This window comes from Gilliamella sp. Occ3-1, from assembly GCF_001690655.1.
Lineage (GTDB): Bacteria > Pseudomonadota > Gammaproteobacteria > Enterobacterales > Orbaceae > Gilliamella > Gilliamella apicola_P.
The window spans coordinates 1-57,671 of sequence record NZ_LZHQ01000030.1 but is presented as its reverse complement, the minus strand read 5'-3'; the positions used below and the strand labels follow the sequence as shown (position 1 = coordinate 57,671).

Sequence of the window (57,671 nt, the reverse complement as noted above, 5' to 3'; positions counted from 1 at the left end):
ACCTCATACTTACGTTATAATCTGACAATAAATTTTCAGCTACATCAACGAACTCATCATGTCTAAAACAGTTAATATTTCAAACTTAATTCCTCAAAAATCAGGAGAAGTAAAGCAAATTGGGCAGCTAGTTGGCTCTTCCTTATCACAATTTTGCGCTCAAGCTATAGATGTACATGAAGGTATAGTTGTGATTGTCACTGATGATATGCAACAAACCTCGCGCATTCATGAAGAACTAAAGCAGTTTACATCCTTCCCTTCTATTATCTTTCCAGATTGGGAAACATTGCCTTATGACAGTTTTTCTCCTCATCAAGATATCGTATCAGAACGCTTATCTTGCCTTTATCATCTTGGACATTTAACCAAAGGGGCGTTAATTTTACCCATTAATACCTTAATGCAAAAAGTCTGTCCACAAAGTTATTTGGATGGACATGTTTTTATGATGAAAAAAGGCTTACAAATTAACCGAGAACATTTACGTCTTAAACTTGAAAATGCTGGCTATCGTTCAGTCAGCCAAGTTATGGAGCATGGCGAATATGCTACTCGTGGAGCGCTTTTTGATATCTACCCCATGGGCAGTGATAAGCCTTATCGCATCGATTTCTTTGATGATGAAATCGACAGTATCCGTACTTTTGATGTCGAAACTCAACGTACCTTTGATGAAATTGCTGAAATACAATTGCTACCAGCCCATGAGTTTCCTTTTGATAAAACAGCTATTGAGTTGTTTCGTAGTCAATGGCGAGAACAATTTGAGGTTAGATTAGACTCAGAAAGCATCTATCAACAAGTTAGTAAAAATATTTTGCCAACCGGTATTGAATATTGGCAAGCACTGTTTTTTAACGAACCTTTAACACCTCTATTCTCTTATTTTTTAGCAAATAGCTTAATTATCAATACAGTTAATATTGAGCAATATGCTAATAAATATTGGCAAGATATTACCCAACGTTATGAAAGCCGCAAAGTCGATCCTATGCGACCATTACTTGCACCAAATGTTATTTGGTCTAAAACTGACGAGATTTTTGCCAATTTCAAAAACTACCCAAGAATGGTTTTATCGCATGCAATAACGACAGAATCAAATAAAAACGTTAATTTGCCTTATGTAGCATTACCTAATATTGCTATTGAGATCCAACAAAAAGATCCTTATTTGCAATTTCAAAAATTTGTTGAAAATTTTGCAGGAACAATCATCTTTTCGGTTGAATCAGAAGGACGCAAAGAGGCTTTACAAGAAATTCTTGGACGAATTCGTATTCATCCCACTACTATCGATTTACTTGATGAACGAAAAAATAGTGATAGCCGATTTTATTTAATTGTTGGAGCTAGTGAACAAGGCTTTATCAATCAGCAAGATAATTTTGCCTTTATTACTGAAAATGAGCTATTAGGACGGCGATTAGTTCGTCGCAAAAAAGAAAATAAACAAGCTATCAATACTGATTCACTTATTCGTAGTTTAGCTGAGCTAACACCCGGCAAACCCGTTGTCCATTTAGAACATGGCGTTGGTCGATATGCAGGACTTACCACATTAGAAACAGGGGGGATTACGGCTGAATATCTTATTCTATTATATGCCAATGACACCAAGCTTTATGTTCCTGTTTCATCATTAAATCTAATTAGCCGTTATTCTGGTGGCGATGAAGAAAACGCACCATTGAATAAATTAGGTACTGATGCTTGGAGTAAAGCACGGCAAAAAGCGGCCGAAAAAGTACGAGATGTTGCTGCTGAATTACTCGATATTTACGCTGAACGTGAAAGTAAACCTGGGTTTGAATTTAAACAAGACCGAGAGCAGTATGAACTATTTTGCCAAGGGTTTCCTTATCAAGAAACTGATGATCAACAAAATGCTATTGGAGCAGTAATTGGCGATATGTGCTCTCCTTATGCCATGGATAGATTAGTCTGTGGTGATGTTGGATTTGGTAAAACAGAAGTAGCGATCCGCGCTGCTTTTTTAGCCGTTATTAATCATAAACAAACAGCAGTTTTAGTTCCTACAACTTTACTTGCAGAACAACATTACGAAAGCTTTTGTAATCGCTTTGCAAACTGGCCAATTCGCATAGAAAGCCTGTCTCGATTCAAAACCGCCAAACAACAAAAAAGTATTATAGAAGCTCTTGGTGAAGGCAAAATTGATATTGTAATTGGCACACATAAATTGTTACAAGAAGATATCAAATGGAAAGATTTAGGCTTGTTGATTGTTGATGAAGAACATCGTTTTGGCGTCCGCCAAAAAGAACGAATTAAAGCAATGCGAGCAAACATTGATATTCTAACACTAACCGCAACGCCAATTCCAAGAACCCTCAACATGGCAATGAGTGGTATGCGCGATCTCTCTATTATTGCGACCCCTCCAGCTCGCCGATTAGCAGTGAAAACCTTTGTTAGAGAATATGATGATCTCGTGATTAGAGAAGCTATTTTGCGTGAAATTTTACGTGGTGGTCAGATTTATTACTTACACAATGATATTTCTGATATCGAAAAAGTAAGCGAAAAACTGGCAGAGCTGGTGCCCGAAGCTCGAATTACCATTGGTCATGGGCAAATGCATGAACGCGACTTAGAGCGCGTAATGAATGACTTTCATCATCAACGTTTTCACATACTTGTTTGTACAACCATTGTTGAAACTGGTATCGACATTCCTAATGCCAATACCATTATCATTGATCGTGCCGATAAATTTGGTTTAGCCCAGTTACATCAGCTCAGAGGACGAGTTGGACGTTCTTATCATCAGGCTTACGCTTATCTATTAACCCCACATCCTAAATTACTCACTAAAGATGCCAAAAAACGCCTAGAAGCAATTGCCTCACTTGAAGATTTAGGAGCAGGTTTTGCTCTAGCCACACACGATCTTGAAATTCGAGGTGCTGGTGAGTTATTAGGCAGCGATCAAAGCGGTCAAATAGAGACGATTGGCTTTAACCTTTATATTGAGCTACTTGATGAGGCCGTCAAATCACTAAAAGAAGGCAAAGAGCCAACACTTGAATCATTACTCAATAATCAACAAACAGAAATTGAGTTACGCTTACCAACACTTATTCCTGATGATTTTATTCCCGATGTTAATACACGTTTATCACTATATAAACGTATTGCGAGTATCACCGATCTTATCGAACTCACCGATATTCAAGTTGAAATGCGAGATCGTTTTGGTAAATTGCCCGATGCAGTGCTTTTTTTACTAGAAACCACAAAAATCCGTTATCACGCAATCCAATTAGGCATTACTAAGATCGAGTTTGGTGAAAAAGGCGGTTATATTGAATTTGGTAGTAATAATAAGGTGTCAGTCGATTACTTAATTGAAATAATTCAAAAAGAACCAAAAAATTATCGCTTAGAAAGTTCAAATCGATTAAAATTACAAAAATCAGAATTGCAACGAATCGATCGTATTGAATATATCAAAAATTTGTTGTCTGACTTTACAAATCATCAAGAATGATAATCTAAAATAGAACAAATAACTAAGAGAACTATAATGAAAAAAAACACACTTGCTATAGGAATAGTTGCCGTATTAGGAATGGCATATGTAGGTACGTCATGGTACACCGGCAACATGATCGAAAATAATATCGATAACCAATTGATACAAATTACAAACAAAATTAATCAAACTCAAGACGATTTTAAGTTTAATATTATAAAGAGTAATTATGAAAAAAATATCTTTTCAACTAAATTGCATTTAACCGTTACAGCGTCACTTCAAAACGCTATAGGTGAAGATGCGCAACCAAAAACCGTATTTGATGATGATATTACCATTCATCATGGTCCTTTCCCTATAGCCTCGCTCGCCAAAGGAAGTTTTGCGCCACAAATGGCTTGGTTAGAATACGAAATGAGTCAACAAAATAATCCGATACTTTGGAAACTAGCTGGCAATCAGCCTTTTATTACCGGACATGCAGGTGTAAGTTATGGCGAATATATCACCGTAAAATTAGCAAGCAAAGCGATAAAAGCTACTCAAGACGAAATTCCAGCCTTTGATGGTATATTGGAGCTTGGTGAGGGGCATTATACAATAAATAGCCATACTACTGGTTCTGATATTTCAACTAAAGTTGAAGTTGATAAAATTTCATTTACCTATCCTACATCTTTTAAGTCAAAATCTGTTTCAGTTGTTATTAATAAACTCGTTATGGACCAAAAAAACATCTTAAATGACGTCACCAACACTATCGATGGTTCATTTTTAAGTAGTGTTGACTCAATTATTTATGGTCAACAAAATTTGGGTAATGGCTCGATAGATATTGATTTTAAGGGACTTGATAAGCATCTATTCACTAATCAATTGGGAATAGGTTATCCTGACTCAGATGATACAGAACAAAAGCACTATATTAATTTTTCATTAAATAAATTGAATTGGCACAATCCTGCAGGCGATATTAATCTTAACTTAATGTTTGATATGTCCGATATTGGTACTACAGCTATTGATGAGGCTGATTATGACAAAATCAACACATTAAAATTAAAACTTGAAGCACCATTTGACGTATTAGCTCATATGTCCACACAAATCGAAAACCCTAACTCTAGTGAGATAACACCTGAACAAATTGCTAAAGCAAACCAAAACCTACAAATGATGTCAGCCTTTTTCATAAGTAATTTCCAATTTTTGACTTCAAGCAATGGTGAAACCAAAGGTATCTATTCTGATATAAGCCTAACCAAAGATAGTGATGAAGTTAACGTAAATGGTAAAAAAGTAACAAAAGAAGAATTCTTTGAACAATTATAATTAGCTAATTTATTATTCAAACTAACCTATTTAGTTCCGCCACTAATTTTGGCGGAATTTTATTATTTTTAACTTAAGCAAAAAAATTTATGAATACAAATTCATCATCCACAACAGAAAACCAATTTAAAAGAACCATGAAAACCCGTCATTTAATTATGTTATCACTGGGTGGCGTTATTGGCACAGGTTTATTTTTTAATACTGGTTATATTATTGCTACTGCTGGGGCTATTGGCGCTATTATTGCTTATTTAATTGGTGCATTAGTTGTTTATTTAGTGATGTTGTGCCTAGGCGAACTGGCTGTCGCTATGCCTGAAACGGGTGCATTTCACACTTATGCTTCTCGCTTTATTAGTCCTAGCACTGGTTATACCGTTGCTTGGCTGTATTGGTTAACTTGGACAGTGGCACTTGGTTCAAGTCTAACCGCAGCTGGCTTAAGTATGCAGTATTGGTTCCCTACTGTTTCGGTCTGGATTTGGTGTTTAATTTTTTGTATCGTAATCTTTGCATTAAACATTATAACCGCTCAATTCTTTGCCGAAAGTGAATTTTGGTTTTCAATCATTAAAGTCATCACTATTATTATTTTTATTGTTGCTGGAACTGCTGCTATCTTTGGTTTTGTTCCTATCAAAAATGACATGCCAGCACCTTTTTTACACAATATTACCGATAATGGCTGGTTTCCTAATGGTATAACACCAATTATCATGACGATGGTTTCAGTTAATTTTGCCTTTTCTGGTACGGAGTTAATTGGTATTGCTGCGGGCGAAACCCATAATCCTGAAAAATCGATTCCACTTGCCATTAAAACAACTATTTTAAGATTGATTCTCTTTTTTATTGGAACAATTATAGTGTTAGCCGCTCTACTACCTATGGATCAAGCTGGCGTTATTACTAGTCCATTTGTAATGGTATTTGAAAATATCGGTATTCCATATGCTGCTGATATATTTAATTTTGTTATTGTAACCGCTATTTTATCAGCCGCTAATTCAGGACTTTATGCCTCTGGGCGTATGATGTGGTCGTTGTCTAATCAAGGTACACTACCAAAGTGCTTTGCTAAATTAACCAATAAAGGTATTCCAATGATCGCTATTGCAATGAGTATGCTTGGCGGATTGTTAGCGTTATTTTCAAGCGTGATAGCTCCTGATACTGTATTTGTAGCATTAACCGCTATTTCTGGCTTCGCCGTGGTGGCAGTTTGGTTAAGTATTTGCATTTCACATTACTTTTTTAGAAAGCAACTATCTGAAAATCAAAAAAATACCTTAAAATATAAAGCACCATTTTACCCTTTTGTGCCAATTTTAGGGTTTATTCTGTGTTTGATTGCTTGCATTGGTTTAGCATTCGATCCAGAACAACGCATTGCGCTTTATTGCGGTATTCCTTTTGTAATTGTCTGTTTTATTGTGCATCACTTTACCCAATCTTATCAAAAACGAGCAGTAAAAAATGACAAGTTATAATCCAATTATCGTATTATTAAAGCAAAAAAATTACATTATTATCGATGGAGCACTAGCGAGCGAACTGCAGCGTCGGGGATATGATCTTAATGATAGTTTATGGTCGGCAAAAGTGTTAATCGAAAAACCCGAACTAATCTACCAAGTTCACTATGACTATTTTAAAGCTGGGGCCGATTGTGCTATCACCGCCAGCTATCAAGCTACCCCCTTAGGGTTTGAAAAGAAAGCAATTACGTTTGATAAATCTATCAAATTAATTAAAAAAAGCGTTGAACTCGCACAACAAGCTAAACAGCAGTATTTGAATGAAACAAAGCAAAATAAAATGTTACTGATTGCTGGGTCAGTTGGTCCCTATGGTGCATATCTTGCTAATGGGTCAGAATATACTGGCGACTATCAACTAACTGAAGCTGAATTTATTGATTTTCACCGTGATCGCATTCAAGCCTTGATTGATGCCCAAGTTGATATCCTTGCTTGTGAAACTTTACCTTCTTTTGCTGAAATTAAAGCGTTAGTTAAATTGATACAGCAGTTTCCAACTATTAATACATGGTTTTCGTTTACATTAAAAGATACCCAGCATCTTAGCGATGGTACACCATTATCACAAGTAATGGATTATTTAAAAAACTTTGATCAAATTGTAAGCCTTGGTATTAACTGCATAGCTTTAGAAAGTGTTACTCCAGCATTAGAGGTACTAAATAAGCTTACAACCAAACCATTAATTGTTTATCCAAATTCAGGTGAACAATATGATCCAACAACCAAACAGTGGCACAAAAACCATCTACATGATTGCACCTTCAAAAATCAACTACCAACTTGGACTAAATTAGGCGCAAAATTAATTGGCGGTTGTTGCCAAACAACTCCGAATGATATTAAAGAGATTGTAAGATTATTAAAGAATTATTAATTTTATTGTGATTGGATTTTGAGGATAAAAGAAAATTGTGATTTTGCTATAATATCCAAGCAAGCTTCTATAATTATTTCCTAAAATTGTACAGCAAAAAGTAGAAAATTTTCTATGATAAAAGTTAAAGAGGATTTGAATACAAAAAATAACAGACCACCAACACCTAAACAAGCCGGCTAAATATCATGGTTATCTACTAAAAATACGAGATGGTAATGACTGAAGTTACTGGAAAACCTTACCTACAGGGAAAAATCACATGATGTATTCAAGCAATTGCTCTAAAAACGGAAAAAATTAATCATCAACCGACATCTCACTAAATCACAATTAGATACTGCTATGCCCAAATTAATCACTAAACGGTATAAACTCCTAAATATTTTTTACAACTATATTTGATAGTTAATTAGATTGTTGGAGTTTTCTAGTATTTATAAAATAAAAACAGCTTTTTTGATGCTGTTTTTTAATTTATAAACTATATTTTAAGAATAGTTATCTACTCCCACTCTATAGTAGCTGGTGGTTTTCCGCTTATATCATATACGACACGAGAAATACCATTGACTTCGTTGATAATTCGATTTGAAACTCGTCCTAGGAAGTCATAAGGTAACTGAGCCCAATGAGCCGTCATAAAGTCGATGGTTTCAACTGCACGCAAGGATACAACCCAATCATATTTACGACCATCCCCCATTACACCTACTGAACGAACAGGTAAGAACACAGTAAAGGCTTGACTTACTTTGTGGTATAGATCAGCTTTATAAAGTTCTTCAATAAAAATAGCATCAGCTTGACGTAACAAGTCGCAATACTCTTTTTTAACCTCACCAAGTACACGTACGCCAAGACCTGGACCAGGGAATGGATGACGGTAAAGCATGTCATAAGGTAAACCAAGTTCTAAACCAACTTTACGGACTTCATCTTTAAATAATTCGCGCAGTGGCTCAACTAAGCCCATTTTCATATCTTCTGGTAATCCGCCTACATTATGGTGTGATTTAATTACATGGGCTTTGCCAGTATCAGCAGCAGCTGATTCAATAACATCTGGATAGATAGTACCTTGAGCTAACCATTTTACATCTTTTAATTTTGCCGCCTCTTCATCAAATACAGCAACAAATTCACGCCCGATAATTTTACGTTTTGCTTCAGGATCTGCTTCACCTTTTAGTGCAGCTAAAAAGCGGTCTTCAGCATTTACAGCTATGATATTTAAGCCAAATTTATTACCAAACATATCCATAACTTGTTGAGCTTCGTTCAAGCGTAACAAACCATGATCAACAAATACACAAGTTAATTGATCTCCGATAGCTTGGTGTAATAACAATGCTGTAACAGAAGAATCAACCCCTCCTGATAAGCCAAGTAATACTTTGTCATTGCCAACCTGTTCTTTAATTCTAGCAATAGCATCGGTAATAATTGAAGATGGTGTCCAAAGTTTTTCGCAGTGACAAATATCAATCACAAAACGTTGCAATAACTCGAAACCTTTTACAGTATGAGTTACTTCTGGATGAAATTGAACGCCATAAAATTGTTTTTCGTCATTAGCCATAATAGCAAATGAGCAAGTTTCAGTACGCCCAATCAGTGTGAAACTATCAGGCAATGCTGTTACTTTATCACCGTGGCTCATCCAAACATCAAGTTGATTAACGCCTTGTTCACTTGCGCTATCAAAAATACCATCAGTTAATTTTGACGATCCAACAAGATCCACTTTAGCATAACCAAATTCACGTTGGTTAGAACCAGTGACTTGACCGCCCTTACCAACTTGAATTGCCATAGTCTGCATGCCATAACAAATACCCAAAACAGGTACGCCAGCATTAAAAACATACTCGGGAGCACGAGGACTATTAGCATCGGTGGTACTTTCAGGACCACCTGATAAAATAATACCCTTAGGATTAAATTGTTTGATTTTCTCTTCTGATACATCCCACGGCCACAGTTCACAATACACACCAATTTCACGAATTCGGCGAGCGATTAACTGGGTAACTTGAGAACCAAAATCAAGGATCAATATGCGTTGTTGGTGGATGTCTTTTTTCATCAATTTTATTCCTAAACTATAAACTATTACAAAATTAGGATGCTATTGTATCATTTACCGATTAAATTGAGAGCATTAATTAAAAACAACTATAAATATTTTATATTATTAATAATTTTGGAATCATGTTATTACAAAATTCAATAAAATGATCATCAAATTAACCTTGTAATAAGTCAACAGATCAAAGAATTGAATTTTCTTTACTTAATTAATAAGTAAACTTGCAATAAATAAACTTATTAAAAGGAGACGTTATGAATACCATTTCAATTTCTTTCATATTACCAACCAAAGCTAAACCAACTCAAATTTGGCAATACTATACTGAGCTTAATTTAAGAAAATTATGGGAAACTGATCTTGAAGACTTTCGTATATTTGGTGACTTAAAAACAGGGGCTAAAGGTATTTTCAAATTACAAAATATACCAGAAATGAAAGTGACTTTATCAAAGATTATTGATGAGCAAGAATTTACAGAACAATTTGATATGCCTGAAATAGGTTTACTGTTTTTCTCACATCAAATTATGGAAATATCACATAATCAATATGCATTAAAATCAGAAATTTCTCTAAAACCAGATCTAAAAATGGATACGAAAGCATCCTATGATTTTATAAAACAGATTTCAGATGATATTATTGATAAAACTTACAAATTAAATGGCTTAGTTGAAGGGTAAATTATGACAAAGAACAATAAGTTTTTGACTCAATTCCGAACTGATTCTGAATCTATTGGTTTTGTTTTTATGAAAACTTATTCGTCCTAGCATATGAATATCAAAAATTGCTTGAAAAAACAGTCTATCACTCATCCCCAATTTATAGTGCTTGCAACGCTTGCTTATCTATCACAGCGGCCAGACGAAATAACACAAGTTATTTTATCAAATAAAACAAATATCGATGTGATGACAATTTCCCAAATATTAGAGAATTTAGAAAAAAAGAATTATATAAAACGCTCTTGCTCAATTAAAGATAGTCGAGCAAAATCCATTCAATTAACCCAAAAAGGATTGAATAAAGCAAATGAAACTGTACCTTTGGTTGAACAAATAGATAAAGATTTTTTTTCCATATTACAAGATGATAAAGAACAATTTATGAAAATGTTATTAACACTATTAAAAAACAACATGGAGGGATAAAATCATTTATAAATTTTTATTATTTATTGTTTTTATCAACTTTGAATGCTTGGACTTGACTTAAAATAAGTTTTTGAAGACCTTGTCGCAAATTTCTAGAACAAAATACTTTAAAACTGAATCGCTATAACTCAAGCTTTAAAAAACTATTACTTGTTGGCTAAATTTAATTAAAAGGTGATATTGCATCACCTTTTATCAATAGTTAAAACGTTTTGCTAAACTTATTTTGCAGCGTTTTGTTCTTGTGCTGATTGAATTGCGGTTAATGCAATAGTGTAAACAATATCATCAACTAATGCACCACGAGACAAATCATTCACAGGTTTACGCATGCCTTGTAGCATAGGACCAATCGAAACAAGATCCGCTGAACGTTGTACTGCTTTATATGTGGTATTACCTGTATTAAGATCAGGGAAAATAAACACAGTAGCTTTACCTGCAACTTGTGAATTAGGCGCCTTTGATTTAGCTACATCAGGCATTACCGCTGCATCATATTGTAATGGGCCATCGATCATAAGATCTGGACGTTTTTCTTGAGCAATGCGAGTTGCTTCTTTCACTTTTTCAACATCAGCACCTTGACCAGAGCTACCTGTTGAGTAGGAGATCATCGCAACACGCGGTTCAATACCAAAGGCAATTGCTGTATCAGCTGACTGAATGGCAATTTCGGCTAACTCTTGTGCATTTGGATCTGGATTAATTGCACAGTCACCATAAATATATACTTGATCAGGCATTAACATAAAGAACACCGATGAAACAAGGGAACTGCCTGGTGCAGTTTTAATTAATTGTAACGGTGGACGAATAGTGTTAGCTGTTGTATGCACCGCTCCTGATACTAAGCCATCAACTTCATTAGCTTCAAGCATCATGGTACCCAATACAACATTATCAGCCAATTGCTCACGAGCAATAACTTCAGTCATCCCTTTATTTTTACGTAATTCAACTAGGCGAGGAACATATTTTTCACGGATATTTTCAGGATCAACGATCTCTACTCCTTGACCTAAAGTCACGCCTTGTGAAGCGGCAACTTTACGCACTTCGTCAGGATTACCAATAAGAACACATTTTGCAATGTTACGTTCAGCACAAATTGCAGCTGCTTTAACTGTTCTTGGTTCATCACCTTCTGGTAATACCACTACTTTTTTCGCATTACGAGCAAGTTCTGTTAATTGATAACGAAATGCAGGAGGAGACAAGCGACGTGCAGAATTCACTACTTCATTTAATGATTTAATCCATTTAGCATCAATATGATCAGCTACATAATTTTGGGTGTTTTCCATACGCTCTTTGTCATCAACAGGGATTTCTAAATTAAATTGTTGTAAATTGATAGAGGTTTGGAAAGTGTTGGTTTTAACCGTAAATACAGGTAAACCAGTATCAAAAGCTGGTTGGCATAATTTTGCGACTTTATCGTCGATTTCATAATCACCAGTTAGGAGTACACCACCAATTGCCATACCATTCATGGCAGCTAAACTAATCGTCACTAATACATCAGCACGATCAGCAGAAGTCACTAACAGTGAATTTGGTTGTAAATGATTGATAATATTAGGCACACTACGTGAGCAGAAAGATATATGCTTAATACGGCAATTTTTTATATCACCTTCATTAATAATTTTTGCGTCAAAATGCTTAGCAATATCTATAGCACGACAAGCACTTAGATCGATATTCCACGGAATACAACCAAGAACAGGCAATGGACTGTGTGCATTTAAATCATCGATAGTAATTTTTTTATCGTCAAATTTAGGTGTATGATAAATTTCAGCAACATCAGGACGAGCAAGATTCTGCTCCTCAACTGGTGCATTGACTTTATTAACAATCACACCAACGATTTTATCATTTTTAATGCCACCAAAGTTAGAACGAGCAATTTCAATACGATCTCTAAGTTGTTCTGGCGTATCTTTGCCCATATTAACTACAAAAATAATTTCGGCGCCAAGAGTTTTAGCAATGTTATTATTAAGTTCATTAGCGAAAGGATAATCAGATGTTGGCACAATACCTTCAACTAAAACAACATCAGCTCCTTTAGTATTTTCGGCATAAAGGGCAACGATTTCTTCCATTAACACATCTTGTTGATTTAAACCTAATAGGTTTTCAACATGGCTCATTTTAAGCGGTTTTAGTGTTGGAATTGATGTATTGTTGCTCACTAGGGTTGTGGTATTATCTGCCGCATCGCCACCAGCTCTTGGTTGCGCGACAGGTTTAAACACATTTAAATTAATACCTTGACGCTCCATAGCTCGAATAACGCCCAGACTCACACCTGTTAACCCGACATTAGTGCCAGTTGGGATGAGCATAATTGTACGAGACATAATTATTACCTCTTAAATCTTTATTGTATAAAAACAAACCGCCATTTAGGCGGTTTTGAATATTAATTACGCTGTTAGGCGCGCAGCATCTTGAGCAATGACAAGTTCTTCATTGGTTGGAATGACCATCGCAATAGCTGAACCATCTTTAGTAATTTTGCCACCCTTACCAAAACGAGCTGCAAGATTACGTTCTTGATCAAGTTCAAAACCAAGAATACTTAATTTTTGTAGTGCCATACGACGAACTTCTTCAGAGTTTTCACCGATACCACCAGTAAACACGATAGCATCTAAACGACCATCTAAAAGCATAGCATAACCACCGATATATTTTACTAAACGATGAACAAAAACATCTAAAGCATTTTTAGCATTTTCGTCTTTATCATAATTATCTGTTACATAACGACAGTCACTACTTACCCCTGTTAAACCTAATAAACCAGATTTTTTGTTTAAAAGATTATTAATATCAGCAACAGACATTTTTAAGTTATCATGTAAGAAGAACATAATCGCCGGATCAATATCGCCACTACGTGTACCCATTACTAAACCTTCAAGCGGAGTTAAGCCCATTGAAGTTTCAACACACTCACCGTTTTTAACAGCAGTAATTGATGCACCATTACCTAAATGACAAGTGATAACATTAGTTTGATCAACTGGTTTATTTAATAATCTTGCAGCTTCGCGACTAACATAATAATGACTAGTACCATGCGCACCATAACGACGAACACCGTGTTTAGTATAAAGTTCGTTTGGAAGAGCATATAGATAAGCTTCTTTTGGCATTGTTGTATGGAATGCAGTATCAAAAACAGCAACGTTTTTAGTTTTTAGGTGCGGGAACGCAGCAAATGCTTCACGAATACCAATTAAATGTGCAGGATTATGTAACGGTGCAAAGGCAGATGCTTCTTCGATTCCTTTTAATACGGAATCATCGATAACAACTGACTGGGTGTATTTTTCGCCACCATGAACAATACGATGACCAATCGATTTAATGCTATCTAATAATTCTGGTTTTTGTGGGAAGATGCTATTAACAATAAAACGAATTGCTTCACTGTGTGCTGCGCCAGCCCCTAAAGACGCTTCGTTCTTAACACCATCAAGCTTCCACTTAATACGAGCATCAGGAAGATGAAAACATTCAGCTAAACCAGATAAAAACTCATCACCATTTTCAGGGTTTATAATGGCAAATTTTAATGATGAACTTCCGCAATTAAGAACAAGAGCGTTATTACTTGATGACATAGTAATTCCTATAAATTGAATAAAAAGACATATACCAATCAAAATTGGTAACTTTACACATGATTTAAAATCAATGTGACTACGCTAAGGTGACTTCTGATATCTTGCTTTTTGAGATAAAATAGAGAGAGTCCCCAATTTGAATGGGCACTATTTTAAGACAATAAGAAGTGAATGTCGAGGAATCACAAAAATATGAATTTAATAACCACATTTAAAGCCGGGCATAGGTATATGAAGCTTTGCCCAATGGACAAACAGCTAGCACATTCATTTCCTGAATTAAAAATTATTAACCACATAAAAACCGCAAATAAATACTTACCTCCTATTATTGTTGGCTTACTAGTTTGGCAATATTACATGCCAGCACAAATTGCTGTAACAATAACAACCATACTATTTACTTTAAGTATACCTTTACAAGGGTTATTTTGGCTAGGACGACGTGCACTATCGCCCTTACCGCTTAATCTAATTGACTGTTATAACCAATTAAAAATAAAGCTAATTATTAAAAAAATCATTGCTGAAAATAGTACAAAAGACAATGAATTAACTTTTGAAGCGTTTATGAAAATTATCAACCTAGCCAAATTGCATTTAGGTGATTATTTCGGTCAAGACAATAATAGCTCAACTTATTATAAAGAATAATCACAATGGCAAATTTACTCACTATACTACAAAAGCAAATTGACAAATTAGAACAGCAAATTAATTTAGCAAACGAGCAACAATTTCAAGAACCTTATTTTGACGAGCAGCTATTTCAAACTAATAAAATTGTAACAGATAAAACGTTTTATCTTGAAAAAATCAAACAAACTTATCAAGTACTAGTTGCTAATATAAAATTAGAAAAAGTTGAACAAATAACTTTTTTATCTGACAAGTTAGTTAACCAAATTGCTGCCCTAACGCGTGAACTAGCAACCCAGAGCCTGCGTAAAAAAGGGTTCCAAAATATTATTGCAGAAACCTTAGCCCAAAAACATATGCGTCACCTAGATTACTTGCGCCGACTACAAGAGATGAAATACGAGCTAGAACTATCGCCCGAAATTATCAATCAAAGCAAAATAGCCGCACTTGATAACCGAATTTACCGCTGCGAACAGGCAATTAAAAAAATTGAATATGAAATTGAAAGTGATATTTTGGGATAAAATAATGCATAATTACATCTAAAAGTACTTTAGTTTAATCATACTAATAAAGACCGGATCCAAAATCAGCACTCTTATTACATACAATAAAAAGAATATCGTGCTAAACACCATAAAGCGATTTCGTGAAAAACACCTTATAAGTTTTTAGAGGATTATTTTAATCATGAAGTATAAACAACTCGGTGTTTTCCCACAGTTAGATTATATAATGAAAAATGATTTTTGTAGTAAGATTCCGTTGTTATTGGATGAAAATATTTTAATATCATTAGGTTTCTACATTTTATTTTGAGTGAACAAAAATGACTATATGCTTTAACTTATCAGTAAACAACAATCCCCCCTTATATCTTAAATGAATATCATTATAATAATAAATTAGTACCATCTTATTAAGATGAATTTATAATAGCAAATATAATTAAGTAATCAGAAAGATGGGGCTATTCTATCTAGCTTTGACTAAATAAGGATTCTAATATGAGTAAAATCTTTGATGATAATTCACAAACTATTGGGTATACACCATTAGTCAGATTAAAACATTTTGGTAACGGTAATATTTTAGCCAAAGTTGAGTCTCGCAATCCAAGTTTTAGTGTCAAATGCCGCATTGCTTCAAACATGATTTGGGATGCTGAAAAGCGTGGTTTATTAGCTACTGATGTTGAATTAATTGAACCAACAAGCGGTAATACTGGGATTGCACTTGCAACTGTAGCCGCTGCTCGAGGCTATAAACTAACGTTAACCATGCCTGAAAGCATGAGTATTGAGCGCAGAAAACTACTAAAAGCTTTAGGAGCTAACTTAGTATTAACTGAAACTGCCAAAGGTATGAAAGGCGCAATCGAAAAAGCGGAGGAAATGGTGGCAAGGGATCCTAAAAAGAACCTGATGCTACAACAATTTAGTAATCCTGCTAACCCAGAAATTCACGAAAAAACAACCGGTCCTGAAATTTGGCAAGATACCGATGGAAAAGTCGATATTTTTATTGCTGGAGTAGGAACTGGCGGCACATTTACTGGTGTAACACGTTATATCAAAAAAACACAGGGTAAAAATATAACTGCAGTTGCCATTGAACCAACCGACTCACCAGTAATTAGTCAAGCACTAGCAGGTGAACCAATAAAACCAGGCCCCCATAAAATTCAAGGTATTGGAGCTGGTTTTATTCCTGCAAATCTTGATTTAAGTTTAATTGATGTGGTGGAAAAAGTATCAAATGAAGAAGCGATCGAAACAGCCCGCAAATTGATGGAAAAAGAAGGTATATTAGCAGGAATTTCATCTGGTGCCGCTGTTTATGCGGCCGATCGATTAGCAAAATTACCAGAAAATACTAATAAAACTATTGTAGTCATTTTACCTTCTTCTGGTGAACGCTACTTAAGTACTGACTTATTTAGTGGCATGTTTACTGAAAAAGAGCTCGGTTAAATTCCAAATAGAATTAAACTTGATTAATAAAAAAGCGTGGCTGAGCAAATAGCCACGCTTTTTGTTAACATAAACTAGTATAATTTTAACTGTTCAATTATCCTGAATAATCCCAAAATGGTGATACGCATGAGGTGTAGCAATTCTACCGCGTGGCGTTCTTTGGATATAACCTTGCTGAATTAAAAAAGGTTCAAGTACATCTTCGATCGTTTCACGCTCTTCACCAATTGCCGCGGCAATGTTATCTAAACCAACAGGACCACCCATAAATTTTTCTATAATAGCCAGTAATAATTTGCGATCCATATAATCAAAACCTTCATTATCAACATCAAGCATATCTAGCGCTTGAGTAGCAATTTTTTTGTCGATAACACCTTTTGATTTTACATCGGCATAATCGCGCACACGGCGCAAAAGTCGATTTGCAATTCGGGGGGTACCGCGTGAACGTTGGGCAATTAAATGCGCACCTTCGTCTGACAGATCCATTCCCAAAAATTTAGCGCTACGGCTAACAATATATTCCAAATCCTCAACCCGATAAAACTCAAGTCGTTGTACAATACCAAAACGATCTCGCAATGGTGAAGTTAACGATCCTGCACGGGTTGTTGCACCTATTAATGTAAAGGGGGGAAGATCGATTTTGATTGAACGTGCTGCAGGCCCTTCACCAATCATAATATCTAATTGATAATCTTCCATAGCTGGATATAAAATTTCTTCAACCACAGGTGAAAGCCGATGAATCTCATCAATAAACAGCACATCGTTTGGATCTAGATTAGTCAGCATGGCGGCTAAATCGCCAGCTTTTTCTAAAACAGGTCCTGATGTAGTGCGTAAATTAACATTCATTTCGTTTGCGACAATATTAGCCAATGTGGTTTTTCCAAGCCCAGGAGGGCCAAAAATAAGCACATGATCAAGTGCATCACTGCGTTGTTTAGCGGCTTGAATAAATATCTTCATTTGCTCACGAACTTGCGGTTGACCAATGTATTCGTCTAAATATTTTGGACGAATTGCACGATCTAATGACTCTTCTTCCTTTTGCGCTTGTGGTGCAATCAAACGATCCGCTTCAATCATAATAAATCTCTATTTATAATGCTGATTTTAAGGCTTCACGAATCAGCGTTTCGCAATCCATATCAGGATTAATTACTTTATTAATAATACGGCTAGCTTCTTGTGGTTTATAGCCTAATGCAATTAAAGCTGAAACAGCCTCGCTTTCAATTTGATTAGCTGACTTTTGAACACTATCTACATCAGAAACCAAGCTAACATTTGATGATTGCTCACCAAAATGTTTAAGGCGATCTTTCATTTCAACAATTAATCGTTGTGCAGTTTTATTACCTACGCCGGGCAATTTAACTAGTGTTTTAATTTCACCTTGTTCAACAGCACTAATGAATTGTGCTGCTGACATGCCCGATAAAATGGCTAACGCCAACTTAGGACCAACTCCATTAACTTTAATGAGTTCTCGAAACAATTCACGCTCTTGTTCTTGATTAAAACCATACAGGATTTGGGCATCTTCACGCACGGAGAAATGTGTTAACACAATGACTTCTCGTCCATTTTCGGGTAATTCATAAAAACAGGTCATCGGCATAAACACATCGTAACCGATGCCACCGACTTCTATCAAGACTTTAGGAGGTTGCTTTTCAATAATGGTACCACGTAAACGACCAATCACAATATATCCTTAATAATAAAGCATAACAAATAAGCAAATAATAAGGTGTAGTTTACCCGATAGCAAAAAAATAATAAAGAAAAACTGTATAAATAGACAGGCAATAAAAAAACAATATTGCCGACTTGATACTCAAAGTCGGCAATATAAAAAGTTTAACTAACTAAATTAGTGCGTTAACTTAAAACGGCATTTTAAAACCTGGTGGTAATTGCATACCACCAGTAACCTGAGCCATTCTTTCTTTTTGTGCTTCATCTAAACGGCGAGCCGCATCATTATAAGCCGCAGCAATAAGATCTTCTAACATCTCTTTATCATCATCAGCCATAAGCGATGGATCAATTTCAACGCGCTTACAGCTGTGAGTACCATTAATAGTGACTTTAACTAAGCCAGCACCTGATTCGCCAGTAACTTCTAATTTAGCGATCTCCTCTTGTGCTTGTTGCATTTTAGCTTGCATTTGTTGGGCTTGTTTCATTAAATTGCCCAAACCACCTTTTCCACCTGAAAACATAATAATTCCTCATTAAAAAATATAGTCCGCATTATACAGGACGAATACTGGCTTCATCAATCTTAGCATCAAAATATCGACAAATTGTAGCCACTTTTGAATCTTCGGCAATGGCTATCTTCGCTTGCGCAAGTTTTTCTTGGTATAACTCTTCGCGCATTTCAACTGGTGTTTTATAATTCACATCATCAATAATAATATCTACATCAAGCTCTTGGTTACGATGTTTGCATAGCGCTTTTTTTACCTTGATCACATTCGATACCGAATTAATTAAATGCTTAACGGTTGAACGCAAATGCAACACAATCGTTCCACTATCTACTTGTTCAAAAGCTGAATTAACTACGATTTGCTTAATTAACGGCGGTAAATCTAATTGCTCAATCTCGGCACACCAGGCATCTTTTTGCGCCATTTCGGTAATTAATTTCTTAGTCATTTCAGGAGTTTTATCACCATTTAGTGACTCACGAAAAGCCTTAGTATCGACCAGCAATTCTTCCTTCATTGCAATTAGACCACTGGCTTGCCATCGATAATTTTCAGCGGTAATTTCTTCTTTGCTATTGCCGTTATCGTTGTTATCGATATTGTTTACTGACACAACGCTCTGTTTAATTCGTGTTAATGATTTGTTTATTATTAAATTTTGTGGTTGATTTGCATCAACCGATTCAGACTTTTTTGGATTTTGTTCCTCTTTCATCAACTGCATACGCATTTCTAAAACACTTTTAGTCACCGACGACACATCATCAGGAATCGTTAGATCCGCCGTTACTGGTTTAGCTTTAGATGTTGAAGCTGTTTTTGAAGACAAAACAGTTAAATCGTTTAAGTCGTGGTGCTGACTTTGCTCATTTGTTAATGGCGAACTTACCACTGGTTGCGGTGTATTCTGTTCGGTATGATTAACTGGCTGGCTCACTGTTGCAAGTATAGGATCAGATTGCTGAATTCGAGATTGTTTTTTAGTTTGATTTACAGCCTGATTATTAGCTTCTGCTTGCCTTGATACATTCGCATGCATTACTGCTTGTGATTGCGATTGGGTATTAGGCGGCTCTTTAGTTTGCTTTTGAGTTTGAGTCTGCTTATTGCCTTGAACAGATGCCGAACTAGCCATAACTGGTGGTGTAACAGCATCAACCACCTTTGGCATAAAGGCTAAAGCGCGTAAAAAACTCATCTCGACACCAATTTTTTTATCAGGCGAAAAAGAAAGCTCTTTACGACCCATTAGCAAAATTTGATAAAACAACTGCACATCGTTAGGCGCCATATATTGCGCTAAAAAACGTATGCGCTCTTCATTATCAGTATAATCACCCAAAGCAGTTGGCACTACTTGTAATAACGCAATTTGATGCAATAAGGTAATGGTTTCAGCTAACAGATTATCCCAATCAGCGCTCTGTATAGCAGCTATTTCAACTTGTTGCATTAAGGCATTACCATCACTATTGTGTAATGCTTCAACAATTGCAAAAGGAACCGACTTATCAAGTGTACCAAGCATAACCGACACTGATTCTGCATCGACCTTACCATTACCAAGAGCAATCGCTTGATCGGTTAAGCTCAGCGCATCACGCATACTACCATTAGCGGCTTTAGCTAATAACCCAATGGCTTTCGGATCGCTGCTGATTTGCTCTAATTTCAAAATATGTTCAAGTTGCTGACCAATTAATGTTGTATCTAATACATTTAAATGCAAATGCAAACAACGTGATAAAATCGTTATAGGTAATTTTTGCGGATCTGTAGTTGCCAATAAAAACTTAACATGCTCAGGTGGCTCCTCTAGAGTTTTAAGAAGTGCATTAAAGCTACTGCGCGATAACATATGCACTTCATCAATCAAATAAACCTTAAAGCGCCCTTTAGTTGGTAAATATTGGATGTTATCAAGTATTTCACGAGTGTCTTCGACCTTGGTACGAGATGCAGCATCAATTTCAAGTAAATCAACAAAACGACCTTGTTCAATATCACGACAATTATCACAAACTCCACATGGTGTAGCTGTAATGCCAGTTTCACAATTCAGTCCTTTTGCTAACAAACGCGCAATTGACGTTTTACCTACGCCTCGAGTGCCTGAAAACAAATAAGCATGATGAACTCGCCCTAGCGAAAGTGCATTAGACAAAATTTTAAGGACATGTTGCTGCCCCACAACCTCAGAAAATGATTTTGGTCGCCATTTGCGTGCCAGAACTTGATAACTCATAATCACCATAACTCATTGCCATTGAATTTGGCTCTAATTATATCATAAACTGGCAAAATAGTCTTGATACAGTCAATAATCGATGCAATATTAATCAACAAAATTTAGCTTGAGAAAACCTAAATTTGCTATTAAAAAATAGAAGTGTAATAGTGCTAACCAAAACATACCTAACAAATTATAAAAGGGAATATATAAGAAAGCACAACTAAAAAGAGCATTTTTCTAAACCGCCTATACGGCGTTAATCTATTTATTTTATTACTTTGTATATCTCCATTTTTTCTAAACCGCCTATACGGCGTTAATCTAGAAGCAGATATACTATAAACATAGTTTTACAAAAGCAAAACAGGTTTTTTACTTTAAAATACCCTTTTCTACAAGATGATTTTAATTTATTGTTTTTCATTAATTTTTACTTGTCAATAAAAAAAGGGTTGGCGTGAATTTTGAGTTTTTGGATAATGCGCAGATTTCACTATTAAAAAAAACTTCCCTAATATTATTCGCAATTAATTGAAATCGTTTTAAGATTAAATCCTGCCTCTTTATACAACCTGTACCGTTCCCTTGCTAATGACTTTAACTGCTCATCAACTGGCACAAAATCGATAATATCACGATAAACACCTGCAAATTCAGGAAATTGTTCTTGTAAATTAATAAGTAGCTGACGTGTGCCGCTACTGCGTTTTTGTGGCCAGCTAATTTCAACAGGTGATCCCCCTTTCATACCTTCACCGGCCAAATTATGCGGAACAAAATTGTCGGTTTCGAGTTGCCATAGGTACTCGTCTATTCGTTCTGCTTGAGCCTGATCTTGACAAGCAACTTGCACACGCTGATTGGCATGCCATGCTTCAATTATTTTTTGGCATGCTAGTTTTTCATAAAAAAGCACGCCAGACTCGTTAGCTTCTGTTTGGTTTTCAAGTAAATAGAAGATCACTTTTTTCATAAAATCTTAGCTCGATTTATTGATCTAGTAGATATTGAATCAACATGGCAACTGGACGACCTGTTGCACCTTTTTTCCCACCAGATCTCCACGCTGTGCCAGCAATATCTAGATGTGCCCATTGATATTTTTCGGTAAAACGTGATAAGAAGCATGCCGCAGTAATGGTGCCGCCATCTCGGCCACCAGCATTAACAATATCAGCACAAGTTGATTTGATTTGTTCTTGGAATTCACTATCAATCGGTAGCACCCATGCTTTGTCGCCTGCTTTGTTGGATGATGAGATCAATTGTGCAATTAATTTGTCGTTATTACCCATTACTCCAGTATAGTGATGTCCCAATGCAACGATACAAGCGCCGGTTAAAGTTGCAATATCAATAACAGTTTTTGGATTGTAACGTTCTACATATGTTAAAGCATCACATAAAACTAAACGACCTTCAGCATCAGTGTTAATCACTTCAACTGTAGTGCCTGACATGGTTGTCAATATGTCGCCAGGACGGTAGCTGTTGCCGTCAGGCATGTTTTCACAACCCGCCATGACTCCAACAACGTTAATAGGTAATTTTAACTCTGCCATAGCCTGCATAACACCATAAACGGTTGCCGCACCGCACATATCGTATTTCATTTCGTCCATGCCTGCAGATGGTTTGATAGATATTCCTCCTGAATCAAAGGTTAGTCCCTTGCCGACTAAAACATACGGCTGAGCTTTTTTATCTTTAGCACCGTTGTATTCAATAATGGTCATGATTGATTCGTTTTGCGAGCCCCGCCCTACTGCCAAGTAGGCGTTCATGTTTAATTTTGCCAATTCGCTTTCGCCAAGGCAGGTTACTTTTAATGATGAATGCAGTTTGCCTAGTTGTTTACCTTGTTCGGCTAAGTATTTTGCGTTACAAATATTTGGCGGCATATTGGCAATTGTTTTTGTTGCAGTAATAGCATTAGCAATAATTTGCCCTTGTAACAAGTGATCAGTTAATGCTGATAACGCTTCTTTATCATGAATTAATAATGTCACTTTAGTTAGGCTTGGTACAGGATCTTTAGTTGTTTTAAAGTCATCAAACCGATAAGTTATATCGCTAATAATTTGCGGCAGTTGTTTGGCTATTTCAAGGCTAGTTACTTCATTGAATGCTAATAGATCCCATGCAATATTTTTAACTTTTTTAGCTAGTAGTTCTTTTATTACCGCTTTAATAACGGTTTTAGCCTGAACGGATCCAAATGTTTTTGCTTTGCCACAACCAACAAATAAAAGTTTTTGTTTTAAATTGTTATTTGAATATAGCAAGGTAGTTTTACCTAGTTCGCAACTTATATCACCTGATTTGATAAGCTGGCTAACTAAACCATTGGTTGATTTATCGATATCTTTGACAAAATCAGACTGTTTTTTTCCTGAATCAATTGAAACAACTAAACATTCTGTTTTTTGTTTAGTTATAATAGCGCTGTTTTTTATTTGAAAATCCATAGTGTTTCTCGTTTGTGAATTGTTAGAAATAATTTATATTCTATCGGTTCATTGTTGGATAGCAACAAAAAGATAACTAAAACGAAACAAATCAGATTATAATAGATCTGTTTTGTGCCAACATGTAAAGGTAAGATGTGATAATTCGTCGATATTTAGTGAAAGAGACATTGAAAACCCAAGGGGCAATTTTATTTATTTTGTTGCTGATTTTCTTTTCTCAAAAATTAATTAGAATTTTGTCGAGCGCAATCGATGGTTCAATCCCTCGTGAATTAATTATGCCGTTACTAGTTTTAGGCGTATCAAATATGGCCGATCTTATTTTGCCGCTGAGCCTTTTTCTTGGTGTACTTGTTACTTTCGGGCGACTTTATTCTGATAGTGAAATGGTAGCAATGCATGCATGTGGTGTTAAGAAAAACTTAACTTATCAAGTAGTATTTTTTCTATGCATTTTAACTAGCATATTAACCGTAATGAATTCACTTTGGTTTGGTCCTTGGTCTAACGTTAAGCAAGATCAGTTGGTTGCTAATGCTAAGATCAATCCTAGTTTAGCTGGATTATTAGCAGGACAATTCCAACAAACGCCAGATGGCAATTCAGTTATTTACATTGGTAATGTGGATAATAACAATTTAGAAAATGTCTTTATTGCTCAAATCAATCCAAAAGCAAATCAACGACCTTCTATTATTATTGCTAATAAAGGTAAGACTGGACACGATAACGAAGGTAACCAAATTATTACACTTGAAAATGCTAATCGTTATGAAGGCACAGCACAATTAAAAGATTTTAGAATTTCAAACTTTCATAATTATTTAGGTATCATAAAACCCAAAGAGTTAAATACTAACGAGGATGCCGATAAAGTCGATGTTCAGCAACTGGGAGTATTAGAAATTCTTAACACTAATACACCTAAAGCTACTGCAGAATTTTATTGGCGTATAACATTAATTATTTCAGTGCCATTAATGGCTTTTTTAGTTATTCCACTGAGCGTGTCAAACCCACGCCAAGGGCGCCTGGCGCAAGTTTTACCAGCTTTAGTAATCTATTTAGTTTACTTTTTATCAGCCAGTTCAATTAAGGCTAATGCAGGTAAAAGTCGGTTAGATCCCGAATTGTGGTTTTATATATTGAATTTAGGATTTTTTGTATTAGCGATTATATTGAATTGTTGGGATAATCTATTTATGCGTAAACTTCGCCTAAAATATTTGGCATCTTAAGGAGAAAAACGTGTTCTCGATTTTAGATCGTTATATCGGTAAAACTATTTTAAGCACCACTGGTGTTAGTCTTTTTTTACTTATTAGTTTGTCAGGTATTATCCGTTTTATTGATCAGCTTCGAAGAATTAAAGTTGATTATGATGCGTTTTCTGTCGGTATGTATACGCTTTTGATGGTACCAAAAGATTTAGAAGTATTCTTCCCGATGGCGGCGTTATTAGGCGCTTTGATTGGTTTAGGTTTGTTAGCGTCACGCAGTGAATTAATTGTGATGGAGACATCCGGTTTTAGCCGTTTTAAAATTGCATTTGCGGTAATGAAAACAGCTTTACCACTTGTATTAATTACAATGGCAGTTGGCGAATGGATTGCTCCCGTTAGTGAACAGACTGCACGCAATATGCGTTCTGAGAAACTTTATGGTAATTCGTTAATGGCTGAACAAGGTAGTATATGGGCTAAAGATGGTAATGATTATGTTTTTATTGAACATATAAATAATGATAATTCGATTTCAAATGTTTATATTTATTCGGTTGACAAAAATGAACTTCAATCCATTACCTATGCCGCTTATGGAGTGTATGAAAATAATACTTGGACATTGTCGCAAGTTAAAAAAAATGAGCTGATAGCGCCCAATAAAAAAGTAGTGGGCATTAATATGTTATCCATGCCTTGGAAAACAAATATTACCCCTGATAAATTAAATATTGTTGCATTTGACCCTGATTCATTGTCGGCTTCTGGGCTTTATGAGTATTCGCAATATCTAAAAAATTCTGGGCAAGATACTAGGTATTATGATTTGCTATTTTGGAAAAAGGTTATTAAACCAATTTCAGTTGCAGTAATGATGTTGTTAGCATCGTCGTTTATTTTTGGTCCATTACGTAGTGTATCAATGGGGATTCGTGTGGTGATAGGAATTAGCTTTGGCTTCTTATTTTATATTGCCGACAATTTATTTGCTCAAGTAAGTATTGTTATTGGTATTTACCCTGTTATTGGATCACTAATAACCAGTTTCATATTTTTATTGACTAGCTATATTTTATTTAAACGAAAAAACTAAGTCTTTTAAAATTTTATCCTATCATCTGATTTAGATGATAGGATTTTTTTATTGCAACGGTTATGCTGTTTGTGTTTTTTTATTATTTATCAAACAGGTTTAAGTACTGCCCATAACCCGCGTCTTCCAGTTCCTCTTTAGGTATAAATCGTAAAGAAGCCGAGTTAATACAATAACGTAATCCACCTAATTCTTTTGGACCATCATTAAAGACATGCCCAAGATGAGAATCAGCTTCCACTGATCGCACTTCAATACGTCGCATACCAAAACTGGTATCCTTTTTTTCAACAATATTGCCCTTTTCTATCGGTTTGCTAAAACTAGGCCAGCCACACCCTGAATCGAATTTATCTATCGATGTAAATAGCGGCTCACCAGACACGATATCAACATATATTCCTTCCTCATGGTTGTCGTTAAATTCATTTTCGAACGGTGGTTCTGTTCCATTTTTTTGAGTTACATGATATTGCATAGGTGTTAATATGGATAGTGCATTTTCTTTCATTATTTTATTCATAAGTCACCTTCATCATTAAATATTGTTCACTTTAAATAATAAAAATTAATTACGGCTCAAAATCGATTGCAATACTTTATCTTTAATCCAAAAATAATGATATAAGACTTCAGCTATATGTAAAATAAGTGATATTGATAATAAATATAAGCTGAATTTATGTGTAATATGAAAAAATTCAGTGACCGACTACTGATTAAGTACCCAGACAGAGGCACAATAATTAAAAAAACGCCACAAGGTTATTACAAATATCAACACGTAAAAAGATTTATGAAATAAATAAATAGCAAACATGCCACCCAAATAATGCGACAACGTTACGTCAAGCGACGCTAATAAAAACGTTAATACAATCAGTATCAATGTTAACTAATGAATCTATTTTTGTTTACAACTATATTGCGGATAGTTTTGCATAATTCAATTGCCTCTTTATTTTTGCCAATGCTGTGCTAAAAACTTTGATCGTCCTGATAATTGATAATATTTATTATAATGCTGGGGTTGTTTTGTATAATAATGTTGGTGATAATCCTCAGCTAGGTAAAAGGCAACTGCAGGCTCGATAGCGACACCTATAGGCTTATTAAACTTCTTACTATCTTGTAATGCTTGTTTAGACGCTAATGCTAGTTTATGTTGATATTCATTATGATAAAAAATAACAGGACGATAAGAATCACCTCGATCAGCAAATTGCCCTTGTGAATCAGTTGGATCAATTTGTTTCCAAAAAATTTCAAGCAATTTTTTATAACTAATGACTTTTGGGTCAAACGTAATTTGTACCGCTTCAGTATGACCTGTTGTGCCTGAGCAGACTTGTTGATAAGTTGGATTGATTACATTCCCCCCAGTATATCCTACCGCAACACTAATAACCCCTTCATACTTATCAAAGGGTTTAACCATACACCAAAAACAACCACCAGCAAATGTTGCTTGTTCATATTGTTGCATAATAACCTCCCACTTAATATGTTAAACAATTCTTCTATTTATTGCTTAACTTCGACATAATCATTAACACTAAAATGCACTGATTTAAATTAGCATACTACTTGAAAATGTTTAAAAAAACACCATATCATTAGCCAACTATTTCAGTTATAGAAGGATTCATTTATGGCAAGTGGATGGGCGTCTGACGATGCCGTTAACCAACAAATCGAAGGTACTATTGCTGATGCCATCGAAAACGCAAGAAGACAACTCAATCACGGTACAATTAGTGCTCATTTTTGTATTGAATGTGGAGAGCCTATTGCAAAAGCCAGAAGATCAGCATTGCCTGGCGTACAATATTGTTTGTCTTGCCAACAAGAAATCGATAAACAATTAGCTAAAACATCAAGTCTATATAATCGTCGTGGCAGCAAAGATAGCCAACTACGTTAATTTGAAGATACATTTTTAACCAATTGAGCTAAAAGATGGGTGGATTATTATCCACCCTAAGATACAAACAATAGTTATTTCTTACCTTCACGAACAGCGTCATAAGGATAAACAATTAATTTATTATCAAACCATTCAGCACAAAAAATATCTTCTAATTTTTCATAACCTTGTTTTGCAATCTCTTGTTTAACCCAATTTTCATCTTTTTTAAGTTGTTCTAAATTGTCATGGCTAATACCGCCATTTTCGATGATTAGCACGGCAATATCTTTATCACCTTTTTTGATAACAGTTAACGAACCATTTAATTCATACCAAACCTCTTTTAACTCATCAAAAGAAGCTATGCCTTGTATATTGACTAAGGTTTCAAAATCCCTTACTGGTAAGTTGGCTTTAACAAAATTATCCGTTATTAAATGCCCATTTTTAACAAGTTGGATTGGTTCGCCATCTATAGCATCGCGTAAACGTGAGTTTTTAGATTTGATAAATCGAATTAAAACAAGTAAGCCAGCCCAAATAGCCACTAATCCAGCCGATTCCCAAGAAGATACTGTTGGGCTAAGTAAGGCACCCCCAACTAGCGCACCAATGACCATACTACCGACCTGATCAAGCTGTGACATTGGTGCTATTTGGCTTTTGCCCGATAACTTCACATAAACAAGTAAAATAATTAAAGCTAATAAAAATTTTGGTGCCATTTCTAATAAATACATTTCCTTTCTCCAAGCTAAACAAAATATGTTGAACTACAATTCCAAATGCAGAATCAATAGAAACTTCTGTATCGAAACGGGTAATAATTTATATAAAATCGGTATGAATTTTGTTTAATTTATAATAAATGTGCATCTATTTTGTATGACTAAATATAAAACAAAGTAAAAATATAATTCTATTTATCGTGCATATTTTACTCTAAAAATTGGACCATTTATAAGATTTTCACTTTGACTGCGATAACTCATTTCTATTATGTTATGCAATATTGCAAATTTAAGCGTATCAAGTTCGATGTAAAAATTAGTGATTGCCGTCTAAAAATTACTTAAAACAAAATTGTAACTATGTTAAAAGAAGTTGAAGTTGGCGTTACCATAAAAGAGCTTTGCCATAATCAGTGGCTAGAAAATACGGCAGTATGGAAGTATCCAATATAAAACGGTTAAAGGAAATTGAAGCAACGAACTTTAATATTGGACATAGCGACTGTAAAAATTATTCTTTTACAATTATCATGAGCTACGCCATTGTGGATTTAGGTCTCTGTGCTCACTATTATCATATGACTCGATGATTATTTCAACATTGAGTGTATAACTGAAAAACGCTTACGCACGAGCTTTCCTAAATATTTTTATCGTATCCTATGCATAGGTCATAAAAGTATTTTCGATTATATTGTGAGTTAAAATTTAACCTAAGAATAAATCGTAAAAACATATTCTACCTCAAACACCAGAAAAGTTGTCAATCCTCAAAAAACAGGTGAATGCTGGTCAATGGATTTTATGAGTGACAGTAGCTGTAATCAGGACATTCAATGTCATCGATGACTTTATTCGTGAGGCGTTAGGTATTGATATTGCAGTAAGCTTACCAGCAGGAAGAGTTGCCCGTTACTTAGATAAACTGGGCTAAATCACATGATATAGCCATTGATTATATCCAAGCCCGGTAGCCCTTATCAAAATGGTTACATTGAACGATTTAATCGGACTTATCGAACTGAAGTGTTAGATTTATATCTTTTTAACAACCTAGCGCAAGCAAGGAGAATAACCGAAGAATGGTTAACGATTTATAACACCGAAAGGCCTCATGAAGCACTAAATAATATGACGCCGATCGAATATAAAACATTAAAACAGGCAGCTTAATTTTCTACGTGAATTGTGTACTAGGTTTGGGGGTATTTACAAACATTTAGACTAAGTGCTTAAAAAAATATCTTTATAACAATAAATGGTTTTTGGACTAAATATTCACGGAAGATATTGGATTAATGAGTTCTATATTTGAGAAAAAAATCTCATATATGGAAATTACTATATTTTCACACTTTGTTGTGACTTTTATGGAAGTTATATTGGAGCGGGAAACGAGGTTCGAATCCATCTTTATAACTTGTTGTATATAAAAGAATTATCCAGATATCTATATTGCTTTTGCTAACCTTTTGGACTAATTTTTGGACTAGTGTTTTGTGGTACTTAATGGACTGTTATGGACTTCCAAGGACTCAAATTACAATAACCACTTATTTACTAGACCTTGCCTTACCATTTTATGGTACGAGGCTATTTATTGACAAGTTATTTGATAGAATAATTTGACATAAATGAATTGGCAGATTTTTTATAAGATTTAACTAATTTTTCCGCTCGCTCAACCATTTCGTGACGTATATGCTCAGGCTCTAAACAAATACATTTATGACCTAAGCTCAGCAAAATTCCATAACTGTAGTCATCATCAATAAAGTTAAAATTTACAAGATATTGTTGTTCGTTTAATTTCTTAATATCTTTTTTGTCACAAAAATCTAAAATGCGATCCAAAAGAGATTCATCTATTAGTAATTTTATTTTAAAAATCTTTTTTTTCATATCCTTTTCGAATAAAGAAAATACTTCAGGAGATGTCTGACTAATAAATTTAGTATTAGTTTCTCTAATGTTTGACATCTTTGACAATTTAAATATACGAAAATCATTTCTATTTAGGCAAAAAGCTTGTAAATACCATTGTTTTTCCTTAAAAATAAGTTTATATGGCTCAATCAAACGCGAGGCTTGTTTATTTTTAACATTCAAATAATCAAACGATAAAAGTAGTTGCTCATTCAGTGCCAGTCTTATAATGGAAATTTTTTTATTAATATTTTGTTTGGAAAACCAAGGCGATATATCAACAATAAGTTGATTTAAGTTATTTGTAACTTCATCAAGTTCTTGTTCTGATAAAAGACTCTTAATTTTTTCAAGTGTTCTTAAATTTTCACTTTCTTTTAAAACTGGTGAGGATAATAAGTTGAGGCCTTTTAATAAAACAACGACATCTTCTTTAGTGAATAAACCTTTATTAACTTTATAATTTTTTAAAATACTTATTCCACCCGCACTTCCTTGATACGTAATAATGGGTATACCAGCGCCCTCAATAACTTGTATATCTCGATAAATAGTACGCAATGATACATTTAATTTTTCTGCTAATTCTTTACCGCTTATTTTTTCTCTTTGAAGCAATACCATAATGATAGTAATTATACGATTAATTTTCATGCTTTATATTTACAAAATAATTTACATTAAATTTTAAATATGACATACAGTTGTCATCAATGCTACATCATAATATAGATAATCAAAATTAAGTAAATTAATTTTTATCACTAAGAGGAAACAAAAAATGTTTAAACCTAATAGCGTTATTGTTTATGTCAAAGATGTCGATACTAGTACTGAATTTTACACAAAAATACTAGGGCGCCCACCTATTGAAACTTATCCTGGCTTCGCTGTATTTTTATTGAATGATAATTTTATTTTGGGGCTACAAGGGGCTGATGAAATAACTCCAAAGGCACCCAATCATTATGGTGGTTTTGAGTTGTCATTTAGTGATGTAACAAAAAATGATGTAGATGAGATTTATGCGACATGGAAGGAACTAAACGTCAAAATTGAACTTGAACCCCAAATGCTCGATTTCGGATACACATTTGTAGGAAATGATCCCGATGGTCATCGACTCCGTGTTTGTGCTACCGATACTTCAAAGTTTGAATAAAAAAATATCTTAAGAATTTGAAACAATGGGTGCTTCATTATGCAGCCATTGTTTATGAGGAATTCATTTCATGAAAAAAGAATGGTTAATCACGGGAGCATCTCGTGGTTTGGGTTTCGCTTGGGCAAAATCTGCTCTGGCTCAAGGTGATTTGGTAATTGGTGCTGCAAGAAATATTAATAATTTAGATGTACTTAAACAAGAATATTCCTCAAATTTCATTTCAGTTCAGATGGATGTTACTAGTGAAGCATCAATCAAAAAAGCTGTAAAGGAAGGCATTAAATTATTTAAAAAAATCGATGTACTAATTAACAATGCTGGTTATGGTCTCTTTAGCCCTGTTGAAACTGCAACAGAACAGGACAGCCATAACGTATTTGAAACAAATTTTTTTGGTTCACTACGTGTTATTCAGGAAGTGCTTCCAATTATGAAACAGCAAAAACATGGGCACATTATCCAAACTTCGAGTATTGCGGGTTTAGTAAATTTTCCTGGTATAGGTCTTTATAACGCATCAAAATCTGCAATTGAAAGTTTAATTGAATCGTTAAATCTAGAAATACAAAATACCGGAATTAAAACATCAATTGTAGAGCCTGGTCCTCATGCCACTGATTGGATTGATAAATCATCAGTTAGTCCTGATTACGATACGAGTTATCCAACAAAAAAAGAATTCATAGAAAAGTTCTGGCCTCGTTTGCCTCTTTCTAAAACTGAAAACGCGGTTCAACCTATGCTTGATCTGGTTGATTCAAAGACCCCTCCTTTTAGATTAGTTATTGGAGACGGGTTAAAAAAATTAATTAAAGATTCGCTCAAACTACAAATTGAAAATATTAATTTTTATCACGAGTCGTAAATCTACTTAACAGGGTATTAATAATGAGTAATTATGATGTAGTAAAACAATATATGGAAACTAAAGGTTCTGCACGCTTGAACAGACATGAGCTATTTACTAACGATGGTAACGCGGGACTTTGGACTACTGATTCTGGAGAACCTATTATTATAAAAGGCAAGGAAAATTTAGCCAAACACGCAATACCTGTGGGGTTAAAGAACGATCAACGATCAGCAGATCACCAATAAAAATACCGTAATCGACCATTGAATCACCCATCGCTTTAATATAATACGTCGCGCTAGGGTGTTTGACTAAATGCTCAGTTAAATCCAGTTTAGCTTCCAAATAATCATCCGCAGGCGAGGGGAAACCAGCTCTAACAGGTGTCTCCACTAACGGCAACTGATTTAAAATAGAAACGTCAACACGGCCAAGCACAATACAACCTGATTTGTGCAAGAAAATACTCCTAAAAAACTAAAGTAGAGAACATCACCACTGTTTTTCTAATTATCGTGGTAAAAAACAAATATGGATAAATATACAGTATAAACTGCGAATTTCAATCGATTTTAGTGTAAAAAAATTGAAATAGCACACAAAATGAGTTAAATGGATCGACCTCCGCTAACACATCAATGCACCACTTTACGTGAATGAAATCAATCATCCTTTGTTGTGGGAAGACTTAATACCATTGCCAATTCTCTTTGCTTTTCACCCAAAACATAAAATAATAACTCACGTTGAATGAGATGTTGCGTATTTAAGGTCGCGTGAGTGATAGCTATACACTCCTTGATAAGTAAAACTGAACGAATAACTTCGACATTAGGCATAGTGAAAGCTCATGGTTTTCTTTTTGTTATAACAAACTATGGCGAGATATAAAAATTGTTTAAACAGATCAATAAAAATACGATTGATCTGCTTTGTTGATCAAATAAAAAAGGTGCGCTAAAAGCACCCTTATTTTATGGGTTATTGATTAGATAGTTTATCTAGGGCTTCTTGTTGCCACTTATCAAGTCTATCTGCCCATTCTTGCATCATTTCGCGGCGTGGCTCAATATACTGGGCATGATTATAAGTGCCTCTTACTTTATTAGTATCGGCATGGGATAATTGCGCTTCCACAAAATCTTTATCATATTTAAAATCATTTAATGCCGTTGAAATGGTATGCCTGATACCGTGAGTACATAAACGTCGTTTGAACCCCATATTTTTCAACGCTTGATTCAGTGTATTTTCACTGATAGCTTCAAGGGGATCTGTTCGATGTGAGATTAAATAGCGTTGTCCTTTCATATGATAAGACAATAACTCTTTAACAATAGCTAAAGCTTGTCGTGATAAGGGAACGATGTAATCGGGCACCCGGTTATCCACTTTTTCAATGACTTGTTGTAACTGTTTCACATCGGAGGCTGGAATACGCCACAGCGCATTTTTTAAATCAAACAGCCAGGCTTCAGAAAAACGTAGCTCTCCGGTTCTGACACCTGTCAGCAATAATAATCGTAACCCCAATACGGTTAATCGGCTGCCTTGGTAAGTGGATAGCTTAACGAGTAATTCAGGTATTTCGCTTACGTCGATAAAAGGATAACGATTATTGCGACGATAAGGCAGCGTTGCGATATCTAAATCCGCTGCTGGATTAATCTCTAACCCTTCTGTCACAACCGCATAACGAAAAATCTCACTAAGCCAACACCGTATTTTTTCAGCTACCGATAAAGCGCCACGCTCCTCAACTCTGCGCATAATCAACAACAAATCCTTTCTTGTCACCGATTGTAATGATTTGTCTTTTAAGACAGGGAAAATATCATTAGTGAAAGCTCGGCGAATTTGAATCTCGGTACTACCGCGTCCGTTATTCTTTTTATCTTTAGAGGGTTTTGAGTTTAACTTCTTTAGTTTAAACTCAAGCCAATGCAGCGCAAATTGAGCAAAAGTGCATTTTTGCTCTTCATCAACCGCTTCCTCTACGGGCTCAATAGTTGGATTTTCTTTTAAGCGTGGATCGATGTTGCTTAACAATTTAAAATTGGCTTGTTCACATAGATAACGGGCTTGTTTTATATCTACCTTTGGATAGGTGCCGAACGACATTCGGGTCTGTTTACCGTTCCAAGAAAAACGAAACAGCCAATACTTTGAACCATTGGGATGAATATTTAGAAATAACCCATTACCATCTTTTAGAGTATATTCCTTAACTTTAGATTTTGCCGCTTTAATTTTATACTCAGTAAGTACAGCCATGATAAACTCCTTATGTTATTGATGAACGTAAGGATAGCTAGTCAATATTTAGACAAACTGTTCAAAAAATACATTATCACGATAACACATTTTTTGGACTAGTCCAAAAAAACTCATTCCGTTTTTGGACTGATTTTTGGACTAAATTCTCTTGGATGACTCTGGATTATTCTGTTCTATACTGGAAAGTAAAACCGTTAAATCACTTGCAAATTCTAAGTTTTGCGGACTTTAACGGACTATACTGGAAGTTATATTGGAGCGGGAAACGAGGTTCGAACTCGCGACCCCGACCTTGGCAAGGTCGTGCTCTACCAACTGAGCTATTCCCGCATGAGAGTTGTTTGTTAGTGGTGCCCGGGGCGAGACTTGAACTCGCACGGCCAAAAAGGCCGAGGGATTTTAAATCCCTTGTGTCTACCGATTTCACCACCCGGGCTCAAAACTTATTACCAAAAGGTAACTGCGTTTCGAATGCAGTGCATTTTACCCATCTTAATTTTGCCGTCAACTAAAAATTAAAAATTATTGTTTAACTGCTCAATGTTTGTCACTTTTTATGGCTTTTATTAATCTTTCTATAAAAGTTAAAGTTATGGTTTATTATCTTACCATAACGTTATTGGTATTTTTAAAACTTAAATATGGCTTAAACACTGAAAGATGAACCGCAACCACATGTTGTTGTTGCATTGGGATTATCAACCACAAACCGAGAGCCTTGTAAACCTTCTACATAATCGATGGTACCACCAACTAGATATTGTAAGCTCATGGGATCGATAACTAAAGATACACCATTTTTTTCAATAGCTAAGTCATCTTCGTTTACTTTTTCATCGAAAGTAAAACCATACTGAAATCCACTACAACCACCGCCTGTTATATACACCCTTAATTTTAGGTTTGGGTTCTCTTCTTCAGTAACTAATGATTTAACTTTGTTGGCTGCAGCATCAGTAAAGTTAATCGGTAAAGCATCGCTCATATTCTTCTCCTAATATATTGATCTTTGTATTATATACCTTTGCCAAATGAAAATACAAAATAGAAAACTTCTATTGAATAAATTTCTCATAGCTAGCTTGAATTTATTTTGATTTTATGAATAAATACAACAAAATTTTCTAGAGAGATTATCTCGATTATGCTAAACAATTTCAAATCAGAAAAGCTTTACCATCAGGCTCAATCAGTTATGCCTGGTGGCGTAAATTCACCTGTTCGTGCCTTTAACGGCGTTGGTGGCTCACCTTTATTTATTGAGCGTGCAAACGGTGCGTATATTTATGATGTGGACGAAAGAGCCTACATTGATTATGTTGGTTCTTGGGGACCGATGATCCTTGGGCACAATGATCCCGATGTAGCCAATGCGGTAATTAACGCTGTTCATAACGGTTTGAGTTATGGTGCACCAACCGAAATTGAAACCAAAGTTGCTAATTTAGTCACGCAATTAATGCCTTCAATTGAAATGGTGCGTATGGTAAATTCGGGAACTGAAGCGACCATGAGTGCCATCCGTGTTGCACGTGGTTTTACTGGACGTGATAAGATTATTAAATTTGAAGGCTGTTATCACGGTCATGCTGATTATTTGTTAGTTAAAGCGGGGTCTGGTGCTCTTACTTTTGGACACCCAACTTCACCGGGTGTACCTGATGATTTTGTTAAACATACCTTAGTTTGTGATTATAACAATTTAGAATCGGTCAAAAAACAATTTGAACAATATCCCGACCAAATTTCCGCCATCATTATTGAACCAGTTGCTGGCAATATGAATTGCGTGCCAGCAAAAAAAGAGTTTTTACACGGTTTACGAGCACTTTGCGATAAGTTTGGTGCGTTATTGATCATTGACGAAGTTATGACGGGCTTTAGAGTCGCTCTTGGCGGAGCTCAAGATTATTATGATGTTGTGCCCGATTTAACTTGTTTAGGTAAAATTATTGGTGGTGGTATGCCTGTTGGAGCGTTTGGTGGTCGTGCGGATATTATGATGCAATTAGCACCAACTGGTCCAATATACCAAGCTGGAACTCTTTCAGGTAACCCCGTTGCAATGGCAGCGGGTTACACAACGTTATCCAAATTAATGGAAGTTGGAATCTATCAGGAGTTAGAAGCTAAAACTACATCACTTGCCGATGGTTTATTGTCGGTAGCTAAAAAGCATAATGTGCCATTAGTAGTGAATTTTGTAGGTGGTATGTTTGGATTGTTCTTTACAACTGCTTCTGAAGTAACCAGTTATCAAGATGTGATGCAGTGTGATATTGAATTATTCAAAAAATTCTATCATTATATGTTAACTGAAGGTGTTTATTTTGCACCGTCAGCTTTCGAAGCTGGTTTCATGTCACTGAAACACACAGACAAAGAGATCAATCACACCATTGACGCAGCAAGCCGTTTTTTTAATAACTTAGTTTAAATGTATTACACTTTTTATATTTCCAATAAAAATATTAAACTATTAAAATAGGTAATAATTATATGGTTAATCCACTTAAAGAAGGTGAAAAAGCACCACAATTTTCGTTGCCAGATCAAGATGGAGAGCTAGTAAGCTTGAATGATTTTAAAGGCAAACGTGTTTTAATTTATTTTTACCCAAAAGCGATGACGCCTGGTTGTACTGTGCAAGCATGTAATTTGCGTGATTTCTCAGATGAGTTTACAAAGTACAATGTGGTGATTCTAGGTATTAGTACTGATAAACCAGAAAAATTATCTAGATTTATTGAAAAGGAGCTATTAAATTTTACACTTCTTTCTGACGAAAATCACGAAGTTGCCCAAGTATTTGGTACATGGGGCGAAAAAGAGTTTATGGGTAAAACCTATGATGGAATTCACCGTATAAGCTTTTTAATTGGCGAAGACGGTAAAATAGAAAAAGTGTTTAATGATTTCAAAACAGCCAACCATCACGAAGTAGTTTTAAATTATCTTAAAACACACAGTAAATAGAATAGTTTTGATTAAAAGCAGATTAACCTAACCATTAATCTGCTTTTACTTTGATATTGGAATTATTTAATTCGTCTGGTTTTGGCCATGCATTTATGATTGCTTTAACCAATGTTGCTAAAGGTATTGCAAAAAATATTCCCCAAAATCCCCATAAACCACCAAAAACAATTACAGCTAAAATAATTACTAATGGATGCAAATTCAGCTTTTCCGAAAATAAGCAAGGTACTAATAAATTACCGTCTAATGCTTGTATTAGGACATAGAAAAATAACAAATAACCAAATTGTGCGCTTAATCCCCATTGAAATAGCGCAATTAATATAACTGGAATACTTGAAATAATAATACCAACATAGGGCACTAATACAGATAATCCAACAAAAACGGCTAATAAAAGTCCATAATCTAAACCAAAGTACCAAAAAGGAATATAGATAAAAATGGTTAACATAATAATATGTAGCACGTTGCCTACTATATAATTAGATATTTGCATATCCATTTCAGTGGCAACTTTGTCTAGAATTGTTCGATTTTTGGGTAAAATTTTTGAGCAATATCCCCATATTTTTGCTTTGTCTTTTAAAAGAAAAAACATCATTATTGGTATTAATACCGCATTAATTGCAATAGAAACAAGTCCTAATAAAGACACGATGGAAAATTGCAATAACGAATTGCCTGTTTGCACAACTTTGTTGGTAATACCTTGGATAACCGAGTCGAATAAGCCAACATCAATTAGTTCAGGGTAGTGTTCAGGCAAGGTGGTTAAAAAGTTGTTTGCAAAATTCAACATGTTTGGAATATTAGTGATTAAGCTAATGCTTTGTTGCCAAATTAATGGTAATAAAATCATAAATCCGACTAATACAATCATTAAAAAAAGCAGTAACACCATTACAACTGCCAGTGTTCTTGGTATGTTTTTTTTATGTAGATAGTTAACCGGTCTATCAAGTAAATAAGATAGTACAATCGCAATTAAAACCGGTAGAAGAATTTTATTGAAAAAATAGATAATAATAAATAAGCCAACAATAACAGCCATTAGCGAAACAACATGCGGATCGCTAAAGCGTTTTTTATACCATTCTATGAACATTTTTAACATTAAAATACTCCTATTTTGCTGACTTTTTAAGTAATAACTTCGTTTTGGTTATTTTTTTAAACCACCTAATATACCGCGGGTGATCTGTTTGCCGATTTGATTAACAACTTGCCTTATTGCGCTTTTGGCTATTTTTTGGGTGATACCATCGTGTTGTCCACCTCTTGACCCCTTAGTACCAAAAAGGAATGTGCTTAAAAAATTTAGCAATCCACCATTATTTTGTATATTATTTTTATCATCGTCTATTTTTGTATCGCTACCATTGCTGTTTTGATCGGATTGGTTATTTAAAGAAAATCCATTTTTCAGTATTTCATAAGCGGATTGTCGATCTATGGTTTGTGCGTATTTGTTGTAAAAACAAGATTGGCGAATAATAGTTGATTGATCTTCTGGCGACATTGGCCCCATTTTTGAACGCGGTGCAATAATATAACCGCGTTCAACCATGTTTGGGCGACCTTTTTCATCTAAAAACGATATAAGTGCTTCGCCAACGCCTAATTCCATTATTGCTTTTTCAGTATCAAAACTTGGATTGGCACGCATAGTTTGGGCGGCCGTTTTTACAGCTTTTTGATCTTTTGGGGTAAATGCACGTAAGGCATGTTGCACCCGATTACCTAATTGCCCTAAAACTGTATCAGGAATATCACTCGGATTCTGAGAAGAAAAATAAATTCCTACCCCTTTAGAGCGAATTAAACGCACCACTTGTTCTATTTTTGCTAATAATGCAGGCGAAATGTCATTAAAAAGTAAGTGAGCTTCGTCAAAAAAGAAGACAAATTTAGGCTTATCAAGATCACCTACTTCTGGCAAGTGTTCAAAAAGTTCTGACAATAACCATAATAAAAAGACTGAATATAATTTTGGAGAGTTATATAACTTTTCGGCCGATAAGATGTTAATTATACCGTAACCTTCAGGATTAACTTGGATTAAATCTTGAATGTTAAGCATTGGTTCACCAAGGAAAAATTCGGCACCTTGTTGTTCTAGAGTTAACAATCCACGTTGAATTGCGCCAATTGACGATAATGAAATGTTTCCATATTGTGTGGTAAATTTTTTAGCGTTATCACCAACAAATTGTATTAATGCTCGAAGATCTTTAAAATCAATTAATAATAAACCATTATCATCAGCAATTTTAAATACTAACTGTAAAACCCCTGCTTGAACGTTATTTAAATCGAGTAACTGACCAAGCAAAATAGGCCCTATATCTGACACAGTGCTACGAACGGGGATCCCTTTTTCAGCAAAAACATCCCATAATTCAATCGGTGACAAGTCTGGTTGCCAATTATCAACTTCAATACTCGCTAAACGAGCTTGTAGTTTTTCAGTTAATATGCCTTTTTCACCAATCCCAGTTAGGTCACCTTTAACATCAGCAAGAAAGACAGGTACACCTATTTTTGAAAAACCTTCTGCCATTCTTTGTAATGTCACTGTTTTACCTGTACCAGTTGCGCCAGTAATTAAACCATGGCGATTAGCTAATGCTGATATAATTGATAAATCTTTGCCATGACTTTTGGCAATTACAATCGACTCACTCATGGAATAACTCCCTTTTTATTTTTTACTTTGTAATTAAAATAGTTTTGTTATAAAAATATATTTAGCCATTAAAACAATTTTTCTATTAAAGCTACAAATAATATTGTATTCTGAATTAGCAATAGCTGCTATTGTTATTATTTTATCTAACCCATATAAGGAGGCACTATGTTTCCAGAATATCGAGAATTAATTTCTAAATTAAAAAATACCGATCTACGTTTTCAAAAATTGTTCGCCCAACATAATGAGCTCGACCAAAAAATTAAAAACATTGAATCTGGAATTATTGTCAATACCGCTGAAACGATAGAGGCATTGAAAAAACAGAAACTTAAAATTAAAGACGAAATTCATGAAATTTTAAAAAAAGCGTCTGAAATTAGCTAAACTTTTAATTACCTATAATTTGTAATTATTTTAATTAATCGTTTTATTTTAAAATAATAAACGATTAAACAAAAACCCCAATAATTGGGGTTTTTTATTATGTGTTAACTTAAAATTCTTGCGCTAATTATTTTATATTCAATTAGTTAATTGTGCTTGAGCTTTTTTTTGTTTTCGGCTTTTGATTAGCATAATTAAATTTTTATGTGGTGTTTTCATAGATTATTTCCTTTGTTATTATTTTATATTTAATATTTTGATTTTTAGTATTTTTTGAATACATACTTCTTAAATTAGCTAAGCGATATCAGTATCACTTAGCTATTATTAGTTAATTAAAACCATTGTCCAAAACGTTTGATATAGATACGTTTCATTAATTGTGCAACGCAGCAATAGCTAAATAGGGTTGCTAAAAGCCATGGAAAGTATGACCAAGGTAATGGTTGTAGTCCAATTAACCCACTTAGTGGAGAAAACGGAATATAAATACCAATAGCCATAACTAACAAAGTCATCACAATAACAGGAAATGCCGCCGTGCTTTGCACAAATGGAATTTTTTGTGTTCTTAGCATGTGCACAACCAAAGTTTGCGATAATAACCCTTCAATAAACCATCCTGAATGAAATAGTGATTGAGCTTCAACACTATTAGCACTAAATACAAACCACATTAATGCGTAAGTTGTGATATCAAAAATAGACGATGTGGGTCCAATCCAAATCATAAAACGTCTAATGTTCAACGCATTCCATTTACGTGGTTTTTGTAAAAATTCATTGTCCATTTTGTCCCATGGCAATGAGAGTTGTGAAATATCATACAATAAGTTTTGAATAAGTAAATGTATCGCTAGCATAGGTAAAAATGGTAGAAACGCACTAGCAACCAATACTGAAAAAATATTGCCAAAATTAGAACTTGCTGTCATGTTTAGATATTTCATGATATTGCCAAAGGTCTCGCGGCCACATATTACACCTTCTTCTAAAACCATTAGGCTTTTTTCAAGTAAAATAATATCAGCAGATTCTTTAGCGATGTCGGTTGCAGTATCTACCGAAATCCCTACATCGGCATCGCGAAGTGCTGGTGCATCGTTAATACCATCGCCTAAAAAACCAACAGTATGCCCATTATCTTGCAACAATCGAATAATTCGCGATTTTTGCAACGGTGTTAATTTCGCAAAAATAGTGTGCTGTTCGATCTGTTTTTTTAGCTCGGCATCATCCATTTTTTCAATTTCAGTGCCAAGTAATGGCGTGCCAGGTTCTAAACCAACTTCTCGACAAACTTTAATAGTGATGATTTCGTTATCACCGGTTAAAACTTTAACTCCCACACCATGCTCATTCAATGCTGAAATAGCTTCGAATGCGCTTTCTTTTGGTGGATCTAAAAAAGTTAAAAAGCCACGAATGGCGAGCGCAGTTTCGTCCTGCACGGTGTATTGTGGTTTTGTTTCACTTGCCGGAATATTTTTTACGCCAACGGCTAACACTCTAAAGCCTTCTTTATTATATTCATGTGCTAATGCGATCAAGGCTTGTTTACGTTCATCATTTAATGGTAAATATTCGCCATTTTCATAAACGTAACTAGCAATAGACAGCATTTCTTCAACTGCGCCTTTACAAATCATCAAATGGTTATCATCACCATTTTGTACTACCACCGATAAACGTCGGCGTACAAAATCAAATGGTAATTCATCAATTTTTTTATATAAGCTAACACCAACCTTTTTCATACTGGTCTTTTCTTCGGCAAAACGAATAATCGCTTTATCCATTAAGTTTTTCATACCGCTTTGATAATAACTGTTAAGCCATGCAAGTTCCAAAACAGATGAATCGACTTGACCTTTTATATCAAGGTGATGCTCTAAAATGATTTTATCTTGTGTTAATGTCCCCGTTTTGTCAGTGCATAAAATATCCATCGCCCCAAAATTTTGGATTGCGTTGAGCCTTTTAACAACCACTTTACGTTTTGCCATACCAACAGCGCCTTTTGCTAGATTAGCGCTCACAATCATTGGTAACATTTCTGGCGTCAAGCCAACGGCCACGGCTAATGCAAAAAGCGCAGCATCGCCCCAATCATTTTTTGAAAAACCATTAATAAAAAATACAATTGGCACCATAATTAGCATAAATCGAATAAGCAACCAACTAACGCTATTAACACCACGATCAAACGAAGTTTCAGCACGAGATCCTACAATTGATTTTGCCAATGAGCCAAAATGAGTATCCCCCCCTGTTGCAACAACAATGGCTGTGGCGGTTCCACTAACAACGTTTGTTCCCATGTAACAAATGTTATTAACATCAAGCAAATTATCTTTGTTGATGTTTGATGTTTCAATATTATCGGATGTTTTTTGTGTTACAGCACCTAATGTGTCGTACTTTTCAACAGGAATCGATTCGCCTGTTAATACAGCTTGGCTAACAAATAAATCCCGAGATTCAATCAATCGAATATCTGCCGGGATCATGTCTCCAGCCGACAAGTAAACAATATCTCCAGGAACAATTTCACTTAATGGAATCTCAATACGTTCTGGGCTCATATCTTTATGCGCACGTCTTAGCACCGTTGCTGTTGTGCGAATCATCGATTTTAACGCTTCAGCCGCTTTGTTCGATCTAAATTCCTGCCAAAAACGCAATAATCCACTCAGTGATACCATAGTTAGAATAATGATAATACTGGTTAAATCTGTCTCTTCACCATTTTGCAAAGGTAACCAAAAATCAGTCACAAAACTGACAATAGCTAACGCTAATAATACAAATATAAATGGATTATTAAACGCCATTAATAGTTGTATTAAAACTGATGGTACCTTTTCGCGTGCGACTTCATTTTTTCCATATGTTTCAATTCTCGACTTTGCACTTTCTTGTGTTAATCCTGAAAGGCTAGATTGAAATTTAGCTAAAATACTATCAAGACTACTTTGGGCTTCGTTGATAGCTTTAATATCCACACTATTTTGTGCTTTAGTTTTTGATGTATTTTTTGTCATCATAAGTACCTATATTCATAATTTTGGCAAAAGTAGGCCAACTTATTGTTACTAAATAACAATAAATAATTAAATTTTGTGATTAGCTAAAATTTAGTGCATAGCAAAATTAGCCTGTAAAGCTATTTTGTATAGCTTGGGCTTAGCATTAAATTTAATTAGCAACAGAATTAATTAAGAATTTAGATACAACTCGGTGGTTCTAAATGTTTTTCTGAAAGATGTAAAACACGCACCATTAAACTTTGCGCGCATTGGTGTTTTGAATTTGTGTGATAGCGTGTAAAAAAATACATATCGTTCACCGTTACCGTTTTATCAATTTCGGTTTGTGAACTGAAAAAATGGTTATTTAGACAGGTTCATTAACCGATAATGATGTGTTTAAATTTGTCTCCCCTAGTCTTGGGGTGACCCGATTGAGTGTCCATATTTCTCCTGTAAATTGAACTCTTCACTTTATATTTCAACTTCCCTTCACCCTCGTTTTTAACTTCCAAATAGCTAAAAAAGGAAGAAAAGCTCAAAAGGCGGGCTCTTTATACGCCTTTAGGATGAAGAAGTCAACCCATCTAACAAAAAAAGAAACACAGTTGTTGAAAAACAGCACTTATCGGCGCTTTTATCTTCATTTTCATTTAGAACAGATACCCCTACTACCTAATATAAGATACAATTACTGCACTATTAATTAACGTGAATATTTAAAATGGAACTATCTGAATTACTCCATGATAATTGGTTCAATTTGGTAATTATTTTTGTACTTTCTTTTGCCATATTTATTTTAAAAAAACGTACTCAAAATGACTATTTTGATAATATTATTAAATATGCCGATATTTTAGGGAAAACACCTCAACCCAAATATCAAATAGATTATTTAAATAATATAAAAAAGAAACTAATTTGGGAAAAAGTCTGTTTTTATCAAGCTGGTAATATCGATAAAGAAAGTATCGCTATTTCACTAGTAAATGCTGATGCTCATAATCTTATTGAACTCACTCAATTAGACTTATTAACGCACTACTTTAAAATTACACAAAATCGTATTACACCACTTAAGCCCTATTTAATTAAAGAAGTTGTATTTAGTGGTATTGCATTTATTGTCGCATTAATTATGTTGCTATCTAACGTTATTACGGCCGTGAGCTCACCTTGGATAATTAATGTTATTATTGCTATTTTGACAAGCTTTATCATAATTATAGCTCTATTTCGTTTTGCTATAGAACCAATTAAACGTCTAAAAACCTATTTTTCAATTCTAAAAGATAAGAACTTTTTACAAAGAGCAAATAATGAGTTAGCCAAAATAACCAAAGAGAAAAATAGATTGAACACCGATATTTTAGAAGAAACAACCGAGCAAAAAAAATAACAAAATCGTCAACAAATTTAAAATTATTATTCAGCTAGTCTGTAATATGATTATATTAATAAATAGGATGAACAGTATTACTACTGTTCATCCTATTTATTATATGGAGATTAACCTTGAATATTCAATCTTGCATTTTTTAACTGATTAACAAGATCTAACAGTGATAAATTAAGTTGATGCATAAATTGTTGATACGAAAACTCTTTTTTGCTAATTTCATTTAATTGCAATTCCCAATGGGCAGTAATATCTGGCATCGACATTATATCTGGTAGTGATAAAATCAGATTTTTACCTACCTCGGTTGAGCGAATTGCTTTGCCTTGACGAGTTAAAAATTGACGTTTAAATAACAATTCTATAATACTTGCCCTTGTTGCTTCTGTACCTAAACCATCTGTTTCGCGTAGTATTTTTTTAATTTCGGGATCTTTAACAAATCTGGCAATCCCTGTCATCGCAGACAACAATGTTGCATCGGTAAATGGCCTTGGTGGTTGGGTTTCTTTGCTAACCAGTTCAGTATCAATACATTGCACTGTTTCGCCCTTTTTAACTAATTTAGTTAATAAACCATTACTTTCATTATCATCAATATCGGTTTGAGCTTGAAAGTTTTTAGTTCTAAATAAAACCTTCCAACCTTCATCAAGCATTTGGTTAGCTTTAGAAATAAATTTTCCACCTTGGATATCAACATCAATTTGCAATTCAGCATATTTATATGCTGGATAAAATTGAGCTAAATATTGCGTTGCCACAACTTGATAAACCGCCTTTTCATTATCAGTTAAGTTTTCCATTTTAGCTTTACGCAACGTCGGAATAATAGCGTGGTGCGCCTCTACTTTTTTATCATTCCAAGCTTTAGTGCGTAAAGTATAATTAGCATTACTAATTGCGGTTTGCAATTCTGGGCAATTATTTTCAATGGCAGACTTTACACCTATAATTTGTTTCAAGTGTTCTTCAGGCAAAAAGCGACAGTCTGATCTTGGATAGGTAATTAATTTGTGTTTTTCATATAACGATTGACAAATATCAAGCACATCTTGAGCGCTCAGCCCATTTTTTTTAGCCATCTCAATTTGCAGTGCCGATAAATTAAATGGCATTGGTGGCGCAAGTTCTTTCTTTTTATTGCTAACTTTATCAATTGTTCCTGATTGATTATTAATACGCTGACAAACATTTTCGGCCAATTTTTTAACTAAAACACGCCCTTCTTCATCCTGGTAAGGCGCGCAAGCTTCGCTAGGTTGCCATTTGGCTTTGAAAATTTCATTATTTTTGGTTTGTAGCACTGCAAAAACTTCATAAAATGGTTTAGGTGCAAATTGCGCTATCTCTAAATCTCGTCTAACCACTAACCCTAAAATAGGGGTTTGTACTCGCCCAATTGATAAAACACCTCGATAACCGTTTTTTTGACCAACAATGGTACAAAGACGACTCATATTAATGCCATATAGCCAATCGGCTCGAGCTCTTGCTAATGCCGAGGTTGATAAAGGAATAAAATCTTGATTGTTACGTAATTGTTGCAATGATTTTTCAACCGCGCTAGCATTCAAATCGCTAATTAAACAGCGTTGAATTGCTTTGCGTTTATCTGGTGATAATTGACAATAATTTAAAACTTCATCTACTAGCAACTGCCCTTCCCTATCTGGGTCACCAGCATGTACTATCTGCTCTGCTGACTTAATCAAATTTACTAAAATATTAAATTGTTTTTCTGTATTGCCTTTAGGCATTAATATCCATTTTTCAGGCACTATGGGTAAATCATTAATCACCCATTTTTTATATCGAGGATCATAAACTTCTGGTGTAGCTTGCTCAAGGAGATGACCAATACACCAACTAACCACATCACCATTACTTGCTTTAATAAAACCATTACCTTTTTGATGAGGTTTAGGTAATACGTCAGCGATAGCCCTTGCTAAGCTGGGCTTTTCGGCAATAAATAAACGATAGGGCTGATTAGATCGCATAACAACAATTATTCATAAAAAATACCAAAATTATAAACGGTTATTCGTTTTTTACAAAAAAGATTAGCCCAATTACCACCATTTTTTATATTTAAGCCAAATAACTGAAATAACACAAATAATAACAAGCAGTAATATCAACCCAACAAAAGACCAACCTTCGCTACTAAAAGGAATGCCGGCTAAATTGACACCAAGCAAACTGGTTAAAAACGTAATGGGTGTAAAAATTATGGTAAAGAGTGACATTAAATAGATTCTTTTATTGGTTGATTCAGCCAAGAAGCTATTAATTTGTTCCATAATTGAAGCTATTCTTAATAAACAGCTATCAATATCGGATACATAATGATTTTGTTGATAGGAAATATCATGCAAGCGTTGGCGATCGTTATCGTCAATCCACGATATTCTTTCAGTCGAAATTTTTACAAAAATATCGCGTTGTGGTGATAACAATCGGCGTAAGACGATCAACTGTTTACGAACGCGACCGATCTCTTTATAAGAAAAAATACGTTGGTTTAAAACCGATTCCTCTAACTTAATGATTTTATTGTGAACACTATCAAAAGATAAATTAACTTGATCACTAATTAAATCAGACATTTGAATCAACCAATCCGCCACATCTACAGGACCAATTCCCTTTTCTAGATGATCTTTTAATTCAGCAATAGCCGAAATTTGTTGATGCCGTGTTGAAATAATCATGTTATCAGTTATATAAAAACGAAAGGTAACAATAGGATCGGGAAGCTCATTGGGAACAAAATTAACACCTTTTAAAACTACTAAAACACCCGACTCAAAACGAATTTCCTTGGATATTTGCTTAGGTTTTAGCAATTCATTTTTAATCAAATCTGGAACTAGATTTGTATTATTTACCCAATTGATGGTTTCTTGTTTAGCAAAATCTAAATGAATCCAAAATGGTTGTGAAATTGAAGGTTCACTGTGTTCATTAAGTGGTAGCGCTTTACCTTTACCATCTAACTGGCAACAAAAAGCTGGATTAGCTTCTAAAAGATGTGAAACAGAAATAGAATTTACACTATTTTGATTAGTCATCACCGATCTCATTTATTGTTTTTTCAAATTATATACCTAATTTAGTTTAAATTGGAGCTATCAAATAGCGTTTAATTATTTTGCCTAAGGCATTAGATAAATTTGAGGGATACAACAATTATCTGGGTGATGATAAATACCCAACTCAACCCCATACCAGCGATAAATATTATCTGTTGTCAAAACGTCTTTAGATGTGCCTTGTTCAACAATTTCACCTTGATTAATTAATAAGATTTTGTCAGCATATAATGCTGCTAGATTAAGATCATGCAATACACAACATACTGTCAATTTCTGCTTATGAGCAAGTTGTTTTAACAATCTTAAGGTCTGTTGTTGATAATATAAATCAAGTGCTGAGGTGGGTTCATCTAAGAAAAGTAATTTTTCAGTCGGTTCGGATTGCCATAATTGAGCTAAAACTCTAGCTAACTGCACGCGCTGTTGCTCTCCACCCGATAAACTACGATAATCACGCTCAGCAAATTTTAAACAATCTGTTTGCAACATTGTTTCTTGTAGGGCTTGGTTAAAATCAACTTTACCATAAGGTGAACGACCCATAGCGACAACTTCTTTTACTTTAAAAGGAAATGTTAACTGGCTTTGTTGCAACATCACTGTTCGAACTTTAGATAACTTTTTTTCTGACCATTGTGATAGTGGCTTATTAAGTAAATAACACTCTCCAGATAATGGTTTTTCGTAACCTGTTAATAAGCGCAAAAGTGTTGATTTACCAGCACCATTAGGCCCTATAATAATCGTAATTTCACCCATTTTTATGTGTAAAGATACATCATTAATTAATTTGCGACTTGCATCATAAAAAGTTAAATGTTCAGCAGTTAACATTATCAAATTCCATCTATTATTTATGTCTTAAAATTAGCCATAGAAAATAAGGGCCACCTATTAAGCTAGTAAAAAGCCCAACAGGAATTTCGGTAGGTGCAACTAAAGTTCGCGCCAAAGTATCAGCAAGTAGTAATAAACAAGCACCTCCTAGCGCTGATGTGGGTAACAGCCAACGATGATTCGCACCTATTTGTAATCGAATCATATGGGGAACAACCAGACCAACAAAAGCAATTATGCCACTAACCGCGACCGCAGTACCGATTAATACAGCACAAAGCAATAGTAGATATCGTTTTACTCGTTGCACATTAAGGCCTAAATAATGCGCATCTTCATCGCCAAGTTGAAGAATATTTAATTGATGGGAAAGTTTAAAAACACAAAGCAAAACCGGAATAATTAGCGATATTGCAACAAGAACTAAATCCCAAGAACCATTACCTAAATTTCCCATTGACCATAATGAGATCTGTCTTAATTGAATTTCATCACCAATATAGCTTATGCATCCCATTATTGCGCCAATAATGGCATTAATAGCAACGCCCAATAAAACCATTTTTGCCAAGTTACATTGCAAGTTTAGGCTATATATATAAATAAATAAAAAAATCAAAATGCTACCAGAAAAAGCGGCTATTATTTTACCGTAAAGCATCATAATAGGTGGAAAGATCGCTGGAAACAAAATAGATAACCCAACCATTAACGCCGCCCCACTACTGATGCCTAATAAACCCGAATCAGCTAATGGATTTCTAAACAGCCCTTGCATCACCGCACCAGAACTAGCTAATGCCATACCAACCACAACTGCTAACATAATTCTTGGCATTCGAACATTAAGCCAAATACTCCATAACGGATCATCAAATGACATATTAATTATCTTGTTGATAGATAAATTTAAAGCACCACAATTAGCAGAAAGTAGAATAAGCACAAAAAGAATGCCTATTAAACCCCATAATAATGAATGATGGTCATTGGAACAATGACGATTATTTTGCACACTCTAGCCCCTTTTTTATGTTGATTTCTTCATATCATTTAATCAATAAGAGATTTTTAAACTAGGATCTACCACACCATAAGCGCAACAATTTTATCAATAATGATTTTTGCTAAATCAATGCGATAAATAAAACCATGAATCTCTTGCTGATAATAGCATTCGGCATGTTGAGTCATCTCACCATCACTCAGTCCACCCTGTCTTAAAATAACAAAATTTAACGTACTGGTTTGCAACCAAAGCTCGGCTAATGATTTTTCTCGTACGGCGTGACCAAAAGCTTGTTTAGCTTTAGCTGATAACGTAGCCCAAGAATCGCCACACCCTAGCGAAGTCACTAAAACCATCTGTTTAATGTCCGTTTGCTCCGCGCAATCAATAATGAGACGTTGTGCTTGATAGTTCCCGGCTTGACCTCCTAAGGTTGTCACGATCGTAGCATCTGAACCCGCTAACTCACACAAGGATTTAACAAGAGAAGCATTAGTTGCATCACCAATATAAGTTTCAATACCTTGGTTTGATAACTGCTTAGAAAAATCATTATCACGAACCAAAACAATATAACGCCAATTAGGGTAAGTTTGCTTTGCTAACTGCAAAACTTGATAGCCCGTTCCAAGTTTAATGCTTACATCAAAGATTAATAATGTCTTCATATTTTAACGTATTAAAATTAATTAATTTTTTTAGCTAATTTTCTGAACTTTTCTAACTGGTCTGCTTTTAGTTGATGTTTTTCATCACGACCAACAAAAATTTTAAACATTGCTTGCCCCATGTGATTAAGAAATATAATTGATGCAGTAGACATTTTCATAAATTTACGCTCAATAAAAGCAATGTATTGACAATGCTCTACTTTTATATGCCCACTTAAGCCTTTTTGATGGCGTAAATTGAAGTATTTTTGACTATAACTTCCTGGTGGTAATTCTCCAGAAATTTCAGCAATAACATCACCTGTATGGACTAAAAACAGCACCTTTCCCCAAGTTATAACTTCATTCCAAATATTATCAAAATTACTACCATCAACAATTTTTGCATCAGGTAAAGCTTGAATCACTTGCGTGAGTGTGACGTTATAATCTTGAGCAATTTTTTCTAATAATTCTTCTGGATTGGTTTGCATATAAGTAGTTAAATTTGCTAAATGAGGTTGTTTATCTACCATAATAATATCCTTCAATTACTATATGTTATGTGGATGTTTTGCTGTATTAATAGCTGAATAAGGCATAGCAGGTTGACAATGATTTGATTGTCTTGCTTGTTTCTTTTTTTTTTGTAATTCAATATATTCTGGATTATTGAGTTGTAACAATAATTGCTGCAAAGCTTGTAGCATATTGCTTGACCAAAAACGCCCCGATAGTGTTAAAAGCATGCAATAATCTTTATTTTTTAAAAGCCCCACTTGATGCCATTGATCAATTAAAGGTTCAAACAATTGATAGTGTTGCGTTAATTTTTTCAAATCAACTCGTCCTTTTTCAATACCTGCTTGCAATTGATATAACCATTCACCAATCAATGGTTTTCCCGTTAACATCATTATAGGTTTTTTTCCTTGATCAAGCTGGGTATAGTATTGGCTTAAATCGCGATGAATCATAAAAGATTGACCACCTAAACGCCCACCTGCGCAAGATCCAAAAGCAAAAAAATTCGAACCTTGTTTGATTAAAAAATTATATAAATTTCGTTCACGACTGGTTTTCGCCCAATGCGCATTGGTTAAATGAACCCAGCCTTGTTTAGCAAAAAACTCCGCACCTTGGTGGTAAAAATCGCACTTATCGGTGACAGATGGGATTTCGATACGTTTTTTTTCAACACTTTTAGCTAACGGTGTTGTTGGCAATAAATTGAGGGAATAAAGATCAACGCCATCCAATGGTAAATCGTTGGCAATGTCTAAATCTCTTTGCCATTTTTGAGTAGTTTGATTAGGTAAACCAAACATTAAATCACAAACCAAAGCAACACTATCACGCAATGCAATACGCTCAAAACGCTTAATAATTTGTGCTTCAGTCGATTCACGACCTAATCGTTGCCTAATTTCAGAATTAAACGTCTGCACCCCAATCGAAAAGCGATTTGCACCAGCTTCAATATAACTATCAATACGCTCATCATCAAAATCTGAGATGCGTCCTTCTACCGTAATTTCACAATCAGGTGCCAAAGGTGCATGTTGTTTAAAATAACGAATTACTTGCGCGATTTGCCCTGTGGCCAAAGCTGAAGGCGTACCCCCACCAAAATAAATGGCATGAATAGGAGCTGATTGCATCGCCTTATTATGAATTTCGAGCAATATTTCTTTCAACAAATAATCAATATAGGTTTCAGTATTGAACTTCCTTAATGAATTTTGATAAAAGCCACAAAATTGACAATGAATATTACAAAAAGGAATATGAATATAAATCAAACGTTTTTTTCCGATTAAAGCTGTTGTTTGAATAATTTCCCATTGCTGTGCAACCTCTTGTGAAGGTAAAGGCAAACTTGCTTGCAAAGGCATTACTGCCCTGCGATCTTTAAAGGGTAAAATTGCATTTTGTGCATAAAAAACGCTAACATCTAATGATTTCATAACAGATTATCTTGAACAAATAAACAGCATAATTAAATAATAATTATTATCATTTAGCAATGTTTTTTATTTATTATTTTTATAACAAATTGATATTTTTAATTATATTTTTAGATAGATATTATTGAAAAGAGTTTTACGGTTAAATTTGATAATGTTTTACTCAATAAAAATAGCTCAATAGACTAAATTTGTTGCTAATTAAAATTAGCAACACAGTATGTGTAATCCTACTAAAATTTTATCGTTATAAAAAATAAATATCGTTACTTTATTGATAATGGTTATCATTTTCATTATAGTGTTTCGGTTAAAAAATAACTAACAATAGGAAATAAACAATGAAGAAAAATTTTTTTACGAAATTAGGTCTATTTTTATTCATTTTCTGCTTTAACAGCCTTATTAATTTAAGCTTGGCTAATGAAAGAATTGTTATATCTGGTGGCTCTTTAACTGAAATCGTTTTTGCACTCGGCGCAGGTAATCAGGTTGTTGGCGTAGACAAAACAAGTAGCTATCCTGATGCAGTAAAACAACTTCCCCAAATTGGCTATTGGAAATTATTAAATATTGAGGGAATCTTATCACTAAAACCCTCGCTATTTATTACATTAAGTGATGTCGAGCCAGATAACATAGTTAGTCAAGTTGCTAAGGCTAACGTGGATGTTCTTTCACTACAACGTATACCTGGAACTGTTAATTTACTTTATTTAAATATTGAAAAAATTGCTGACAAATTGAATAAGCAAACTGAAGGAAAACAGTTAATCAGTAGAATAAAAAACAACTTGGCACAAATCCAAGAAAAAATCAGCAACCATTCTAAGAAAGCCAAAGTCCTTTTTCTAATGAGTATGGGTGGTACAAATTCGGTTGCAGGTAAAAACACTACCGCCGATGCTCTCATCACCATTGCAGGAGGAGAAAACCTTGCCAAACATACAAGCTACAAAAACTATACTGCAGAATCGTTAATTGCAATGAACCCTGAAATTATTATATTAAATAAAAACTCAATTGAACAATTAGGAGGAATAGAAAAATTAAACACTATTGCAGGAATTACTGAAACATCAGCTTATAAAAATCACCGCATTATAACCATCGACGATAGCTATCTTTTTGGTATTGGCCCAAGAGTTGACGAAGTTAGCCAAATACTTTATCAACATTTTTATCCTCAATAACATGGGATGATTATTTATAATATATTGATTATATTAATAATAATTTTAAGCGAAGCAATTGAAGTGTATTATTGGATTTATTATGTTTGAAAGGAATAAAATGCTTAATCTTACTAATTTAAAAAAAACTAGCACATTAGCTTTAAGCTTGTCCATAATCATGCCTGCAATCGCGGCAGAAAGTAATGACAATGAAAAATACAATGACATCATGACAGTCACTGCACACGAAGCAACCAAAATACCTGGCACCAATACAGAAATATCTGAACAAGATATAAGGCGCGACGGCAGAACCAATTTTGGTACACTTATGCGCTATCAGCCTCTTATTTCTACACCTAGCAATATTTCAGGATCTGGCAGAGGTAAAAGTAGTTGGGATCGCGGTGGATTTACTGGCTATAACATTCGTGGTTTAGATGCTAACCGAATTTCCATCGATATTAATGGTATGCCCTTACCCATCGCACAAGGACGCGTCAACTCTGTAGGTCGAGCTGGTTTTGGTACTTACGGCATTGGCCGAGATTATATTGATACCTATATGTACAACAGAGTTGATATCCAATCAGGTGCAACATCCGTGAGTAATGCCAACAATGCATTAGGTGGCTCAGTATCATTTCAAACAAAAACAGCCAGCTACTATCTATATCCTGGTAAAACAAGCTATTTTGGTTTGCAAAATAATTATGACAGCTCTGATAGAAGTTATCATCAAGGTTTAACTATGGCCGGAGGCGATGATTACCTTAATGGAATTATTGTGTTAAGCCGTCGTGATGGACAACAAACTCGCAATCATGGTGATTCAATAAATGCTTACCCAGAAAACTGGCATTCAAATTCACTATTAGCTGGTTTTGGCTGGCAAATTACCGATGAACATGTACTCAATGCCACAGCGGATTATAATAACAAAACCAAAAATGCACATTACGCTACATGGGATAAATATGGGAAGAAAATTGAATCATTTGATCAGCAAAGAAGCAAAAATAATCGTTTTAATCTAGCCATCAAAGAACAGTGGAAACCAACTAATATTAGCTGGATTGATACCTTAACTAGCCAACTCAATTATCAACAGACCCACGTTTATGATAACACAAACCTAAAACACACATCTAGAAGATCTTTTAACACACAAACACATTATAACACCAAGGCTTATAACTTTATTACAACGCTATTAAAAATTTACGAAAATCAAAAAATCAGTGCTGGTTTAAATGCAAAATGGAGTAAAGATGAATCACCATTTTACACATCGGCCAAATCAGAATATAGAAGAATATTTCCTGATGGTGATTACACCAAGCCTCAAGCTGATAGCCGTAGTTATAACTTAGGTGGATTTTTTGAAGATCGTATTAGCTTTCATATCAACAATGCTCAAAACTTCTATTTAGTTCCTGGTGTTAGAGCGATATATCAAAACACTAAACCGCGTAATCTTGAAAATATGGCATTATCGAATATAAATTCTAGTCAATTAAAGAAACAATACAATGGTAATAGTGACTTTAAAATATTACCGTCGTTTTCATTTATGTATGATATTAATCCTAATTTTATTACTTATTTGCAGTATAGACGTGGCGCACAAATGCCAAATCAAAATCAATTATATGGTTCTTATTTAGCACATAGTCAGATGTATGTACTTGTTGGTGATTCAAATCTCAAAACAGAAATAAGTGATAATTTTGAATTAGGTTTAAAAGGACAGCCAACGACAGGCATTACATTATCAACAGCTGCTTTCTATAATAAATATAAAAATTTCATTGCATACTCTCGTTATAAAAAGAATTTTGTAGGAACCGGTAATCGTATCGTTTATCAATCCGAAAACAGAGATAAAGCTTATATTTACGGTGCCGAACTAAGCAGTGAATTTAATATGGGTAAATGGTTTAAATCAGTAAACGGGTTAAGTACAAGATTTGTAATTGGCTATAACCAAGGTAAGTCCAAATCAAGCTATTTAGGCGATAAATATATCGAGATGGACACAATTGCACCATTAAAAAGTACTATTAGTCTAATATGGGATGATCCAAATAAATACTATGGTTTAGCTTTAACTGTTACCTTCCAAAAAGGCAAAAAAACTCAAGGTACAACCCGTGAAACATACAACAATGAAGGAAAGCCAATAGAAGACTCAACAGATAATTATTTTAGAATTGCAGGACATAGCATTGTTGATTTAACTGGTTATGTAAATATAACTAAAAACATAAAATTAAGCGCTGGCATCTATAATCTTACTGATCAAAAATATTGGGATTACCTAAGTAATAATAAATTATATAGTACTTCAAATTATAAATATTTAGAAATGTTCACTGCCCCAGGTAGAACATTCCAATTAAGTATGAATATTGATTTTTAGTTAGCAATATAAATTATATGTAGGAATTACTCACGTTGATTAAAGTAATTCGAAAAACTACTGTAATAAAAATACATAAAAAAACAAAACTAACGCCATATCACAGACAAGAAATATGGCGTTTATGTCATAAAAAAATAATCGTTATCGATTTAGCTAAATGTTTTATGGTCGGTGGTTCAACCATTTATAACGTACTAAAGAAAGCCCAATTGAAACTTTTTGTCCCTTTAACCAGTAAAAACGCATCCTGTAAAACCATCAGCTATTTAATTAAATTATAAAAACAATTTAAGAAAAGTTAAGACATAAGTCAAACGAAATAACAAGAACTTACCCTACCGAAAGCTATATGTTGATATCAAACGTCAATCTGGAACATTCCATTTATAATACCAAAAGACCTTATGAGTTCTGAATAATATGACTTTCATTGAACATAAAGTATAAAAATAAGCAACATATTTTTTACGTGAGTTTTATATTAACTATGAGATAGTTACAAAATTGTTCACTTTTTAAATTATATTTTTGTAAAAAATATTCAGGAGTCTATACCGTCTGGTGATTAATTAACCGTTGTAAATCCCCTCTTTAGAATTTCCTACACTTTCTCTATTTATCGATCATACTCAAGAAAAACTGCCTAATATAAACGAAAGTGAAACTGAAGAAAATTTATTAAAATTAGCAGAAATTTATAGAAGTATTAGCGGAAGAGCAAATCAAACACTGGCAGTAAATTAAAATCGACTTTATAAGCAACAAAACATTTGATGATGATGAAACTAACACAGTTTCTGAATTTATTACACTGCTTGCTGATATAGTACAAATATGTAATTATTAAGAATAGAGTTTTATAGATAGAAATTTGTTTTTGCAAAAATAATTAAACTAATTCTATCTCTGATAATTTTTTACTTTTAAAAGACCTTTTTGTAAATACCCCAAACTTAATACACAACTCACGTAGAAAATTAAGCTGCCTGTTTTAATGTTTTATACTCGATCGGCGTCATATTATTTAGTGCTTCATGAGGCCTTTCGGTGTTATAAATCGTTAACCATTCTTCGGTTATTCTCCTTGCTTGCGCTAGGTTGTTAAAAAGATATAAATCTAACACTTCAGTT

47 protein-coding genes, 2 tRNA genes and 2 pseudogenes are annotated in these 57,671 nt (G+C 34.4%); 22 read left to right on the top strand and 29 right to left on the bottom strand.

Annotated features, from left to right (window positions below; translation table 11 throughout):
- Nucleotides 1-58 precede the first annotated feature (58 nt).
- The 4 genes from mfd (at nt 59) to mmuM (ending at nt 7,258) form a co-directional block, all read left to right on the top strand.
- Nucleotides 59-3,517: a transcription-repair coupling factor gene (mfd, locus tag A9G43_RS09280; protein WP_065608521.1), complete on the top strand. Its 3,459-nt coding sequence runs from the start codon at nt 59-61 to the stop codon at nt 3,515-3,517.
- A 36-nt stretch (nt 3,518-3,553) separates the two neighbouring features.
- On the top strand, nt 3,554-4,837 hold the full coding sequence (locus A9G43_RS09275) for a YdgA family protein (RefSeq protein ID WP_065608519.1): 1,284 nt from the start codon (nt 3,554-3,556) through the stop codon (nt 4,835-4,837).
- An 89-nt stretch (nt 4,838-4,926) separates the two neighbouring features.
- Nucleotides 4,927-6,330, top strand: coding sequence for an S-methylmethionine permease (gene mmuP / locus A9G43_RS09270; RefSeq protein ID WP_065608517.1), 1,404 nt, complete (start codon nt 4,927-4,929; stop codon nt 6,328-6,330).
- Nucleotides 6,317-7,258, top strand: coding sequence for a homocysteine S-methyltransferase (gene mmuM / locus A9G43_RS09265; RefSeq protein ID WP_065608515.1), 942 nt, complete (start codon nt 6,317-6,319; stop codon nt 7,256-7,258). Before mmuP ends, mmuM begins: the two co-directional genes overlap by 14 nt.
- A 505-nt stretch (nt 7,259-7,763) precedes the next feature.
- On the opposite strand, the gene guaA is transcribed toward mmuM, so the two are convergent.
- Nucleotides 7,764-9,347, bottom strand: coding sequence for a glutamine-hydrolyzing GMP synthase (guaA, locus tag A9G43_RS09260; RefSeq protein WP_065608514.1), 1,584 nt, complete (start codon nt 9,345-9,347; stop codon nt 7,764-7,766).
- A 257-nt stretch (nt 9,348-9,604) separates the two neighbouring features.
- On the opposite strand from guaA, the gene A9G43_RS09255 reads away from it, so the two are divergent.
- Both A9G43_RS09255 and A9G43_RS09250 read left to right on the top strand, forming a co-directional pair.
- Nucleotides 9,605-10,036: a hypothetical protein gene (locus A9G43_RS09255; protein WP_065608512.1), complete on the top strand. Its 432-nt coding sequence runs from the start codon at nt 9,605-9,607 to the stop codon at nt 10,034-10,036.
- A gap of 93 nt (nt 10,037-10,129) precedes the next feature.
- On the top strand, nt 10,130-10,507 hold the full coding sequence (locus A9G43_RS09250; RefSeq protein ID WP_065608510.1) for a MarR family winged helix-turn-helix transcriptional regulator: 378 nt from the start codon (nt 10,130-10,132) through the stop codon (nt 10,505-10,507).
- 224 nt (nt 10,508-10,731) lie between these two features.
- Here A9G43_RS09250 and pta read toward each other — a convergent pair whose 3' ends face one another.
- The gene (gene pta / locus A9G43_RS09245) at nt 10,732-12,882 is read right to left on the bottom strand and encodes a phosphate acetyltransferase (RefSeq protein ID WP_065608508.1); all 2,151 of its coding nucleotides are present in this window, start codon (nt 12,880-12,882) and stop codon (nt 10,732-10,734) included.
- Nucleotides 12,883-12,948: 66 nt separating this feature from the next.
- The gene (locus A9G43_RS09240) at nt 12,949-14,154 is read right to left on the bottom strand and encodes an acetate kinase (protein WP_065608506.1); all 1,206 of its coding nucleotides are present in this window, start codon (nt 14,152-14,154) and stop codon (nt 12,949-12,951) included.
- 195 nt (nt 14,155-14,349) lie between these two features.
- Between A9G43_RS09240 and yfbV the strand changes: the two genes are divergently transcribed.
- The 3 genes from yfbV to cysK all read left to right on the top strand — a co-directional run bounded on the left by yfbV (nt 14,350) and on the right by cysK (nt 16,772).
- Nucleotides 14,350-14,811, top strand: a complete 462-nt coding sequence (yfbV, locus tag A9G43_RS09235; RefSeq protein ID WP_065608504.1) for a terminus macrodomain insulation protein YfbV — start codon at nt 14,350-14,352, stop codon at nt 14,809-14,811.
- Between the two features lie 5 nt (nt 14,812-14,816).
- The gene (gene priC / locus A9G43_RS09230) at nt 14,817-15,323 is read left to right on the top strand and encodes a primosomal replication protein PriC (RefSeq protein WP_081298104.1); all 507 of its coding nucleotides are present in this window, start codon (nt 14,817-14,819) and stop codon (nt 15,321-15,323) included.
- A 483-nt stretch (nt 15,324-15,806) separates the two neighbouring features.
- A complete protein-coding gene (gene cysK / locus A9G43_RS09225) occupies nt 15,807-16,772 on the top strand; it encodes a cysteine synthase A (RefSeq protein ID WP_065608500.1) in 966 nt (321 codons plus the stop codon).
- A gap of 93 nt (nt 16,773-16,865) precedes the next feature.
- On the opposite strand, the gene ruvB is transcribed toward cysK, so the two are convergent.
- The 6 genes from ruvB to A9G43_RS09195 all read right to left on the bottom strand — a co-directional run bounded on the left by ruvB (nt 16,866) and on the right by A9G43_RS09195 (nt 23,707).
- A complete protein-coding gene (gene ruvB, locus A9G43_RS09220) occupies nt 16,866-17,870 on the bottom strand; it encodes a Holliday junction branch migration DNA helicase RuvB (RefSeq protein WP_065608498.1) in 1,005 nt (334 codons plus the stop codon).
- 13 nt (nt 17,871-17,883) lie between these two features.
- Entirely contained in the window at nt 17,884-18,492 is a 609-nt protein-coding gene (gene ruvA / locus A9G43_RS09215) for a Holliday junction branch migration protein RuvA (RefSeq protein WP_065589753.1), read from the bottom strand.
- 181 nt (nt 18,493-18,673) lie between these two features.
- Nucleotides 18,674-19,012 carry a YbaB/EbfC family nucleoid-associated protein gene (locus A9G43_RS09210; RefSeq protein WP_065561174.1) on the bottom strand — a complete coding sequence of 113 codons (339 nt, stop codon included), beginning with the start codon at nt 19,010-19,012 and terminating at the stop codon, nt 18,674-18,676.
- 31 nt (nt 19,013-19,043) lie between these two features.
- Nucleotides 19,044-21,251: a DNA polymerase III subunit gamma/tau gene (gene dnaX, locus A9G43_RS09205; protein WP_065608574.1), complete on the bottom strand. Its 2,208-nt coding sequence runs from the start codon at nt 21,249-21,251 to the stop codon at nt 19,044-19,046.
- A 505-nt stretch (nt 21,252-21,756) separates the two neighbouring features.
- Nucleotides 21,757-22,212: a DNA polymerase III subunit chi gene (locus A9G43_RS09200; protein ID WP_065561173.1), complete on the bottom strand. Its 456-nt coding sequence runs from the start codon at nt 22,210-22,212 to the stop codon at nt 21,757-21,759.
- Nucleotides 22,213-22,228: 16 nt separating this feature from the next.
- Nucleotides 22,229-23,707 (bottom strand): leucyl aminopeptidase, encoded by a 1,479-nt coding sequence (locus tag A9G43_RS09195; protein WP_065608496.1) that lies wholly within the window; start codon nt 23,705-23,707, stop codon nt 22,229-22,231.
- A 137-nt stretch (nt 23,708-23,844) separates the two neighbouring features.
- Between A9G43_RS09195 and lptF the strand changes: the two genes are divergently transcribed.
- Both lptF and lptG read left to right on the top strand, forming a co-directional pair.
- Nucleotides 23,845-24,948, top strand: a complete 1,104-nt coding sequence (gene lptF, locus A9G43_RS09190; protein ID WP_065608494.1) for an LPS export ABC transporter permease LptF — start codon at nt 23,845-23,847, stop codon at nt 24,946-24,948.
- 10 nt (nt 24,949-24,958) lie between these two features.
- The gene (gene lptG / locus A9G43_RS09185) at nt 24,959-26,026 is read left to right on the top strand and encodes an LPS export ABC transporter permease LptG (RefSeq protein WP_065608492.1); all 1,068 of its coding nucleotides are present in this window, start codon (nt 24,959-24,961) and stop codon (nt 26,024-26,026) included.
- 82 nt (nt 26,027-26,108) lie between these two features.
- Here the strand turns inward: lptG and msrB are convergent, their stop codons facing one another.
- On the bottom strand, nt 26,109-26,537 hold the full coding sequence (gene msrB, locus A9G43_RS09180) for a peptide-methionine (R)-S-oxide reductase MsrB (protein WP_065608572.1): 429 nt from the start codon (nt 26,535-26,537) through the stop codon (nt 26,109-26,111).
- Between the two features lie 447 nt (nt 26,538-26,984).
- Nucleotides 26,985-27,512 (bottom strand): peptide-methionine (S)-S-oxide reductase MsrA, encoded by a 528-nt coding sequence (msrA, locus tag A9G43_RS09175; RefSeq protein ID WP_065608490.1) that lies wholly within the window; start codon nt 27,510-27,512, stop codon nt 26,985-26,987.
- Between the two features lie 165 nt (nt 27,513-27,677).
- On the opposite strand from msrA, the gene A9G43_RS09170 reads away from it, so the two are divergent.
- Entirely contained in the window at nt 27,678-27,950 is a 273-nt protein-coding gene (locus A9G43_RS09170) for a DksA/TraR family C4-type zinc finger protein (RefSeq protein WP_065608488.1), read from the top strand.
- Between the two features lie 74 nt (nt 27,951-28,024).
- On the opposite strand, the gene A9G43_RS09165 is transcribed toward A9G43_RS09170, so the two are convergent.
- A complete protein-coding gene (locus tag A9G43_RS09165; protein ID WP_034912801.1) occupies nt 28,025-28,675 on the bottom strand; it encodes a DUF421 domain-containing protein in 651 nt (216 codons plus the stop codon).
- Nucleotides 28,676-29,455: 780 nt separating this feature from the next.
- On the opposite strand from A9G43_RS09165, the pseudogene A9G43_RS11290 reads away from it, so the two are divergent.
- Nucleotides 29,456-29,839 (top strand): annotated as a pseudogene (locus tag A9G43_RS11290) (integrase core domain-containing protein); the annotation flags it as partial.
- A 435-nt stretch (nt 29,840-30,274) separates the two neighbouring features.
- Here A9G43_RS11290 and A9G43_RS09160 read toward each other — a convergent pair.
- Nucleotides 30,275-31,246: a helix-turn-helix transcriptional regulator gene (locus tag A9G43_RS09160; protein WP_065608486.1), complete on the bottom strand. Its 972-nt coding sequence runs from the start codon at nt 31,244-31,246 to the stop codon at nt 30,275-30,277.
- A 127-nt stretch (nt 31,247-31,373) separates the two neighbouring features.
- Here A9G43_RS09160 and A9G43_RS09155 point away from each other — a divergent pair, with 127 nt between their 5' ends.
- The 3 genes and pseudogenes from A9G43_RS09155 to A9G43_RS11420 all read left to right on the top strand — a co-directional run.
- Complete coding sequence (locus A9G43_RS09155) at nt 31,374-31,754, top strand: VOC family protein (protein ID WP_065580414.1); 381 nt, start codon at nt 31,374-31,376, stop codon at nt 31,752-31,754.
- Between the two features lie 70 nt (nt 31,755-31,824).
- Nucleotides 31,825-32,622, top strand: a complete 798-nt coding sequence (locus A9G43_RS09150) for an SDR family NAD(P)-dependent oxidoreductase (protein WP_065608484.1) — start codon at nt 31,825-31,827, stop codon at nt 32,620-32,622.
- 23 nt (nt 32,623-32,645) lie between these two features.
- Nucleotides 32,646-32,810: pseudogene (locus tag A9G43_RS11420) on the top strand (PhzA/PhzB family protein); the annotation flags it as partial.
- Here the strand turns inward: A9G43_RS11420 and A9G43_RS11065 are convergent.
- The 5 genes from A9G43_RS11065 to erpA all read right to left on the bottom strand — a co-directional run bounded on the left by A9G43_RS11065 (nt 32,773) and on the right by erpA (nt 35,872).
- The gene (locus A9G43_RS11065; RefSeq protein ID WP_255308775.1) at nt 32,773-33,003 is read right to left on the bottom strand and encodes a S24 family peptidase; all 231 of its coding nucleotides are present in this window, start codon (nt 33,001-33,003) and stop codon (nt 32,773-32,775) included. The pseudogene A9G43_RS11420 and the gene A9G43_RS11065 overlap by 38 nt on opposite strands.
- A 588-nt stretch (nt 33,004-33,591) precedes the next feature.
- Nucleotides 33,592-34,884 carry a tyrosine-type recombinase/integrase gene (locus A9G43_RS09140; RefSeq protein WP_065608480.1) on the bottom strand — a complete coding sequence of 431 codons (1,293 nt, stop codon included), beginning with the start codon at nt 34,882-34,884 and terminating at the stop codon, nt 33,592-33,594.
- 257 nt (nt 34,885-35,141) lie between these two features.
- Nucleotides 35,142-35,217, bottom strand: a tRNA-Gly gene (locus tag A9G43_RS09135).
- An 18-nt stretch (nt 35,218-35,235) separates the two neighbouring features.
- Nucleotides 35,236-35,323, bottom strand: a tRNA-Leu gene (locus tag A9G43_RS09130).
- 210 nt (nt 35,324-35,533) lie between these two features.
- The gene (gene erpA / locus A9G43_RS09125) at nt 35,534-35,872 is read right to left on the bottom strand and encodes an iron-sulfur cluster insertion protein ErpA (RefSeq protein WP_034914816.1); all 339 of its coding nucleotides are present in this window, start codon (nt 35,870-35,872) and stop codon (nt 35,534-35,536) included.
- 159 nt (nt 35,873-36,031) lie between these two features.
- Between erpA and hemL the strand changes: the two genes are divergently transcribed.
- Nucleotides 36,032-37,324 (top strand): glutamate-1-semialdehyde 2,1-aminomutase, encoded by a 1,293-nt coding sequence (gene hemL / locus A9G43_RS09120; protein ID WP_065608479.1) that lies wholly within the window; start codon nt 36,032-36,034, stop codon nt 37,322-37,324.
- A gap of 62 nt (nt 37,325-37,386) precedes the next feature.
- A complete protein-coding gene (gene bcp, locus A9G43_RS09115) occupies nt 37,387-37,863 on the top strand; it encodes a thioredoxin-dependent thiol peroxidase (RefSeq protein ID WP_065608477.1) in 477 nt (158 codons plus the stop codon).
- A 34-nt stretch (nt 37,864-37,897) separates the two neighbouring features.
- On the opposite strand, the gene A9G43_RS09110 is transcribed toward bcp, so the two are convergent.
- Nucleotides 37,898-38,983 (bottom strand): AI-2E family transporter, encoded by a 1,086-nt coding sequence (locus A9G43_RS09110; protein ID WP_065608475.1) that lies wholly within the window; start codon nt 38,981-38,983, stop codon nt 37,898-37,900.
- Nucleotides 38,984-39,031: 48 nt separating this feature from the next.
- Entirely contained in the window at nt 39,032-40,555 is a 1,524-nt protein-coding gene (locus tag A9G43_RS09105; RefSeq protein WP_065608473.1) for a helicase HerA-like C-terminal domain-containing protein, read from the bottom strand.
- A gap of 168 nt (nt 40,556-40,723) precedes the next feature.
- Between A9G43_RS09105 and A9G43_RS09100 the strand changes: the two genes are divergently transcribed.
- Complete coding sequence (locus A9G43_RS09100) at nt 40,724-40,945, top strand: YdcH family protein (protein WP_065608471.1); 222 nt, start codon at nt 40,724-40,726, stop codon at nt 40,943-40,945.
- Nucleotides 40,946-41,280: 335 nt separating this feature from the next.
- Here the strand turns inward: A9G43_RS09100 and mgtA are convergent, their stop codons facing one another.
- The gene (gene mgtA / locus A9G43_RS09095; RefSeq protein ID WP_065559945.1) at nt 41,281-43,989 is read right to left on the bottom strand and encodes a magnesium-translocating P-type ATPase; all 2,709 of its coding nucleotides are present in this window, start codon (nt 43,987-43,989) and stop codon (nt 41,281-41,283) included.
- Nucleotides 43,990-44,698: 709 nt separating this feature from the next.
- On the opposite strand from mgtA, the gene A9G43_RS09090 reads away from it, so the two are divergent.
- The gene (locus A9G43_RS09090) at nt 44,699-45,376 is read left to right on the top strand and encodes a hypothetical protein (protein ID WP_065559946.1); all 678 of its coding nucleotides are present in this window, start codon (nt 44,699-44,701) and stop codon (nt 45,374-45,376) included.
- Nucleotides 45,377-45,486: 110 nt separating this feature from the next.
- Here A9G43_RS09090 and A9G43_RS09085 read toward each other — a convergent pair whose 3' ends face one another.
- The 7 genes from A9G43_RS09085 to hutW all read right to left on the bottom strand — a co-directional run bounded on the left by A9G43_RS09085 (nt 45,487) and on the right by hutW (nt 52,940).
- Nucleotides 45,487-47,379, bottom strand: coding sequence for a DNA topoisomerase III (locus A9G43_RS09085; RefSeq protein ID WP_065608469.1), 1,893 nt, complete (start codon nt 47,377-47,379; stop codon nt 45,487-45,489).
- Nucleotides 47,380-47,451: 72 nt separating this feature from the next.
- Nucleotides 47,452-48,453 carry a zinc transporter ZntB gene (zntB, locus tag A9G43_RS09080; protein WP_176701722.1) on the bottom strand — a complete coding sequence of 334 codons (1,002 nt, stop codon included), beginning with the start codon at nt 48,451-48,453 and terminating at the stop codon, nt 47,452-47,454.
- Between the two features lie 84 nt (nt 48,454-48,537).
- Nucleotides 48,538-49,311 (bottom strand): heme ABC transporter ATP-binding protein, encoded by a 774-nt coding sequence (locus tag A9G43_RS09075; RefSeq protein WP_065608467.1) that lies wholly within the window; start codon nt 49,309-49,311, stop codon nt 48,538-48,540.
- A gap of 16 nt (nt 49,312-49,327) precedes the next feature.
- Nucleotides 49,328-50,329 (bottom strand): FecCD family ABC transporter permease, encoded by a 1,002-nt coding sequence (locus tag A9G43_RS09070; protein WP_065608465.1) that lies wholly within the window; start codon nt 50,327-50,329, stop codon nt 49,328-49,330.
- 68 nt (nt 50,330-50,397) lie between these two features.
- Nucleotides 50,398-50,991 carry an NAD(P)H-binding protein gene (locus A9G43_RS09065; RefSeq protein ID WP_081298100.1) on the bottom strand — a complete coding sequence of 198 codons (594 nt, stop codon included), beginning with the start codon at nt 50,989-50,991 and terminating at the stop codon, nt 50,398-50,400.
- A 17-nt stretch (nt 50,992-51,008) separates the two neighbouring features.
- Nucleotides 51,009-51,509 (bottom strand): heme utilization cystosolic carrier protein HutX, encoded by a 501-nt coding sequence (gene hutX, locus A9G43_RS09060; protein ID WP_065608463.1) that lies wholly within the window; start codon nt 51,507-51,509, stop codon nt 51,009-51,011.
- Nucleotides 51,510-51,527: 18 nt separating this feature from the next.
- Nucleotides 51,528-52,940, bottom strand: coding sequence for a heme anaerobic degradation radical SAM methyltransferase ChuW/HutW (gene hutW / locus A9G43_RS09055; protein ID WP_065608461.1), 1,413 nt, complete (start codon nt 52,938-52,940; stop codon nt 51,528-51,530).
- A 341-nt stretch (nt 52,941-53,281) separates the two neighbouring features.
- Between hutW and A9G43_RS09050 the strand changes: the two genes are divergently transcribed.
- Both A9G43_RS09050 and A9G43_RS09045 read left to right on the top strand, forming a co-directional pair.
- On the top strand, nt 53,282-54,133 hold the full coding sequence (locus A9G43_RS09050; RefSeq protein ID WP_065608459.1) for a heme/hemin ABC transporter substrate-binding protein: 852 nt from the start codon (nt 53,282-53,284) through the stop codon (nt 54,131-54,133).
- A gap of 82 nt (nt 54,134-54,215) precedes the next feature.
- Nucleotides 54,216-56,537 carry a TonB-dependent receptor domain-containing protein gene (locus A9G43_RS09045; RefSeq protein WP_065608457.1) on the top strand — a complete coding sequence of 774 codons (2,322 nt, stop codon included), beginning with the start codon at nt 54,216-54,218 and terminating at the stop codon, nt 56,535-56,537.
- A 980-nt stretch (nt 56,538-57,517) separates the two neighbouring features.
- Here the strand turns inward: A9G43_RS09045 and A9G43_RS09035 are convergent.
- Nucleotides 57,518-57,671, bottom strand: a 154-nt coding sequence (locus A9G43_RS09035) for an integrase core domain-containing protein (RefSeq protein WP_141674060.1), incomplete at its 5' end; no start/stop codon positions are given.

What these genes read in the sequence shown, in the direction of transcription:
- mfd (WP_065608521.1), top strand. Translation starts at nt 59, where the DNA reads ATGTCTAAAACAGTTAATATTTCAAACTTAATTCCTCAAAAATCAGGA.
- A9G43_RS09275 (WP_065608519.1), top strand. Translation starts at nt 3,554, where the DNA reads ATGAAAAAAAACACACTTGCTATAGGAATAGTTGCCGTATTAGGAATG.
- mmuP (WP_065608517.1), top strand. Translation starts at nt 4,927, where the DNA reads ATGAATACAAATTCATCATCCACAACAGAAAACCAATTTAAAAGAACC.
- mmuM (WP_065608515.1), top strand. Translation starts at nt 6,317, where the DNA reads ATGACAAGTTATAATCCAATTATCGTATTATTAAAGCAAAAAAATTAC.
- guaA (WP_065608514.1), bottom strand. Translation starts at nt 9,347, where the DNA reads ATGAAAAAAGACATCCACCAACAACGCATATTGATCCTTGATTTTGGT.
- A9G43_RS09255 (WP_065608512.1), top strand. Translation starts at nt 9,605, where the DNA reads ATGAATACCATTTCAATTTCTTTCATATTACCAACCAAAGCTAAACCA.
- A9G43_RS09250 (WP_065608510.1), top strand. Translation starts at nt 10,130, where the DNA reads ATGAATATCAAAAATTGCTTGAAAAAACAGTCTATCACTCATCCCCAA.
- pta (WP_065608508.1), bottom strand. Translation starts at nt 12,882, where the DNA reads ATGTCTCGTACAATTATGCTCATCCCAACTGGCACTAATGTCGGGTTA.
- A9G43_RS09240 (WP_065608506.1), bottom strand. Translation starts at nt 14,154, where the DNA reads ATGTCATCAAGTAATAACGCTCTTGTTCTTAATTGCGGAAGTTCATCA.
- yfbV (WP_065608504.1), top strand. Translation starts at nt 14,350, where the DNA reads ATGAATTTAATAACCACATTTAAAGCCGGGCATAGGTATATGAAGCTT.
- priC (WP_081298104.1), top strand. Translation starts at nt 14,817, where the DNA reads ATGGCAAATTTACTCACTATACTACAAAAGCAAATTGACAAATTAGAA.
- cysK (WP_065608500.1), top strand. Translation starts at nt 15,807, where the DNA reads ATGAGTAAAATCTTTGATGATAATTCACAAACTATTGGGTATACACCA.
- ruvB (WP_065608498.1), bottom strand. Translation starts at nt 17,870, where the DNA reads ATGATTGAAGCGGATCGTTTGATTGCACCACAAGCGCAAAAGGAAGAA.
- A9G43_RS09210 (WP_065561174.1), bottom strand. Translation starts at nt 19,012, where the DNA reads ATGTTTTCAGGTGGAAAAGGTGGTTTGGGCAATTTAATGAAACAAGCC.
- dnaX (WP_065608574.1), bottom strand. Translation starts at nt 21,251, where the DNA reads ATGAGTTATCAAGTTCTGGCACGCAAATGGCGACCAAAATCATTTTCT.
- A9G43_RS09200 (WP_065561173.1), bottom strand. Translation starts at nt 22,212, where the DNA reads ATGAAAAAAGTGATCTTCTATTTACTTGAAAACCAAACAGAAGCTAAC.
- A9G43_RS09195 (WP_065608496.1), bottom strand. Translation starts at nt 23,707, where the DNA reads ATGGATTTTCAAATAAAAAACAGCGCTATTATAACTAAACAAAAAACA.
- msrB (WP_065608572.1), bottom strand. Translation starts at nt 26,537, where the DNA reads ATGAAAGAAAATGCACTATCCATATTAACACCTATGCAATATCATGTA.
- msrA (WP_065608490.1), bottom strand. Translation starts at nt 27,512, where the DNA reads ATGCAACAATATGAACAAGCAACATTTGCTGGTGGTTGTTTTTGGTGT.
- A9G43_RS09170 (WP_065608488.1), top strand. Translation starts at nt 27,678, where the DNA reads ATGGCAAGTGGATGGGCGTCTGACGATGCCGTTAACCAACAAATCGAA.
- A9G43_RS09165 (WP_034912801.1), bottom strand. Translation starts at nt 28,675, where the DNA reads ATGTATTTATTAGAAATGGCACCAAAATTTTTATTAGCTTTAATTATT.
- A9G43_RS09160 (WP_065608486.1), bottom strand. Translation starts at nt 31,246, where the DNA reads ATGAAAATTAATCGTATAATTACTATCATTATGGTATTGCTTCAAAGA.
- A9G43_RS09155 (WP_065580414.1), top strand. Translation starts at nt 31,374, where the DNA reads ATGTTTAAACCTAATAGCGTTATTGTTTATGTCAAAGATGTCGATACT.
- A9G43_RS09150 (WP_065608484.1), top strand. Translation starts at nt 31,825, where the DNA reads ATGAAAAAAGAATGGTTAATCACGGGAGCATCTCGTGGTTTGGGTTTC.
- A9G43_RS09140 (WP_065608480.1), bottom strand. Translation starts at nt 34,884, where the DNA reads ATGGCTGTACTTACTGAGTATAAAATTAAAGCGGCAAAATCTAAAGTT.
- erpA (WP_034914816.1), bottom strand. Translation starts at nt 35,872, where the DNA reads ATGAGCGATGCTTTACCGATTAACTTTACTGATGCTGCAGCCAACAAA.
- hemL (WP_065608479.1), top strand. Translation starts at nt 36,032, where the DNA reads ATGCTAAACAATTTCAAATCAGAAAAGCTTTACCATCAGGCTCAATCA.
- bcp (WP_065608477.1), top strand. Translation starts at nt 37,387, where the DNA reads ATGGTTAATCCACTTAAAGAAGGTGAAAAAGCACCACAATTTTCGTTG.
- A9G43_RS09110 (WP_065608475.1), bottom strand. Translation starts at nt 38,983, where the DNA reads ATGTTAAAAATGTTCATAGAATGGTATAAAAAACGCTTTAGCGATCCG.
- A9G43_RS09105 (WP_065608473.1), bottom strand. Translation starts at nt 40,555, where the DNA reads ATGAGTGAGTCGATTGTAATTGCCAAAAGTCATGGCAAAGATTTATCA.
- A9G43_RS09100 (WP_065608471.1), top strand. Translation starts at nt 40,724, where the DNA reads ATGTTTCCAGAATATCGAGAATTAATTTCTAAATTAAAAAATACCGAT.
- mgtA (WP_065559945.1), bottom strand. Translation starts at nt 43,989, where the DNA reads ATGACAAAAAATACATCAAAAACTAAAGCACAAAATAGTGTGGATATT.
- A9G43_RS09090 (WP_065559946.1), top strand. Translation starts at nt 44,699, where the DNA reads ATGGAACTATCTGAATTACTCCATGATAATTGGTTCAATTTGGTAATT.
- A9G43_RS09085 (WP_065608469.1), bottom strand. Translation starts at nt 47,379, where the DNA reads ATGCGATCTAATCAGCCCTATCGTTTATTTATTGCCGAAAAGCCCAGC.
- zntB (WP_176701722.1), bottom strand. Translation starts at nt 48,453, where the DNA reads ATGACTAATCAAAATAGTGTAAATTCTATTTCTGTTTCACATCTTTTA.
- A9G43_RS09075 (WP_065608467.1), bottom strand. Translation starts at nt 49,311, where the DNA reads ATGTTAACTGCTGAACATTTAACTTTTTATGATGCAAGTCGCAAATTA.
- A9G43_RS09065 (WP_081298100.1), bottom strand. Translation starts at nt 50,991, where the DNA reads ATGAAGACATTATTAATCTTTGATGTAAGCATTAAACTTGGAACGGGC.
- hutX (WP_065608463.1), bottom strand. Translation starts at nt 51,509, where the DNA reads ATGGTAGATAAACAACCTCATTTAGCAAATTTAACTACTTATATGCAA.
- hutW (WP_065608461.1), bottom strand. Translation starts at nt 52,940, where the DNA reads ATGAAATCATTAGATGTTAGCGTTTTTTATGCACAAAATGCAATTTTA.
- A9G43_RS09050 (WP_065608459.1), top strand. Translation starts at nt 53,282, where the DNA reads ATGAAGAAAAATTTTTTTACGAAATTAGGTCTATTTTTATTCATTTTC.
- A9G43_RS09045 (WP_065608457.1), top strand. Translation starts at nt 54,216, where the DNA reads ATGTTTGAAAGGAATAAAATGCTTAATCTTACTAATTTAAAAAAAACT.